Raw genomic sequence first — 57,671 nt, forward strand, 5'->3', positions numbered from 1 at the left:
TTCTGGATATTTAGCAGGGAAGTCTGCGAAAAGCTTGGGAATACCTACTGTTCTAACGATCCATGGAACATACTATCCAAAAGAGGAGATACGTAAGCTTCTTGAAATATCGGATTCAGTTATATGTGTAAGTCCGCCATTATGTAACTATATCAAGTCATTTGGAGTAGAGCATCCTTATATGGTAGCTAATGGTATTCATTTAGAGGAACATTCAAAAGAGACCTCAAATAAAGACTTACGAAAAACATTAAACATACCAAGTGATTCAATAGTCGTCCTTTATGCTAGCAGGATAACATGGGGAAAAGCGAATGTGTGTTCAATATTCTTAAGAGCCTGCAAGGATCTAAAGGTAAAGTCTATTCCAAATCTTCATGTCATAATCGTTGGGGACGGAAATAGGCTGGATGACATACGACATTTAGCACAATACATTGAAAAGATCTGCAAGGATTCTTTTATTCATATTGTTGGAGAGCAAAGAAAAATGCATGATTACTATTCTATGGCTGATTGTGTAGTTGGAACGGGTCGTGTTGCATTAGAGGCAATGGCCTCAGAAAAGCCGGTTGTGGCGGTTGGAAACCATGGCTATTTCGGAATTGTTACGCAAGAAAATATAGGAGAAGCCTGGAATTATTATTTTGGTGACCATGGTTCAATATCGCCTTGCAGTCGGTTTACTTTAAGTAGGGATATCGGGAAACTATTATCTGAAAAAGAACAACTTCCGTTAATTGGATTAGAATCAAGAGAAATCATAAACGAAAGGTTTAATATTCAGAAGACTACGATAGAGGTTCTAAAAGTTTATTCAAAATTATTAGGAGGAGAAAGGACAAATTGAAAAAACTATTATATATAGGCTGGATTGGATTTAATAATTTGGGTGACGAATTATTATGGAATATCTTTAGAGACACCTGCGGTAAATATTTAGATCCTCATCAGATTGAGATTACTCCTTCATTTCCGGGAATAGATCTTAATAAGCTTGAAAAATATGATACGGTTATTTTAGGGGGAGGATCACTTTTATTACCAGGATATCTACAAATCTTGCAAAATGCCATTAATAAGGGGAAGTCTGTAATAATATGGGGCTCTGGGTTAGATTGGATTGAAGAAAATCACTTAGAATTATTGTTAGAAGGCCAATTAACTTCATTAGAACAAAACTTCAAGCAAAAGGACATTGTTGTATTAGAAGAGGTTATTGAAAAAGCATTATTTGTAGGTGTAAGAGGACCATTAACGAAAAAGGTGATTGAAATCATGCTAGGAAATGATAAATTCCAAAAAGTACAAGTTATCGGTGATCCAGGCTTACTATTAGAAGGTTCTAGCAAGAATTTCATCAGTACAAACAATGAAAAAGTCATTGGGATTAATTGGGGTACTACACTCAATCGTTTATATGGGGGCAATGAAAGTCTAGTTGAAGAACAGCTTGTCGAAACTGCAAAGAGTTTAATTCAGTTAGGATATAAAATATTCATTTATATTGTTTGGACGAATGACAGGCCACATTGTCAAAGGTTATTTGAAAAAATAAATGATCCAGAAAATGTTACATTCGATCATAAGCTTTATACTGAAGATGAGTTGGTGGAAAAATTGTCTCAATGCAGTGCAACCATCAACTTTAAACTTCACGCAAACATGTTATCATTAACAGCCGGTGTTCCAGCAATTGCATTGGGATATCGATTTAAAGTATTTGATTATGCTGCTTTAATGGACTTCCAACATCTAGTGGTTTCAACCAGTTCACCGCAATTAAATCAGGAATTATTAGAACGTGTTGAATACATTGAAAAAAATAGAGAGCGGATTATGGAACGATATCAATCGACTCAAACAATATATAAACCATTGTTAGAATTATTATTTATAGGAAAAGTTTTATAATAATAATTTTTTAAAATACAATTAAAAAATTATAATTTTATATAAATAGACGCACGTTAAGTAAATATTAACTTAACTTATATCAGACTCACAATTAATCCTAGGAAATCTACACATTCAAGTTTCTTGGGAGAATTTATGAGGAAAACATAAAAGATAATTTTTATTTCACTTGTCTATATACTTACAAAAGGTACATGGTAATTTATATAAGTGAAATTGATTATTATTTATCATTTTCTGATCCATTTGGGGTTTTGGGTATCAAATATACAAGCGAATGTTTACGGTACTTTGTAGTGAATTACATTTAGAAGAAAATCTAGATACCTTTAGGAATAAATCATTTTTTGGGGGTATTTCGGTAGGAGCGAACCTATTACCCCTTTAGTATATTATTTAAGCATAATCCAGGATGTTATAATAGGCTTCAAAAAACACTCAAATGTTTATTGTTGCTAACATATTACTCCATGATACTGTGAAATGACCGATCAAGTTTTCAAGTCTGGGCTTTGTGGTGGAATTCTATCGTGATAAATTTATTGTTCATGGGAAAAATCACTGAGGTCTTACATACAAATTGCAGTTATTACATATTTTCAAAAATGATTAGCTTGAGGCTAAATCTTACCCTATTGGTCCGGAACTTAACGTCCATAAGTTCCTTTATAACCATCTATGTAAAGTCTGCTGCTTGACACGTGGTTCCTGTTGTAACACAAAAATAAGCGTACCTTCCGATACACATCACAAATAGCCGTAATTTGAATAATTAAATCAAATTTAGGGCTATTTATAATGCATAATGAAAGGTATGTCTGCTTTTTATAATTTATGCTTCTATACAAGACCCTCTTTTAAGATATTTATATAGTAGTTAACTTTTCATAATAAAAGCCAATTTGTAATAAGGATTTAAAATATTAATTGGCTCTCCGTCCCCTGCAGCGTCTGTAGTGAAGTTGTGGGTATGATCTTCTTCGGGGTCTGTTGTAAAGTTATGATTATGATCTCCATCTGGTTGGGTTTCTCGATTTGTTGTAGAAGGTATAGTAGTGGCCATGTTTCCAGGTTGTCTATTAGCTGAGGTTACACCACTATCAATATATACATGTGTATGGGTTCCCGCATTGTTAGTAGTACCAGTGTGTGTATGTCCACCTGCAGGGTCAGAAGTACCAGTGTGTGTATGGGGAGCAAGTTGAGATTCGGTTAATGCAATTGTGTTATTCCCTCCTGTTTGTCCAATTTCTGCATCATTGTTAGTTCCCATTACAAAGCGATCCCGTAAATCGGGAGTTCCATTTGTTCCATCGCATAACAACCACCCCTCTGGAATCTCGTTAATTGATCCACTCCACATGACAATTATGCCGCTAGGAAGCTCACAAAAACATGGTATTATTCCCATTCTTATACACCTCTTTAAGTTTTATCTATCCTTATATAATATTCAAAGTATTCCTACATGATTGGGTAATTTCCTTAAATATAAGGATTTTTAACTAGAAAGAGAGATGAAAGGAATGGATAATATTAGTCAATAATTAGATAAACGAGATGTCTCAAGTATAAACTTTTTAAGTAAGGTTTTTGTCAAACACATGTGACGAATGGAAGTGAGTTAATAAACAAATCTAATAAATAAGGCTTCATCCTATTTTACTAAAGATATCCTCAGGGGACCATTGGTCTTTAGGGTAAGCGAGGTTATCAGAAAAAATGTTCGGGGTACAAGAATTGCCTCTCTTGTCGATATAAAGGAAGATCTTCTACATATCTTTGAGATAAGATGTGAGCCATAATAGAAGGAGAAGCTAAGCTACCTAAAACATTACTGGTTTTAGCATTGTTGCTGTTTGAATTGGTGTTTCGATTTATTTCGCTTTCTATTATAGAAAACAAATAGATTAGAAGAAAAAGGATCGAGTTCGTGTCCTCTTGAACAAGAACAGCTAATCCATCATTTGACTTACTCAACCTTGAGCGAGGTAGACACGATCAACGGTGGTCAATTTACATTTCCATATCACTTCAGCAAGAGGTATTGGATTAAAATTGGGATTCACTACATTTGAAATAGAGCCTACCTCGATTCAGATACATCAGGCTTCACATATTCTATAATTAATGAAACCCTAGAAATGTTTGTTTTCTCTGCATTATTAGTATCCTTATCCTATTCATTCAATACCTTCGCACCGTTTAACCTGAGTTTGTCCATTTGCTTTATAATAAATAATCCTTTAATCTCGTTCTTTTCGTAATTCTAGATTGGGGCTCTTAGTCAAGAGTAAACCTCCTCAACTATTTAATTGAAGAGAATATCTCATGGTTATTCATTTGTTAGTTGGTGGGCTCTATTTTACGCTTAAGTAACATAAAAACATTTTAAAGAGGCCGTGAAATTACGGCCTCTTCTAGTTTAAAAGATGAGATGATATGTATAGAAAAGAATTTTAATAATAGTGTTTATTGAAATAGGCAATGAGATATTAGTTTAACATTTAAAGCACTATTTCATGAACAAGGCAATAACAATGAAAAATGTACTGTTCCTTATTTTAGAAGAGGGAAGTATATGATGTTAGATTCTATGTTGTGGATAGCTGATGTTACTGAAAAGACCTTGTAACTTAATTAATTATTTGACAATTTCAATAAAAAGTTCTATCGAAATTATAAGGGCTACTTTCTACTATTTTTTTCAGGAGCCGAAAACTACAGGGGGAGAAGAGAAAGTTTTAAATATAATTTCCGGCAAAGCAAGACAAATTTTACTGAATATCTATTATTAAGGTTTAAGATTGGTGGGATATAAAAAGGGACCCAATATGCTATAACATGGTTGATATAAATGCTAAGCCAACAAGTGAAAAGAAGTGTATTGAGGAAAAATAGAATTTAGATTCAGGGTATCTATGTTAATTATACATAATTATTGGCAATGGCTATAAAGTTGATTATAGATATACCGATATTGCTGATCTATAAAGTATCGCTTTGCCAATCTTCAATAACAAAACTCTATCTTCTATTAAATGCTCTAATTTTTTCGATTATAGTTTTATCTTCTAAAAAATTAAAAAGGAAAATGCTAGGTTCAAGATTGACTTCAATAATCCATAGTTTTCCATTTTTATCTATTGCAATATCAAGTCCAAGTGTACGTCTATGCGGATAGAATTTTTCTAATTGTTTTGCTGTTATAAGAGAGATTCTGTGGATTTTGTTTAATAAATTAGAAACATTAACACCTGCTATGTTAGAGCTCTGAATAGCCTGTTCAATAGGAAGAATCTTTTGAGCCATATTCGTAACGAAATAACCATCTAAGGCTACTTTAGCAGCTATTCCTGTCATACTCCATTTATAGGATTTTTTTTTACGTTGTACCATAACCCTCAAATCAAATGGACTATTGTTAATGGTAGCAAGTGGTATTCTTTGTTGTACGATATAGATTTTTTTGTTAGATAGATGGTTTTCTATAAGATAATGAACTGTTTGATTTTTACCTTGCAATATTATTTTTTTCTTTTCAACATGTATTTCATACCGACTTTCCCCTTTTGAAGTTACTTGGATTACTCCTTTCCCGTTAGAGCCATGAGAAGGCTTTATGATCACTTCGTTGTATTTCCTGATCATATTCCATAAGTTCTTTGCAGAAAATAGTTTAGTTTCTGGTAAGTATAATGAGAGTTCTTTTTCATCTTTCATTAACTTATACTTACTCCATTTCCCTTTTGAAAGCTTCATAAATAGGTCGCTCCTTTTCTTATAATTTTTTCTTGATACTATCTGCTATAAAGTGATGACAAATTCCTGTTGTTTCTTAAGAAGTCTTTTGAGTTCTATATGCTGGAGATCATAATAAAATAATCCCCAGCTAAATATACTTGTTTTCGTAGTATCATTTAATGCTCAAATACTTTTTAAAAGCCTCTAATTGTTTTTAAGAGCTTTTACCTATAAACCTAAACATGCCTCCACACGATCAACGGCGGCCGCAACTGCTGGTAATATATTACCAACACCTGGCAAAGCTAAAGCGTCTGTTAACTGGTCCAAGAAATTCCCTACACATTGATTACATGGACCAGCTTGCTCCACACAATCTTCTAAAAGTGATTGGAATCCCATGATTGCATTAACTAGGGGTCGTCCTTCTAGGTTCTCAAGAGCATTTGTGTAACTTGCCAAAAAGGTATTGACACACAACAAACAACCATTTGCTCCCATAGTTCTTTCCTCCTTTCGTTTTTCTAGTATCATATTATGTAAATTTATAACTATATGCTTGGGAATGTTAAAAAAATGTTTACTCGTCTAATTATCATTACTATTTATCTGATTCTAAAACCATTTATAACGATGTAACCGTAAAGTAAAATTAACGAGTTTTTAATTTTAAGGTAACAGGTTTCAAAATTAAAATTAAATAATTTGAGAATCAAATATTACCTTTGTTTTTGATGCTAATATTCATAGATAGATATCAACTAATAGAATAGTTCGCTTAGGCTTCATAGGCCTCATACGTCGTATACATAACGACATCAATGAATATTAAACGGCAAAATTAGTAAGTGTTAAGTAAACATCGATAAACGACGAATAAGGAGATTAACAAAATGAGTACAGTAAAAGAAGCAACTATATTCTTCCGCTCTCATGAGGTGAAATGCAATAAGAAAACTGGTAGGGGAGTGGATGGAAAATGGCCTGTAGGAGAGGATTTACGGGAATTTAAGGAGAATGACGAAAAGATATGTATAAATTTACTGATTTGACACAGAATATATTGTCCTGCAAACGAATGTAATTTGACAGCTGTTAAGTGTAGCTTGATTTACTAACACAGTCTGCATGAAAACAAATTAGAATATTAGATTTAAATTATTGACACATAAAAACATTCATGATCTCTCGCTCTCAACCCAGGAATGAAAATAGATATCGCCTTCAATAATGTAGATAACAGAAACAGTGAGTATATGACATGGTGGTTTAACACTGTAATAAAAACTGTTGGAGTGAATTTGATGCACAATCTATTGTTAGCTCTTGTAAACGCTATAATAAAGTTAACAGTTTTCGCTTGATAAGATTTTATACTTTTGCTCAATCAACCTATTACTTTAGTAAAATAGATATTGATGTTATTTTACTGGAGGTTAGGCTTTTGGAGGAGAAGTTAGTGTTATATGTAAAGATTCATGAACTACGTAAAAGAAAATCTAAAGGCACAAATCGCTAAGGAGCTTAAGATCTCAAGGCCAACTGTCCCATAAGTATTTAGAAATGACATTTGATGAGGCACGAGCTTACACTGAACAACCTTTGGTGAAGAAGAAATACTAGATCACTATAAAGACTGGAGAGACTTGCTTGGCTAGAAGAATATCCTCACCTGAGTAGTGCTCAGATTCATGATTGGCTTTTGGAGAGATATCCCGACTATCGGTCGGTGAAAGTACTGTGAGAGCTTATGTGAAAGATATTCGAGAAGTCTATCAGATTGAGAAAAAGGCCATTGTCCGTCAATACGAAGCAGTTCCTGAGCAACCAATGGGCAAATAACTTCAGGTAGACTGGGGTCAAACAAAACAGAAGACGACAGACAACAGAGAAATCAAACTGTACTTTATTGCCTTTGTACTCGCTCACTCCAGACATAAATATATGGAATGGCGAGCAATTCCATTTACTACAAGAGATGCGATTAACTGTCATGAAAATGCATTTTTGTTCTAAGGAGGACGAACGGAAGAAATCGTTTATGATCAGGACCATTTGATCACAGTGAGTGAAAATGCAGGTCAGCTGCTTTTGACAGCTGAATTTCAAAGCTATGTAAATGAGCGTAAATTCAAAGTTCACTTGTGTAGGAGAGCTGATCCAGAATTTAAAGGCATGATGGAAAATGTAGTGAAATACATAAAAGGCAATTTCGCTGACAGTCGGGTTTTTAGTGACATAGAAGATTGGAATAATCGAGCACTACAGTGGCTTGAGCGTACTGGGAACCATCAGGTTCACCAGACCACAAAAAAAAAGACCAGCAGAAGTGTTTCTCCTCGAAAAGCAACACTTACAGCCAGTCTCTTCGTTACTTTCATATGAAAGTACCAGTAATCAAAGTATAATAAGAAGTATAAGTAAGGACAACACGAGCCGTTATAAATCAAACCGTTATTCTGTCCCACTTGAAACTTATCAAACAATGAGCGAGAATCTTGTATGGATTGAAGCGACAGGCGAAGAGCCAAAGAAGCTTGTCATTCGCGGAAAAGCAAATGGTGAGGTAATTGCCGAGCATCTTATTAGCTCAGAAAAAGGAAAACTCATTCAAAACCGTCATCATAATCGTAATCGCTCCAGAGGGATTGAAGAGCTTAAGCAACGGTTAATATCTTATTTTTAAAATAAGACACAAGCAGCAGCTTACTTGGATGAAATTAGCCAAAAATACCCGAGGTATAGTCGAGACCAGTTTGCGATCATCTACAAGGTAATTCGACAGTATCCAGCATTAATTAATATTGTGATGACTAAGTGTATGACAGAGAAACTATACAGTGCGAATGATTTTCGGGATATCGCACATCACCTTGATACATTGCGTAATGAACCAGTTATAGAGGAACGATCCTTTTTATGCCAGTCCAATAAAACAGCCTCATATTAAGGTCTCTACCCGTTCTTTAAATGCGTATACTAGCATTTTAGGAGGTCGAGCATGATGAACAAGACAGCGCATGAATTACAAGACCAATTATGTCAGTTACGTTTTCAGAGACGGTGGAGGAGCTACCACAGCTTCTTCGCGAAGCTGAAAAGGCATCATGGACCTAATTGGAATTCTTAGAATCTATCACAAGATATGAATTAGCAAAACGTGAAGCAAAGAGCCTTGAAAGAAGAATGAAAGGGGCACGCTTCCCTTTCGTGAAGTCATTAGATGAGTTTGAACTTAAAGGTCAAAACGTTTTAACAGCCCGCCAGCTTTCTCAACTTCGGGAATTGAGTTGGTTAGAGCAACAATACAATTTAATTCTCCTAGGTCCCCCTGGAATCTGAAAAACGTTTTAAAGCAATTGGGCTGGGACTTGAAGCCGTTCATAGAGGATTCAATGCTTACTTCGCTACAATGGGAGAGCTTGTGCAGCTTCTAAAAACTGAAGAATACCTGAATAAATCTAAAGTTCAACTCAAACGGATTAGAAATGCCGATCTTGTGATTATTGATAATTTAATGTACATGGCAATGGACCGGAGAGAAGCAAACTTATTTTTTCATTTAATTAATCATTTATACGAACGAAGTTCGATCATGCTGACCTCAAATAAAAGTCCAGATGAATGGGGTAATTTAATTGGGGATCAAGTATTACGACAGCTATCTTAGACCGTTTACTTCATCATGTGGAAGTTATACATGGTGGAGAGGATGAGGAAAGCCATCGGATGAAAAACCGTAAAAGCATTTTTTCAGCAGAAGTGTAAAAAGGAAACGAGCAATTAGTGTAAAATTCTACTTGACGTCTACAGCTCTCTCAGTCGAAAGATGACTATGAATAGAAAAATGTTTAATTTCAAATTCATTCCACTGTTTGTGGAATCCAATTTAAAAGGTGGAGTTATATGGAAACATTGTACAAACGTTGTGCAGGCTTAGATGTCCATTCAGAAACTAGTGTAGCCTGTGAACTTCTTGGTGAATCAGAGCCAAACATGGTAAAAGAGATCGAAACATTTCCTACTATGACCAAAGATCTCTTTCGACTTCTTAAATGGCTTGAAGAAAAGAAGTAACACACATCGCAATGGAAAGCACGGGAATTTATTGGAAGCCCGTTTATAATATCCTGGATTGATATCACTTTGGCAAATGCCCAGCGAATTAAAAATGTACCGAGTAGAAAACAGATGTTTCGGATGCGGAGTGGATTACCAAGTTAGTAAAACATGGCTTGATAGAGAAAGTTTCTGTTCCTCCAGAGGTTATTCGTAACTTACGGGATTTAACCCGTCTGGGATAGAAATGGATAGGACATATTACTTCTGAAAAGAACCGAATCCAAAAGGTATTAGAGACTTCAAACATCAAATTAAGTACAGTAATTTCAGATGTATTTGGAGTTTCAGGAAGAAAACTATTAGAACAACTAATGGCTAATGCCTATATTGACCAAGAAGAGGTTGAACAAAATATTCACGGAAGAATGGCACACAAGAAACAATTAATTACGGATTCTTTGTTTGGCACATTGAATGATCATCAACTTTTTCTTATCAAACAATCTTGGATGCACATTGTTTATTTAGAATAATTAATTTAGATATTGAAAACAGAATCATTCAAATTTTAATAAACTATAAAGAAGAAGTTGAACTTCTCGTAACAATGCCTGGAATAAAGAAAGATACTGCGGCTGTCATCATAGCAGAAATTGGGGTAGATATGTACCGATTCTCAACATCCAAGCATCTTGCATCATGGGCAGGATTGTCTCCTGGAAATCATGAAAGTGCAGGAAAGTGAAAAAGTACACGAACCGTAAAAGGGAATCTCCGTATAATATCTTCGTTGTGTGAAGCTGCTTAGGCTGTATCAAAAAGTCAGAATAAAATGTTAGCAAATAAATTTTGGTCAATAGCTGCGAGAAGAGGAAAGAAGAAAGCACTCGTTGCAATCGGACATCGAATGCTTACCATTTTCTATCATATGCTTCAAAACAAAGAACCTACCACGAGCCTACTGCAAATTAGCATTATAGACAAAATATTGAATAGTTATACGAGAAACCGTAAATTACGGTAGCTCTGCTTTCCTATTGTTAAAATTCAATTGTTAGTTAGTTTCGACAAACAACATAGAACTAAAACAAGATTTTATTTTTACAGAAAAAGAAAGCTAATAGAAAAAAGGTCAAGAAATTAATCTCCAGACCGTATCTCTAAGGTTAAATATACACAAAGGCAAAGTTCTAATTTTGTAATCCAATGGTAAATCGAATATCTTTAGGAACGTTTGTTTGTGGGGAAGGGCTGAAATTGCATGTTAATTCTTTATATAAAGATCATAGAAATTTATTAATTCAGCCTATAAAATTAAATCCAATATTAGGCATTACAATCATTTTACAATGCCACCTTTTTAACACATTTGTACCTATTTATAAATACAGTAGGAAGACTTTTCCCGTTTTCTAGTAATGATTTTAAGGTAGAATGTCGTATTGTAGATAATAGGTAGACGGTCTTGGTCTGTTAAATTTGAACAATTTCCGAAAAGGTCACGATTGCGTTTGGTTACATTTCTACAAGAAACGTTAATTTTTAATTATCCTCAGCCTTTATTTACAAAACCTGCTAGATATTTTGCGTATAATAAGTTTGATAAATAAGCGTTATATACAATATCCATCCTCCCTGCATGTTTAGCAGCATAATGGTTAGGGTCCCTATTATTATATTCTAAAATCCAAATATATTTGTTTTTATCAACAGCAATATCTACTCCAAAATGTCCATAATGATGTTTCGAATCTAACATTTTTGCACCTGAAATAACAATATTGGCTATTTTTTTACGAATTTCCGTTACTTCACTGTCATTTATTTTAAATAAACGTTTTAATGTTTCTTCCCCATCTGTTAAAATACCACCGTTAGTTCGATTGCTAACAATACTATTTTTTGCTGTTCTTCCATATAGCCATATATCTTGCCAATCTCCATTCTTATCTTTTACTAAAATCATACGAAAATCTGTAATACAGTGTTTTTGAAAACTTGTATCAATTCCTTGTTGAATGATGTACTTTTTAAACCTTAATGTCTTTGATAAGTAATTTCTTACAAGATCCCAAGATTGAAAATTCAACTTTATATATTTCGTCCTTTTTTTATTTTTTTTAATGTATTCTTTTTTGTAACTTAAAGAGAATTGCTTCCCTATTTTTTTCAGCTTATAGATCCCTTTACCAAAACTTCCTGCTATCGGCTTTATATAGACTTTAGAATGAAGGTCTAATAAATTATAAAGATCTGAGGTGGAACTGTATAAAACTGTATTAGGTAAATGTTTTCTAATATCTTGAGACAGGGATAGTAGTTCAAACACTTTCATTTTGTTTAAATAAAAATCATTAAAGACTTTATTTCCGATTAAAGATTTAAAATAAACTCTCCACTCTGTCGGTAAAGTCATTCTGTTAAATATAGCTTGTGGAAATGGATATACCCCTTTTTTCCAAGTATTTGAAGTTGGGTCATATAGATATCCTTTTATTTTATTTTTGTCTTTATTAACTCCTGCTAGTGAGAAGGCAATAACCATCCCACCAATTTGCTCATAAAAATGGATATATCTATGCAAATTATTTTCCTTTACTTGTAATTCTAACTCTGATTCATCTCTAGAAACCAACATACCAATTATCGGTCCAAGTATAATTGTATTATCCTTTATAAGGAGGTCATATTTTACGTTTAATTGAAGACCAAGTTGATTTAATATATCTTCGGAAACACCAATAAATGTTTTTTTATAATCACTTTCAATATGGGTGGAAACTTCTGTAGATTCTAGCCCATGCTGTAACAATAATGTTTTATTCTCCTTTATCATTAGCTTTGAAGCCAAATCTCCACTGACAGTAATAGAGCATGGACTTTGATAAGTTTTTCGGATAACGTACATTGTATTCCTCCTCAATAAATAAAGGTACTTGTTAACATACATGTAATATTAGGGCATGATTTACAAATATAATGAACCATTAAAAAAGGGTTTAAATTATAGAGAGATAAATTGAATAGTTCATAATAGCTAAGGTAATGGAGGACAAAAATTACAGGGGTTAATATTTCATAATTACAATAAACATGAATAGTAGTCTTCAAGTTATATAAATGATGGTAAAAATAGGTTGTTATACTAGGTGTTTAATTGTAAGGAAAAGTGGTTCTAACGTCCTTTTGATCAAATTCTTTTTGGGAGCTAAGAAATAATCTACTAAAAATTAGAACACACTTAGTGCAAAATATAATATAGTTCGAGCTTAAATCATTAAAAACCTGCTAATTTCTTAGCGTATTGCATAATAGTGTTTAAATATCTGTAATATATGGTTTTATTACGTTGCAAACTACTATGACCAGGTGCACAGTATTGTATTTCAATAATCCATATCTTTTTATTATTATCAATTCCTATGTCTATTGCTGTGTTAGCAAAATGAACTCCTGACCGCTCAATGGCCTTAACTGCCTTTAATGCAACACTTTGTATTGACTCTTCAATTTCGCTTAATTCATGATCATCTAAATGCAGAGTGTCCTTTAATATCTGGAGGCCATCCCCAGCCATTCCCCCCTTAGAAACATTACTGACAATCTGTTTTTGTCTTCCTTTTCTAGAAAATACTGTAATGTATTTCCATGTTTTTGTGCTATCTTTTGTTAAGTAAATTCGAAAGTCAATAATACTTTTGTTTTGTGAAATAAGATTTATTGTTTGTTGAATTAGATACTTTTTTGACTTTACCCTTTGCCTAAAAAAGTAATTGATCTCATTTTGATTATTTAAGATTGTTTTAATCAGTTTTTTACCTTTAAGGTAATGTACTAAAAGACGATCCTTACTTAATTGTTCTATTTTCATAATTCCTTGACCTCTTGAGGAATTTAGAGGTTTAAGATATAAGGATTGGTATTTCTCTAAAAATAGTAAAATGTCAGAAGGCTTTGTATATAACTGGGTATCGGGGAGATGTTTTATTAATTCTGGTGAGCTTTTTAAACGTTTGTATATTCTCCATTTATCGTAGTAGAAATTGTTAAAAATTGTATCACCCATGAAGGATTCGAAATGACTTTGCCAGTTTGGACCAAACCAACCAATTCGTAAGAAGAGTGAAGAAGGATAATAATATGTATCCTTTTTCCATTGTTTATTAATCGGATTAAATACAAATCCTTGTATGGTTTGTTCTTTTTGAGAAACTTCATCTAAAGAGAAAACCATAATTGCTCCACCTATTTGTTCATAGTGGTGTAGATAATCAGAAAAAGTATTGACATCTAGAAAACCTTTAGTCCGTGCAGCTAATATACCAATAAAAGGTCCGATCATTAGATTTTGTTGATCATTAATAAAATCAAATAAACAGAATAAAGGAACTTTTAATTTATTTATAACATTAATAGAAATGGATAATTCATTTTCATTATAATTGGAAGAAATAATAATGTTTATAGTGTTAGTTTGTGTTCCAAATTTAATGGTTCCTGTTCCATTTTTAACATTCATCCTATCCGCCATGATTGGATGAATGTATACGCAATTTTCTGAAGTATAATCTCCTATTAAAGAAATTTTAGAATCCAACCTTCTCAACTCCATGTTTATTGATTTCACTTCATCTTATTCTTATTAATTGTCGTCTTGTAGATATTTCTTCTTATAACCTCTTTTATGGAACGCTTCTTATTACTATTAGTGTATGAAGCTTTATAAAAAACGTTTGTATAAACATCCATAAGATATAGGTAAGATATTGCTCCGCTTATACATTACTAATAGTGGGGACTGAATTTCTATAAATTAATGAAATAAAATCATCACTTTTATTTTCAATTACTTGTAATTTTAAAAAAGGAGTCCATTTATTAAAAAATAGACTAATACATAAACCAATCCATTTATTTTTAATATATTATATTAGATTCTTAAGAAAGGAGCGATTAATCTTAGGTTAATCACGCCATTCGAAGTTTCACAATTGAGAAAATTAATAAAAAATAGGAGATGATTTTTAATGAGACGTCCAACTTATGGTTATGGCCATCACGAACACGACGATAAATGTTTTAACAAAAAACCTTGCACTTGCCATAAATGTCGTGATGACAAAAAGTGTTGTGATGACAAGAAGTATTACGATGACAAAAAGTGTTGTGATGACAAGAAGCATTGCGATGACAAGAAGCATTGCGATGACAAGAAGTGTTGCGATGACAAAAAGAATGACAAGGAAAAAGGTTTGTTAACAGAATTTGATGTCTTTGACAAATGCGGTATTCAAAATGGATTAGGTAACTTCGATACTATAATTGGCAAAGTACGTGTTAATATCGATGATAACAATGACCGTGTTTGGTTGCATGCAACAGTAAACTGGCAGCCAAACGAAACAGATGCATTTGAAATCCCTGTGCCTTTAACCCCAGGTACAATTGATCCTGAAGATCTTGAAGTTCTTGAGGATTTGGTTACAGCAGTTCAAGCTAGATTTACGATCTGGAGAGGGAATCCAACAAGATTTCCAAACAATGCAGAACCACTTTGTTCCTTTATTGATTCGGCTCCGTTTAATATTACTGGAATTGATTTTGAAACACCACCTGAAGAACCAGGAGGTCCGGCTGCCCTTGACTTTGTGCTAGGTTTTGCCCCTGTGACAACTCATTTCCAAGTGGTAGATGAGGATCCAGAATGTGGAAATAACTCGTATTTCCTTACTATAGAAAGACTTACACCAGTTGTTAATGGCAATGGAAACGGAAATGGAAATGGCAATGGCAATGGAAACGGAAATGGCAATGGAAACGGAAATAGACCAAATATTGATGTAATTAATGTAGTGTTAACAGCATCTGAAATTGAAGAAAATAAAAATGATCGTAAAAAAAATAAATGTGACGACGATTCTAAGTAAATAAAGAACGCGATCAAAGCCCTTCTCGGAAGTCGAGTTGGGGCTTTGATCATTTTTTTTTTGTAAAGTTAGTACCAGTAGATTAAAAATTAAGACAACCTTATTATTAAGGATATTGAACTATAAATTTAGAATAGGTAAGTAGAATCACAATCCTTACCTGGCTCTTTGTAAAAATGTGTTCCCGTCCCGTGACACTTGTCCTAGCAAACCCCTTCCTCCTGACATATATAAATAGTAAGTCAAACAATTAGAGCCATATCTGTAAAAGGTATTGACTTTATTGTTTTAAGACTGAAAATTTTGTTTATAACAGGAGGAGTTTTAATGAATAATCGTTTTGAGTGCAGCTATGGACATCATGATCACCATCACTGTCCACCGGTAAATGCTTGTGAACAAGTAGAATCGAAGAGTGATTGTGAAGTAGGTCGTGTAGATAATCGCCTTGGTTTTGAAAGAGAAGTCATTATCGCTGAGGTTCCACTACATGTGAGTGTTGAAGCTGATATTGAGCTACCGCATGCAGCAAATGATATTAAAAACATTCGCAAAAACGTTCATTTAACCCAATGCAAGGCCATACCGATCCCAAGAGAAAAGGGAGAGGTATCAAATGAGCTCAATTTATTTATCGAAGGGTTTGTGCATAAAAATATTCAATTCACTGAAAGCTGCAATAGTATAGTTAGAGATTTTGCAGTCAATATTCCTTTTAAATGCTTTAAACGGATTAAAGGTGTAAATGATTTGATGATAAGTACTAGCCAAAAGAGTAGTCAAGTAGATGAAATCAGAGAAATCGATCATGATGGAATGGGATCCAACCGCTGCAGTTTTGGCTCATTTACATTTGAGGCATTTAATGAGCCGGTTAAATGTAGATTAATGAGAGCTGAAATTACTGAAATGGAATTTCCACACAATTTTGATTGCGATGGCCATTTTAATATGCTTACTGAAAAAATGTCGCTTGAATTATTGGTTCGTTTAACTCAAACACAACCTGTAGAAATGGGACATAAAAAACATCCACATAAATCTTGTTAATAATAAAAAGGGTGTCTCATATTCGGCACCCTTTCTTTAATAAAGTTCAATGACTTGTTTCTGTATTAGATTGATCGTTAATCCAACTGTCCCATGTAAATGAAAATGCTGTTTCTTTTCCTTCGATTCTAGATCTTGATGCCATATAAAATGAGTTTGAGTGAGTTGACTGGTAATCGGCTCGGCATATTTCTGATAAAACTCAAAATGATAGTCACTTGCTTGATGCTCCGACTGAAACACAAATTCATTATGTTGATTACAGCCTAATTCAGGCAAGTTTAGCCAATCAATACTCGTTGTTTTCGACCATTTAATAGGAACCTTTATTGAATGTAGGAGATTCGATCCACCTTTTGTTAATTCAATATCAGCAATCAGTAAACCTTTTAAAAAGACTGAATTTGCAGGTGCGATCACTTTACAATCTAAAGATTCAATCGACCAGTCTACCTTAGATATATCCTGGATAGGAATCATGAAATCGAACTTTTCAACAATATCCACATCCATTTTAACCTCGCCTAACAATACAGGCATTTTAACAAAGATCGGTTGTTTTTTCTCAACTTTCTCTTTCTTAGGATGATGAGTTTTTCGTTGTTTTTGTACGGGAATGTCTGACTGGCAATCCGTTTTCTTTGCCGGTTCCTTCTTAATATCGTCTTTTTTGTCTACATGTTTCTTCTTTTTAACGTTTTCATGGGTTGATTTTTTACTACTATCTTCTTTTAGAACAGTTGGCTCTATATTTGAGGCAATTTGGTTAGAATGACCAAGATCATGATTGCTATTGAGATCCATAATTGAATCTTGATTTGTGCTAGAAGATTCTTCAAGTTCAAAATCTATTTTAGTTTCTTTTTTTCTTTTATAACAATTTTTCTTGTGTAAAACTTTTTTCTTTTTCGCAGTTAGTGTACAATGATTCTTTTTGATCTTTTTCTTGTAGGAACATGAATAATCTTTCATATCATCATTAATCTCTTCTAAAGGTTTATCATGAGAGCTTTCTTCATCGATTATTGATAAGTCAATAGCTTCATCATCTATTTGAACATCTGATGAAGAAGATGAAGAAGACGAGGAAGACTCATCAGATTCTTCGCTTGAACTCTCATCAATTTTAGACAATTGCTCTTCTATTAATGCTTTATGGCTAGAAGAAATTTCTATTTTTTCTTCTTCTAAAATCGGATTAATTAACATTTCTTCCTGATCGGACATAGGGGATTCAGCAGTCTCATTATCTACTTCATCATCTGATGAAGAAGCGGACACTTCGGATTGTTCACTTGAACTTTCGTCAACTTGAGACAAAAGTTCTTCTATTAATGCTTTATGGCAAGAAGAAGTTTCTACTTTTTCATCTTCTAAAGTTAGATCAATTAACACTTCTTCCTGATCAGACATAGGGGGTTCAGCAGTTTCATTATCTATTTCATCGTTTGATGTAGAATATACCTCTTCACTTGAACTCTCGTCATCTGGAGACAAAAGCTCTTCTATTAATTCACGATAACAAGATGGATTTTCCATATTTTCTTCTTCTAAAATCGGACCATTTAACATTTCTTCCTGATCAGACAAAGGGGATTCAGCAGTCTCATGATCTATTTCATCATCTGATGAAGAAGCTGATACTTCGGATTGTTCACTTGAACTCTCATCAACTTGAGACAAAAGCTCTTCTATTAATTCATGATAACAAGAAGGAATTTCCGTATTTTCTCCTTCTAAAATCAGATTGTTTAACACTTCTTCCTGATCGAACAAGGATTCATCAGTTTTATTATCTTTTTCATCTTCTATTGAAGAAGCGGACACTTCGGATTGTTCACTTGAACTCTCGTCATCTTGGGATAAAAGCTCTTCTATTAATTCATGAGAACAAAAAGGATTTTCCATTTTTTCTTCTTCTAAAATAGGCTCAATTAACATTTCTTCTTGTGCGGAAAGGGATTCAGCCGTTTCATTATCTATTTCATCATCTGATAAAGCAGATGACACTTCGGATTGTTCACTTGAACTCTCGTCATCTGGCGACAAAAGCTCCTCTGTTAATTCAGGATAATAAGAAGGATTTTTCGTATTTTCTTCTAAAATCGGATCGTTTAACATTTCTTCCTGAATGGACGATGGTGATTCAGTATCATTAAGTTCTTCTAAGAACTCATTGACCAAGGAAGAAATTCTGTCAGTTTTATCCAGATCATTCTTTTTATCGGTTTGTTCGACATCTACAGGTTTTTCTTTATTCTCGTTGATACGATTACGTTCTATCGCACTAGGAACAGGTGGAGTAAAGATCACCGGCTTTGTTCCTGTAATCCCATCAATCTCTTCATTCTTATAGATCGAAGGTTTACTTTTTTTATTCTGTTGTTTGTCTTTGTTGGTTCGTTGTTTATCCTCTTTTTCCCTTCTTCCCCTTGTGAATGGGGAGGAAGGATATTGGTTTTGTGTTGCGGGATGGTTCCCGTAATATCCATAATGATGTTGTTGAACAGAGTAGGGATGGACATAGGGATTGAAATTAGTCATGGTTGTCTGGAAGGTTTGCCTTTAGCATCCTCTCCAATCCCTCCTTATAAAACATTAAATAAAATAGATTAAAAGCAACCATCAGTAAGAAAATCAATTCTTACCGATGGCAATGAACATAATAAATTAATAATCATCATCATGACAGTCGTCATTCGTTGTAGAACAAACTCGAACTTGTTGGTTTTGAAGCACCTTTAACCGTATATCAATAACCATTTTTTCCTCGACTTGATTAAAGCATCCTTCGCCAATTGGGGCATCATCTTCATGGAACATGACACGGTTAATCGCCTCATCCCATTCAATAATACTGCTGGAAATTAATTCACAGAATGGCAATTCATTGTAATGTTGAATACTCTCCTGATGGAATTGCGATAGATCGCTTGATTGGAAATGATCCTTTTCTGGAAAACCAGATGGCAACGGTTTTGAAATAAAGAAATCGAATTCTTGACGTTTGTTTACTTCTGGCATGACTGGCTCCGCTAAGAAGTGTTTGATTTCTGTCACACAATGGAACGGAACATCCACTGTTAGCGAATGTAAATTAGATGAGATCGCTGTATGATTGGATTCACAAATTTCCTTGCTCGGACTTGCATATTGAATGTTTTTACGAATAAATCCTTTTACAAATAATTTATTGGTTGGTAGAAGCAAGCGACATTGAACCAGCTTAACATGTTTTTTAACATCTTTGATTTCTAACACAGGTTCTGGAAATTTAATACAGGCATCTACATTTGCTTGTAGAGTCAGTTCAGCTAATACAACAGGTACTTTTGTCACTAATTTTCCTAAACTTACACTTGGTTTATTTGGCTTATTGTCACACTCATTAATAGTTGATGGGAAATTACATACATCATTCTTTATATGTTTTTCGGACATTTCTATGGCCCTCCTAATATTTTCAAGATAGTGCATCATATGCAAGATAGATGTCCATGTGTATGGGCAAATACCCATTAACAAGGAATGGACAACACAATCCGATTCAGAAACATTGAAGCCATAAGGATGGACCATTTTCCTAAATTTTCATCACAAAATTTCCTCACAAATTAAAAGGAATTGAATATGTACCTTTAACTTCATTCAGCAAATACCTTTTGTACTGAAAGCTTGCGACAGGCTAGAAAGTCCTTTACTTATATAAGGAACGATCAAACCCGGTTAAATGAAGGTAAGCCTCCAGCGGATGTCTCGAATTTTTTTAGAGTCATTTATCGAGCGAGCTCGACGACGGACAGGACGTCCTAGTCAGGCGTAAGCCAAAGGATGTGGCGTTTTGAAGCGTGATAAAAATCGGACGCAAATATGATGGGAATTTGATAGGAACAAGAAGCAATATCAACTTCTTGTTAGCAAAGAAGTGATATTGCCGAGAGCCAATTAAATTATAAAGCCTTAATCCGAACTTGTTGATTTTGCATGATATTTACAGTGACCTCAAGGAATATTTTTTCTTCCATATTGTAAAACAGTCCTTCAAATGAATTGTGGCCGCAAAGGGGTCTTCGATCAATCGCTTCATCCCACTCGACAATCCGACTCGAGAGTAACTCACAATATGGAAGCTGATTATAATATTGAGTGCTTACTTGATGGTACTGGGAAAGATCATTCGATTGCAGTTGATCTTTTTCAGGATACCCATGCCCTAAAGGCTGTGCGCGATAGAAATCAAATTCCGAACTTGTATTACTGAACGGCAGCTGTGGAGGAGAAATAAATTCAGACACTTTCGTAACGGTACTGAATGGAACATCCACCGTTAATGAACGAATGACAGAAGAGATTCCTTCATGATCGGATTCATTGCAAGGTGTCGCATATTGGATATTTTGACGAACAAATCCTTTAATAAATAATCGAAATGCTGGAAAGCCATCGATATTAAAAGGATCATGAGCTCCCTTGTGAATGGCTGGGAGTAATAAGCTGCATTGCACAATTTTTACGGTTTTCTTCATATCTTTGATTTCAAGAACAGGACTAGGAAATGTAATATTTGCCGCTAAATTTGTTTTTACAGTTAATTCTGACAGGGTAACTGGAAGCTTTAATACCTTTGCTCCAGTTTTCGCAGTTACAGGAGTCATAAATTCACTTTCACACTCTCCTAAAGCGGCTGAATCATTCACATGAACAGGATGAACATTATTTTTTTTATCTTTATCCAACCGAATATCCTCCTTAATATAGTAATTCTCTGTATCCTATGCAGACCTATAGATGAAAGTATTGGTACAATCGTGGAATTGTTCGAGATCAGGATCAACAAAATCAAGAAGTACTGGCACCTTTAGGCTCCTGTCCAGCATACGATTGGAGGAGAGGTGAGGATTAAGATGGAAAGACAAAATTTTATGGCTGTCGATATAGGTAACAGTTGGTACAAAGCCTTAACATCTGATGATGGATATTCTTGTGAGTATCAATTTCCGAATGCAATTTCTTTATTTGATGAAGAGTTCTATGAAAAACCATATGATGATGATGACATTGTTTTCGAGGAAAATTTAATTGTTGAGGTAAAAAGCAAGGCCATTGTTGATAAAAGGGAGATTTATTATATTGGAAAAGGGGCAGCCAGACAGCGGGATGTCATTTTAACCGGATTTAATAATCAGAAGGTCGATGAGGATCGTACCTATGTACTCTTATTTGGCTTAGCTGCTTTTCATGCCATTCGTTTAAATCCTGATGAAGAAGAGTTGGAATATACCATGGATCAATTAGCGGTTTCATTGCCAACAACTCAATATAAGGAAAAGAAAGACCTATTTAAACAACGATTACTGGGAACACATACGGTAATTTTTCATAAAGTACCAGGGATGTCGGAACCGAAAGAGTTAACGGTTAAATTACATGTAGAAGATGTGATTGTCGGGGCAGAGGGTGCTTGTGCCTATCTGGGGATTACTCGTGACCTAGAAACATTAGGGGTCAAGGACGAGGAACTTGTTAAAGATTCACAGAAGGGAATTATTATTGGCGATCTTGGCGGAGATTCGGTTGATTTTGTTGGGATTAAAAACAATAAACCGGTTGCTTCTGTAGAAGGAGAAACATTCGGCATCAATCAATTCCTCGATAATATTATTCAAAAGGTAAGCAAAAATGAATTATATAAATTTGATTCGCGTGCGGAGCTGGAAGAAAAACTAGCAGCAGGACAATCAGAATGGTATGTTGAGCCATTTGCAGGCGTTCGGAAAGATATTAGTAAATATATTATTCCGCAGCTAAAATCAATGGCGATTAAGTATTTAGAACATTTTGATCGGGTTCGCAGCGGTTCGAATGAGATTAAGGGAGCAACCCGTTATATTGCGGTTGGCGGCGCAGCGAAATTAGCACAAAAGCAAATTCAACAGGCCGCAGTACGATGGGCGGAACGAGGCCGTCCGATTCAGTTAATGTTCCCTGAGAATATGGAAAAACTAAATGTTCACGGGTTGATGATTCTTGCGAAAATGAAACAAATGAAAATCGACCTAGATCAAAAAAGCCTCGTTTCTGTAAGAGAATAAAAGGATGATGGGAAATGGCTAAATTATATACAGATTACATCAATCGGACGGCATTATCCGTCCCAGACCATTTTATTGATGTAAAGAGCGGCGAGAAGGTGAAGGTGTCAAGGGAAATCTACGAACAAATTGATTACCATGCTGAAAATCAGACACTTATTCATTTAGTATTATCAGCTCTTTATGAATATTTACATCCAAGAAAACTAAATGAAAGTGATGACATTTTGCTAGAATTAGCCCAAATTAAAGAAATGCTGATACAGGGCTACCAACCAAAAGTTCAAACTTCCTCACAAATGCGAACCCAAACAAAACAACCAGAAATTGAAGGCCTAGATATGAAGGAAGTAGAAGATATATTAGAGATTTTTGGAGGATGAGCACCCATTAATAAAGGTGAACTCTAAGCAGAGTTCACCTCACATTTATTAAAGTATTTTATTGGTCGTATTATAAACGAACGGCTGGTAAGCAAGTAATGCTACAGAAACAGGACAGGTCTACATTAATACAAACGCCGGTTTCTTGTAAATCCTCTACTTTTTCATGATCGATTTGATCACAAAGTGAAAAGTCATGTTGATGCAAACCTTTTTTACCGTCTTGATTGTTTTCATTTGTATCATTGCATTTGTTTTTCGAATTAAATGTTAAAAGTTCAAGCTCTGCGCATGCACCTTTTAAATCTTTAATTTTGAAGATATAACTAGAGACACATGCAAGTTTTTTGTCCTTTGGTCCCTTTCCATGTGTAGTTACTCCTGAAGCTTTAAAAGGCTCACATCCACAGTAGAGAATAAATGGAATTGTATTTTTCCTAGGTTTTTTTGGCTCTTCTAGAAGTTCTTCGATTGATTCTTTGCAAGAAGAACATTTCTTCTGATAATCTTTTTCGACTTTTCTTTGTGCTTTTAAAATGGCCTCTAGAACTTCCTCAACACAGACTTGTTCATCCTTTTCATGATTTTTTTCCTTTTCATGTTCTCTTTCTCTTTCCTTTTCCTTTTCCTTTTCCTTTTCTGTGCAATCATGTTGCTTATTATCTATAGGAAATTTCTTTGTTTCATAATACTGCCCTTTTTGATGATAATTCATCTCGATCACTCCTTATAATTGACTATTCCTTTTATCATACGACAAGGAAAAATTTTTGATTGAACATTATGCCTATTAAAGGAACAATGGGTGTTTATCAAGTTTTTTCACTCAGACATTTAATTGTTCATCATGAAAATGAGTGTGCTGGGAAAAGATAAGGATGTGCTTTATAGAAAGGTGGCACGAACATGAATTTGATGAGGAGGATTACAATGGGAATTTTAAGTGGAAATCCAATTGATGAACCCATGCATTATGGTGAAGTCTCTAGTACATGGGCATTTTTATTAACAGCTAAAGGACTTGTCGCGGGTTATCAAACACACCTAAATCATGCGGGTGATGAGGATCTAAGAAAATTGCTCGTTGAAGCGATTGAAGGCTGTCAGCAGGAAGTTAAGCAAATCGAAGCCCTTTTAAAAGCAAATGGAGTCGGCTTGCCTCCAACACCAGCAGAACGACCTGATGCATGTTTAGAGGATATTCCAGTAGGTGCTCGTTTTGCAGACCAAGAAATTGCTACGATGCTTGCGGCTAATATTGCGGCTGGACTTGTTGCGTGCAGTGGTGTCATGGGCCAATGTATTCGTGAAGATATTGCAATGATGTTTGGACAATTCCATATTCAAAAAGCTGCGCTAGGTGCTAAAGTGCTCAGAATGAATAAAGAAAAAGGCTGGTTAATCCCTCCACCTTTACACCATCATAAAGCGGAAGATTGCTAAAAAAAATGGCAGAGAACTAGGACATCCCTAGTTCTTTTTAATTGGATTCATTTACTACCATGAATCAAACATAATTTCCATGCTTCAAAGGCAAAATCATACTATCAAATCTATAACGAAGGTGATATTTGTGAATATAGAAAATTCTTCTTATCAACTAGGTGACATTGTTTATGTCTTTTATCGAAATCCACATACGCAAAATGTAACAAACATTCAGGAAGCTGCGGTTGTTCAAAACCCTGAAAGACCAGGCGAATTAGCGATCTTTTTATATGAAACGTATTATCCATTATCTGAAGAAATGGCTGTCTACGCGTCACAAGCAGAGGCGGAGTCAGCTTATGATTATTATTTTGGTGGTTATGGGATCGAGGAGTCTTATCAATGAAGCCATTTATGCCAAAACTCGTTTATTTTGAACCGAAGGCACTTGAATATCCATTAGGGGAAGAGCTTTTTAAAAAATTTAAAGACATGGATGTGGAAATTCGACATACAACCTCCCATAATCAAATACGAAACCTGCCTGGGGATAATGACTTTCAACGGTATCGTGTAGCAAAATCAACGTTAGTTGTCGGTTTAAGAAAAACACTTAAATTCGATACATCGAAGCCTTCTGCTGAGTATGCCATTCCGTTTGCGACTGGCTGTATGGGCCATTGTCATTACTGTTATTTACAAACAACAATGGGCAGTAAACCGTATATCCGTACGTATGTGAATGTAGAGGAAATCCTTGAACAAGCTGACAAATACATTGAGGAAAGGGCTCCTGAAATAACGAGGTTTGAAGCAGCTTGTACATCAGACATTGTTGGGATTGATCATTTAACTCATTCATTAAAAAGAGCCATTGAACATTTTGGTAAATCAGAATATGGGAAGCTTCGATTTGTAACAAAGTTTCATCATGTCGACCATCTTTTAGATGCAAATCATAATGGCAAAACACGGTTTCGATTTAGCATTAATGCGGATTATGTGATCAAAAATTTTGAACCTGGGACATCCCCATTAGCCAAAAGGTTGGAAGCAGCAGCTAAAATAGCTCGAGCGGGATATCCGCTTGGCTTTATCGTGGCACCAATCTATCTTCACGAAGGTTGGGAAGAAGGGTATTATCATATGTTTGAACGACTGGATGCCGAATTGCCACCCGAAGCTAAAAAAGACTTAACCTTTGAATTTATTCAACATCGTTTTACGAAACCAGCCAAACGAGTAATCGAAAAAAACTATCCAATGACAAAGCTGGAATTAGATGAGGAAAAAAGGCGATATAAGTGGGGAAAATATGGAATTGGTAAATACATTTATCAAAAAGAAGAAGAAGAGGATATAAAAACTCATTTGTATGATTATATGGAAAAGTTTTTTCCTGATGCAAAACTCGAATACTTTACGTAAATAAAAACATCCATCAAATCGGGTAGCCTTGGGCTCCGGCATGATGGATGTTTTTTCTTCTTACAAACCTTTACTGCATTTGTTGGTTAAGGTCTTCAATACACTCTTGGATGAGAGTCACAGCTTGACTCATTGAAGCACCGCCGCCAAATGCTGCGGTTACACCAATTGCTTCATAAATTTCTTGTTCTGTACAACCTTCATCAAGGCAGCCCTTTACATGATAAATAATACAATATTCATCTTGTGAAAACAGACTAATCCCAAGGGCGATCAATTGTTTTTCCTTTTTGGATAGAACGCCTTCTTTGAAACATTCTTCAGTAAACGCATTAAACTTTGATGCTAGGGAAGGCATTTTCTTAGTAAAGTCTCCAAGTCCCGCCTTGTATTCATATAAAGCGGCTTCTGTCGGATTTCTAAATTCAGTTTCCATGTCTATTCAACTCCAATATGTATTTTTGTTGGTACCGCAATGATAGTATGAGTAAAAAGATTAAAAAAATTCATCCATCATAAAATTAAATTCATGGTTCGCTCATTGTTTTTCTTATATTGATAGTGTAAATAAGGTAAACATTTTTCATGACAAACGTCACTACAATCGCGAAAAATATCATGCTAAGCTTCAAATAGTTATATTGAAATATTAATTGAAGTGGGGAATTACAATGAACTTTCCATTATTACAAATAGGCCACATGGCACCTAAAGTTCCAATCATTCAAGGAGGAATGGGTGTTGGGATTTCATTAAGTAAACTGGCATCAGCTGTTGCAAACGCTGGAGGGATCGGTATTATTTCAGGAACCGGTATTTCTGTTGAAGAAATGCGATTCCATATCCGGAAAGCCAAAAAAGCCGTAAAAGAATCCGGTGGTTATATCGGGGTAAATGTATTGTTTGCGATGAGTGATTTCGCTGAAAAAATGAAAGCAGCTCTTGAAGAAAAGGTAGACTTTATTATTTCAGGTGCAGGAATCTCCAGAGATATGTATGCATGGGGAAGACAGGCTGGGATCCCTGTTTTGTCAATCGTGTCTTCGGCAAAATTAGCGAGAATCTCCCAAAAGCTTGGTGCAGCAGCTGTTGTGGTTGAAGGTTTTGAAGCTGGCGGCCATTTAGGAACCGATCGCCCCATGTTTGATATCCTTCCAGAAGTAGTTGAGGCTGTTTCGATCCCTGTAATTGCTGCCGGAGGTATTTTAACGGGTGAAGATATTGCAAAAGCTCTTCTTATTGGGGCTTCTGGTGTACAAATAGGTACAAGATTTGTCGCGAGTGAGGAGTGTGATGCTCCATTAGCTTTTAAGGAAAGGTATGTGAAGGCTACTAAAGAAGATACATTATTAGTGAAAACAACAGTGGGTTTACAAGGTCGAATTATCAAAAATTCATTTTCTAATTTAATCACAACGGGAGAAAAAATAAAAATTACAAAATGTCATGACTGTTTGAAAAATTGTTCCTACCGCTTTTGCACATTGGATTCCCTATACAAAGTAATGGAAGGGGATATCGATAATGGTCTTGTTTTTGCAGGTGCTCGAGTACACGAAATAAATGAGATCCTGCCTGTTCAACAAATCATCGATCGATTAACGGAAGAGTTTTAATTGACATATGAAGATAGAAAGATGAGTGTTTAACTGTTGTAACTAAACACACGCACGAATCCTAGAATGGATGTGTGCGTGTGTTTTTTTCAAGATTATATCAATCAGTAATAACCTCTAATTTTGCCACAATAGCCAATAAAATTTGAAGCAATGCTTGAATATTAACTGCGGCTTGTGTGTCAGTTGTTTTCACTTTAATATTCTTTGAACCATGGATTACTGTTTTTTGAGTATTACGTTGTGTGGACTTAAATAATTGCTTCACGTCTTGAACGACTGCATTGCCCTTATCTGAGTCAAGAACAGTCACACTAATGACAACAGCAATCGCAGCTTGAATTGCAGCTTGTAGTGAAATAGCTACTTGCGTATCCGTCGTATATACATCAACACATTCAGAGTCCTTAATAATGATCCACTCGTAAGATTTTTGTTTATTTACGTTAACTTGATCAGCTTCTTGTGTAACTAAAGCCTGTTCTTCTTTATTATTACAAGGATCACAGTGATCTAATGCTCTCCATTTATTTTGTTCCATCTCTATTTCCCCCTTTATTTTTTTACAAAACATCCAAAGTAGCAACCAATGAAACTAGAACTTCTAGTAAAGCCTGGATATTAACGGATAAATCAGTATCAACCGTAGTCACTTTGACATCCTTACAGTTATCAATAATGATCTTTTGTTTATTGCTTTGAACGGAAGTGAAGCTTTGGAATAAGTCTTGTGCAACCGCTTCCCCTTCTTCAGAATCTAGAATCGTAATTCTTAGAACTAAGGCAATCGCCAATTGTAAGCCTACTTGTAGAGAAACGGCCGCTTGATTGTCCGTTGATTCAACACAACAATTATAAGAATTTTTAATGAAAATGAATTCATCAGATTCTTGGTCAATATGTGAGAATTGGTCAGCATCTTGAACAACTTCCGCTTTTGGCATTTGTTCTTTTTTGTTGTCATACCATTGGTACCTCATACCATCGTCTTGTAGTCTATAACTAGTTGATCTCATTGTTATTAAACACTCCTTTATTTTTTTTACTCCCTTTACTATATGGAGTTGTCTTACCCAATGATTGGACAAGTTCCCCAATTTTTTTGTAAAAAACAAACGCTTTATTTCCTTATTTTGATTAATTATTTAAAATCGGCGGTCAAATAAAAACGCCTACGCTCAGGCGTTTAAATCGACATATTAATTAATTATTTTTTAAATCGAATCTTTTTTTGTTTTTCAGTTGTCACATTTGAGGCATCTTCATTATCGTTGACAAACTGGTCAACTTGTTTTGATAAATCGAGAACAAGTTCACGCAGCATTTTCTTTTGTTCATCTGAAATGTTCTTTTTCGCTTCATTGATGTTAATATTATTTTTGCTGAAAATATCGCTTACTAGTAAATCAATGACTTTATTAGGTAATTGTGGATTTTTTGGATCTTGAGATGAATGACTCATAGGTATCACTCCATTTCTTTGCTTTTCATATTCTTGGACAGTATATGCGAGCCTGTCTATAGTTCTTATACGTTTACCTATGAGCCTTAAAATTGGGCAGATGGAAAACCATTCGTATCCTTTTCCTAGAAATAGTCCTTCGTATAATCGGACATAATAGGGGGAGTTAAGTAATGATAAAAACTAGGAAATAATGAGGTGTATCAATGACCATTGTCCGCCTTGGTTTTGTAGCAATGAGTACGGAATTAAAAAATGCATCTCCTTCTAAAACGATGACGTTTTCGCAATTTCAGAAAATAAGAGATCGGGAGGCGGCCATTCGTAAATTGGAAAGGATCGCTCTTTCAAATTTACATAATACGTTAAGACTTCTTCGACATTGCGCAGCCTATGATATTCATTTTTATCGGTTAACCTCACGACTCATTCCTTTGGCCAATCATGAGGAACTTCTTGACTGGAACTATATGAAACCTTTAAAAGAAGATCTTAAAGTGATCGGTGATTTTGCTTTAAAACATAAAATTAGAATTGATTTTCATCCGGATCATTTTGTTCTCCTCAATTCACAAAAAAAGGATGTTTTAAAGAATTCCCTCCACACACTCAAACTTCATTATTTATTATTGAAGGGGATGGGAATTGATGTCACTCATCGATGTGTGATGCATGTAGGTGGAAACTATAAAGAAACCGATCAATCGCTTGAACGATTCGTAGATAATTGGATGGTTGTACCCCGCTCCATTCAAAAAATGATCATGCTAGAAAATGATGATACTTCTTTCACTGTAGAAGATACGTTGTATTTATGTGAAAAGTTGGGAATTCCGCTCGTATTTGATTACCATCACCATCTCGCCCATCATCACGATATGAATTGGCAGGTTCATTGGGAGCGAATTTTAACAACTTGGAAAGATTCCCCTTTACCGATCAAAATGCATATTTCAAGCCCAAAAAGTGAGAAAGAATTTCGTCATCATTCAGATTTCATTGATTCTCATATGTTTTTTGATTTTCTTCAAGAAATAAAGGGAAGCGTAGCGGAAATTTATTGTATGATTGAGGCAAAAAGAAAAGATGAGGCACTTTTTCAATTGATGAAAGAGATTGAAAATAGAGAGGATATAGACATTATTGATGGGGCATCGTTTTATTTAAAATAATTTTACTGAAATAGTATGATAGATATAAGAAGAAATAAAAGGGATTTAAAGGTAGGGAGTTTTTTATGAATAGGATTACTGTAAAACAATTAGCTAAAAAATTAAAGTTAGAAGTGATTGCAGGTGAAGAAGGGCTGGATTACATCATAACGACGGATGAAATTCATCGTCCCGGATTGCCGTTAACCGGATATTTCGTTCATTTTCCAAATGAACGCATTCAATTATTGGGTAAATCAGAAATTACCTATTTACATTCGTTAACCGAGGAAGAACGGAATAAAAGAATTGGCAATGTCATTAAAAAACGACCGCCTTGTATTATTATTACGCACAATCAAGAAGGATTGACATATCTCATTAAGCATTGTAATAAGCATGGGGTTGCCTTACTTCGAGCAAAAGAGCATACAACACGAGTCATTAGTCGTTTGAGTAATTATTTAGAGAAGGAATTAGCGCAAAGTATTGGTATTCATGGAGTTTGTATGAACGTTTTTGGGGTTGGTATTTTAATTCGAGGAGAGAGCGCAATCGGGAAAAGTGAAACGGCCTTGTCTTTGATTGAAAAAGGTCATCGACTCATATCAGACGATTTAGTGATTTTGAAGAATATTGATAATGAGACGCTAATTGGAACACACAATGGAACCAATCGTGATTTCTTGTCCCTCCGTGGAATTGGGATGGTGAATGTTCCTAGGCTATACGGTTCAGGTGCCTTTCAAGAAGAAACAATTATAAATTTAGATATTGTTTTATCAGCATGGGATCAGAATAAATATTATGATGCAATCCATCATTCAAAGGAATACGTGGAGTATTTAGATGTTTCCGTCCCGCATATTGAAATTCCCGTGCGACCAGGAAGAGATATTGCCGCTTTAATTGAAGTAGCAGCGAAAAATTGGAGATTAGAACAACAAGGATATACGGCATTTAATGAATTCAATCAAAGAATCCAAGATACAATCCAGGAAAGTTCCTCGTAATGTATAGGGGGGCATCCGGATGAAGATTCGATTTGGTTATGTGGCTAACGCGCTCGGACTATGGGATGCAAGTCCTTCCAAAACGTTAACATTCACTCGATATTCGGCACTGCCTGAAGAAGAGCGCATGAATAAGCTTAAAGAAGTGACAGCGCTAAACTTATCCCATACGAAAAGAATTTTGCATTATAACATCGCACATGAAATAAAACTTTATCGATTGTCGAGCTCACTTGTCCCATTAGCTACACATCCAGAGGTGAGTTGGGACTTTATTACACCTTTTAAAGAAGAGTGGCAGGAGTTAGGAGAATTAGTAAAAAAGTTTCGTTTACGAACTAGTTTTCATCCCAATCAATTCACGCTTTTCACAAGTCCAAGGAAAGATGTGACCGCTAACGCTGTTAAGGATATGGAATATCATTATGCAATGCTTGAAGCGATGGGAATAGAAGATCAATCCATTATTAATATTCATATTGGTGGAGCCTATGGAGATAAAAAGGCGACACTGGAAAGATTTCATGAGAACTTTAAGAGTCTGCCAGCCCATATTAAAAAGAGGACGACTCTTGAAAACGATGATAAAACATATAATATAGAAGAAACACTCTTAACTTGTGAAAAGGAAAAGGTGCCGATGATGCTTGATTATCATCATCATTTAGCCAATGATGGCGGGCACGATTTAGCGTCTTTTCTCGAAAGGATTTTTGCTACTTGGAAGGTTACAAATCTAATCCCAAAAGTCCATCTTTCTTCTCCAAAATCAGAGAAGGCCTTTCGCTCCCATGCTGATTATGTTGCATTAGACTTTATTCAGCCTTTTTTAGCGATGACAAAGGAATTAAATCAAGATTTTGATATCATGATTGAAGCCAAACAAAAGGACCTAGCTATGCAAAAGCTAATTGAGGAAATCTCAGCCATTCGGGGTGTAAAACGTATTGCTAGTTCGACGATAGAATGGTGAAAAAGGAGTGCCAGACGCTTTCTGTTATGGAAAGAATCAGGCACTCCTATTTTTTGAATGTTTTTGATTGATTTTGAAAGAAAATGATTGATTTATGTAATCGTTTGCAGTAAACTCTAGTTAGACAAAGTGATTAAAAAGGAGAGAGAACCAAAACCATGTTGACTCCTGAGCGTCATGCACTCATCTTACACTTATTAAAAGAAAAAAATATTGTTAAATTACAAGAACTTGTTGATGCAACAAATACATCAGAATCAACCATACGCAGGGATTTAATTCAACTTGAAGAAGAAAAAAAGCTAAAACGAATTCATGGCGGGGCTTCAAGACTTCAAGGGAAACTACAAGAACCAAGCATGAAAGAGAAATCATCCAAAAACCTTCAAACAAAACAGAAAATCGCTCACTATGCAGCAAGTCTCATTGAAGAAGGGGATTCCATTTATATAGACGCCGGTTCAACAACGACTGAAATGATTAATTTCTTCCCTTCGAAAGAAATTGTTGTCGTTACAAATGGACTGATGCATCTTAATCAATTATTGGATAAGGGCATACCAACCTATGTGATTGGTGGGTTTGCTAAAGCAAAAACAAAAGCGGTGATTGGCAGAGGAGCCATTGAAAGTTTAGAGCAATATCGATTTGATAAATGCTTTATCGGTGTAAATGGAATTCATCCACAATATGGATACACGACACCGGATCAAGAGGAAGCAATCCTAAAAGAAAAGGCGATTTCACTATCAAGAGAAGCATATGTGGTAAGTGACAACAGCAAATTTTCGGAAGTATCTTTTGCTAAAATTGCCGATCTATCAAAAGCAGTCATTATTACAAATGAAATCGAACAGGAACTCGAACAGACATATTCAAGTCTAACAAACATAAAGGTTGTGACATTATGATCTATACCCTGACGTTAAATCCTTCAATTGACTATATCGTCCAACTAGATACCGAACTAAAGATCGGTGAATTGAATCGTTCCCAAAGAGAGATGAAATTCCCAGGTGGAAAAGGCATTAATGTGTCAAGAGTATTGCAGAGAATGGGCCTAGAAAGTAAAGCTTTAGGATTTATTGGGGGATTTACAGGCCAGTATATTGAAAACTATTTAGCTATTGAAAAAATTGGAATTGATTTTGTTCAAATTTCAGATGATACGAGAATCAATATTAAACTAAAAGATGGTCAAGAAACTGAAATCAATGGGAATGGACCTACGATTCATGAAGAAGCGATTAATGAGTTACTGAATAAAATTAAGAAATTAACTAAAGAAGATCTCATTATCCTTTCCGGCAGCATTCCCTCCTCACTACCAACCAATATTTATGAGGAGATTATCAACAATTGTATGGAAACAGGGACCGAATTTATTGTCGATGTTGGCGGAGAGTTGCTGAAAAATGTGATTTCATTTCGTCCATTTTTAGTAAAACCGAATCATCATGAGTTAGGTGACTTATTTCAGAAAAAGCTTCATACGGCAGAAGAAGTGCTTCCTTATGCGAAAGAGCTAGTAAAGATGGGCGCTCAAAACGTCATTGTTTCATTAGCTGGGGAAGGGGCTGTTTTTGTAAATAAAACTAGCGCGTACAAAGCAACCGTTCCGAAAGGGGAAGTAAAAAGCTCTGTTGGAGCAGGAGATTCTATGGTAGCCGGATTTCTTGCGAAGTATGTACAAACAAATGACGTAGAAAAATCCTTTAAATACAGTGTGGCAAGCGGAAGTGCGACCGCTTTTTCTCTTGACCTTTGTACAAAGGAGTCCGTTGAAAACTTATTAAACGAAGTTGTCATCACCACTTTTAAGTGATGGCTTTAAAGGAGGAGAACATCGTGAAAATTACCGAGTTACTGACAGAGGAAACCGTCTTATTAAATATAAATAATAGAGATAAAAACAATGTCATTGACGAACTAGTGAATGTTTTAGACCGGGCAGGCAGATTGTCAAATCGTGACCAATTTAAAACAGCAATTTTAAATCGAGAAGCACAAAGCACAACGGGGATTGGAGACGGAATTGCGATCCCCCATGCAAAAGACGCTTCAGTCGCTAAACCATCGATTGCTTTTGGAAGATCGCAGAATGGCGTCGATTATGAATCTTTAGATGGCCAACCCTCACACCTCTTTTTCATGATTGCTGCCCCCGAGGGCGCAAATAATACCCATTTAGAAGCCTTATCCCGGTTGGCAACCATTTTAATGCAGGAGGAAGTTAGACAAGAGTTAATGGGAGCAGCGACCGAAAAAGCGGTCATTAGCATTATCAATCGGTATGACCAAGAAGATAAAGAGGAAGAAGTTTCGATTGCTGATAAGCAGAACTTTATTGTCGCTGTAACGGCGTGTCCAACAGGGATTGCTCATACGTATATGGCAGCTGATGCATTAAAAGCGAAAGCGGAAGAGTTGGGCGTAGCTATTAAAGTCGAAACAAATGGTTCAAGCGGTGCTAAAAATGTAATTACCAATGAGGAAATTGAGAATGCAGTGGCTGTCATCGTAGCGGCTGATACGAAGGTCAACATGGCACGTTTTAAAGGGAAGCATGTTCTTCAAACCGCAGTTGCCGATGGGATTCGCAAGCCAGAAGAACTCATTCATAAAGCAGTCAATCAGGATGCACCAATTTATCAAGGAGGAGAGAGAGACGCTTCTCCAACCCCATCCGAAAAAGAGAAAAAAGGGGTAATTAGTACAGTCTATAAGCACTTGATGAATGGGGTTTCCAATATGCTGCCATTTGTCGTAGGTGGTGGAATCTTAATCGCGATTTCCTTCATGTTCGGATACAATTCAGCGGATCCAAATGATCCTTCCTACAATGCGTTTGCTGCAGTATTAAATGAAATTGGCGGAGGGAATGCCTTTACCCTCATGGTACCTGTGTTGGCTGGTTTTATCGCAATGAGTATTGCTGACCGTCCGGGATTTGCCCCAGGTATGGTTGCAGGCTTAATGGCCGCTACAGGTGGTGCAGGGTTTCTAGGCGGATTAGTTGGCGGTTTTCTTGCTGGTTATTTAGTGCAAGGTCTAAAGAAAGCGTTTAAAAATCTACCACCTTCATTAGAGGGCATTAAAACCATTATGCTCTATCCGTTATTAGGAATAGCTTTAACAGGTTTTGCTATGAAATATATTATTAACGTTCCGGTGGGAGCTCTTAACAATGCCATCACAGAATGGCTAACCGGATTAGGTACGGGAAATGCGATATTCCTAGGCATTATTTTAGGATTAATGATGGCCTTTGATATGGGTGGTCCGGTTAATAAGTCAGCTTATGTTTTTGGAACAGGACTATTAGCAAGTGGTGTTTATGAACCAATGGCAGCGATTATGGCAGCGGGAATGGTGCCTCCATTAGCCATTGCGCTTGCAACAACATTTTTTAAAAATCGTTTTACAAAACAACAACGAGATGCTGGAAAAGCGAATTATGTGATGGGGTTATCTTTTATTACGGAAGGCGCGATTCCTTTTGCGGCGGCTGATCCATTAAGAGTGATTCCTTCGCTAATGGTTGGAGCGGCGATTGCGGGTGGGATTTCAATGGTCGCAAATATTGGGTTACAAGCGCCACACGGTGGAATTTTTGTCATCTTCCTAGTTTCAGGAAATCCACTTGTGTATCTTGTTGGAATTATTATGGGCTCCATTGTTTCAGCAGTCCTTTTAGGATTATTGAAAAAACCGGTCTAATGGTAAAGTGAACGTTTTGTTACTTGTACTTTTAATTTTAATATAATTACAACAAACATCGCATTGAATGTCCAATGCGATGTTTGTTTATTTCGCGGTATCTTTTTCATCTGGTTTAATCGCCATAAACGTGAGCAAGGCGGATAATACACTAAAACCACATAAAATATAAAACAATAATTTTCCTGTATGCCCCATCAAAATGGCGAGAACTGGAGGCCCAGCCGCTACCCCAATAAACCGCATCGAATTATAGATGGATGTAATGGTCCCCCTATGTTCCTTTTCGATCCCTGAGGTTATTAAGGCATCTAAACAAGGTAAAACAGCCCCAATTCCAATGCCACAGAATAAAAATAGGGCAATTAAAAACCATTGACGGTTAGAGAAGCTTAGTACAGCGACAGAAAGGGATAAAAGGACACTTCCAGAAAAAATAATCCATTTCATTAGAACCTTATTTTCTTTAATAAGTCTCCCGGTAAAATAGGACGTCAAACATAAGGCACCCAATGGAATGGCTAAATAAAGTCCTTTTTTCACACCGTCAATGTGGTACTGGGTTTCAAGGGTTTCGGTTAAATAAAAAAGAACACCGAACAAGACAAACATCATAATGGCACCAATAAGAAAGATGGCATTCAGCCATTTTCCATTATGGGCAAACGTCTTTTTTATATTTTTAAAAAATTGTTTAAATGGAATCGGCTTTTCTCTTTTATTTGGTGTCTTAACGAGAAACCACACTAAAACAGTTGAAATCAGACAAAAAACCGGGATGGCAAAAAAGGGAAGAAACCAAACAATACCTGCTATAATGGAACCGAGTATCGGGCTAAGCACTTTTCCAAATGTATTCGATGTTTCAATGATTCCTAAGGTACTACTCACTTCTTCTTCGCTTTTAAACATATCACCAACTAACGGCATCACAATAGGGGAGGCCCCTGCTGCACCAACTCCCTGTAAAGCTCGCCCCATTAAAATAACCCAATATGCATCGGCCAATTTCCAGGCTGCCCATCCAGAAACGAGACCACCTAGCCCAGTTATAATTAAACTAGGGATAATCACCTTTTTCCGACCGATATGATCAGATAAATATCCCGCTAAAGGGATGAGGATGATGGCGACAATGGAATAAACGGTAATAATCATACTCGATTGAAAAGAAGAGATATTCAACCGCTCCTGCATTTGGGTTAGAACGGGTATGAACATGGAATTGCCCAAAGTCATGATCAGTGGGATAGATGCCATGGATAAAATGGCCCATTTCTTATTATGGGTATCATGCCTTTTCTTTTTAACGGCTTTGCTTATTTTAAACGATTTCAGTTCTTCAACATGATCCAATTGACTAACCGCCTTTGCATGAAGTAACATTTTTATCATTACCAAAAACAACGAAACTAACATGGAAAAAAACGTCTATCTTTTATAGAGCTTTAGCCCTTTTTTTAAAAAAGTTTAACTTTAGTGTTGACGAATTGAAAATTAGATATTATGATAATAATCAAATAAATGAACGGCAGTGATGAAGAGTAGTACCTTTTCGTGAACACTTTAGAGAGCTGATGGTTGGTGAGAATCAGTGTGGGATGAAAAGCGAATGGACTTCTGAGCCCCAAACCGAACCGTATGAATGAGTAGGCTTTGGCGAATGTCTCATCGTTAAAAGAGACTCGTATTCGAACAATTTGTTCCAATACGATAAAGTGAGCTTTTATTAGCTAATCAAGGTGGCACCACGGGTTTCTCGTCCTTATTTCGACGGGAAACCCTTTTTGTGTTTTTTTAAAAAGTCTAGTTTATCCATTTTATTACTACTATATTGGTTGGTTTTTGTTTTTCCTAACCAACTAACTGCTAACCAACTAAATCAATGAACACAGGCTAAATACGCTACAATCTGTAGTAACGCCTGCGTGACCCACATCCTGTGGGTCCAAATCATGTAAATCGCTTGAGTAAGAGGAGTACACGAAGAATCTTCGTTACAGAGAGCCGGAATTGGTGTGAACCGGTACAAAGACTTCGCTGGAATGGACTTACGAGAGATAGCCTGAAAATTGCAGTACGGCTATACGGAATTCCACCGTTAAAAGGATAGGGTATACATAAAAGCGGAAAGTTAACTAGGAACAAAAATTCCATTTAACTTTGAAAAGCTTAATTTGTACCCGAAAGAGAGAGTTCATTTCCGAACTCTAAAAGAGGTGGCACCGCGGTACATAATCGTCCTCTATTCACAAGGTTTCTCTTGTGAATAGGGGACTTTTTTATTTTCAAAGGAGGTCAGGGGATGGAACCAATAAGTACTGAGACCAACCTAATCATTGTTGAAATACAGGGAGATACGTTAACACCCATTACGGTTTATCAAAGATTACAGGGGAAAAAGAAATTTCTTCTTGAAAGTTCTCATAAGCATGAAAACTCCGGACGATTTTCATTCATCGGTGCTGAGCCGTTTAAGGAATTAATTGGATATGGCGACCAAAGTCAAATCGTTACTAAAGATAGGGTAGAGGCAATAACCGAAAAACCATTAGAAGTCCTGAAGGGAATGATGGCTTCAAGGAATATAACAGCAGAACCTTTATTTCCATTTGTAGGGGGTGCAGTTGGATATGCTGGTTATGATGCGATTAGACAATATGAAAACATTGGGAATGTCCCAAAAGATGAGATGAACGTACCGGATGTGCATTTTCTCTTTTTTGAAGTCATTGTTGTTTTTGATCATCTGGAACAAAAAATTTACCTAGTCGGGGCACCTCATGTTAATGGGTCAACAAAAGACGAACTGATGGAAAAAATTCAAACCATCCAAAATGAAATTCAAAGAAATAGTGAAACGGTAGAAAAGGAAGCAAAACTGACTGCTTTTCAAGCTTCAATAGCAAAACATGAATTTATCAATCATGTTGCAAAAGCAAAAAAATATATTGAAGAGGGAGATATTTTTCAAGTCGTTCTATCGCAGAGATTAAAGGCAAAGATTGAAGGGGATCCATTTTCACTGTATCGAAAGCTGAGAATTAAAAATCCATCTCCTTACATGTATTATTTCGACTTCTCTGATTACTATATCGCTGGAGTTTCACCCGAAAGTTTAATCAAAGTGAAAGGGAAAACGGTGATTACCAATCCGATTGCAGGAACAAGACCAAGGGGAAAAGATGTAGAAGAAGATCAGTACCTTGCTGAAGATTTACTTTCTGATGAAAAGGAATTAGCTGAACATAAAATGCTCGTAGACTTGGGACGAAACGATCTTGGGCGTGTGTGTGAGTTCGGAAGTGTTCAATTGAAAAAGTATTTGGAGATTGAAAAATTTAAACATGTTATTCATCTCGTGTCAGAAGTGGAAGGACAGTTGAAAGACGAAACCAGCCCAATTGATGCATTAATTTCAACCCTACCGGCTGGAACTGTATCAGGGGCACCAAAAATTCGTGCAATGGAAATCATCAATGAAATGGAAAATTGTAAGAGGGGCATCTATTCAGGAGCAATTGGATATGTTTCCGTCAATGGCAATTTAGATTTCGCTCTTGCAATAAGAACCATGGTGATTAAAGGAAATGAGGCATTTATCCAGGCAGGTGCAGGGATCGTCTATGATTCAATTCCGGAGAAGGAATACGAAGAAACGCTTCATAAATTAAAAATGTTTTTGGAGGAGAATGTCGATGATTTTATTAATTGATAATTATGACTCCTTTACTTATAACCTATATCAATATCTAGGTGAACTCGGAGAAGAAGTGATTGTTAAGAGAAACGATGAACTAACGATTGCAGATGTACAGCAACTAAATCCTGAAGTCATTGTGATTTCTCCGGGTCCTGGACGACCGGAACAAGCGGGGATTTGTACAGATGTCATTAAAACACTGCATAAGGAGTATCCAATTTTAGGAATCTGTTTAGGCCATCAAGCGGTCGGATATAGCTTTGGAGCAACCATTACGAAGGCAGACAAGATTATGCATGGAAAAGTTTCAAAAATACAACACGATGAAAACAGTATCTTTTCCCAATTTCCGCAAGGACTCGAGGTAATGAGATATCATTCGCTCGTAATCAATAAGGACACACTCCCAGACGAATTGGAAGTATTGGCGACATCGATGGATGATGAAGAGATTATGGCGATTAAACATCGAGATTATCCGCTTTATGGGATGCAATTTCATCCCGAATCGATTGGCACAAAGTTAGGAATGCAGTTAGTAGAGAAATGTTTAGACGAGATGAGAGAGGAAGTGGCAATATGAAGGAAATATTAGCACGCTTAACAACAAGGGAAGAATTATCAAAGGAAGAAATCGGGTCAGCTGTACAATATCTATTTTCAGAAGATATTACGGATAGTGAAATTTCAGCTTTTTTAATTGGCTTAAAGGCGAAAGGAGAAACGGTTGCAGAAATTGCCGCTTTAGTGAATGGAATTCGTTCACATGCCTTATCTTTTAAGAAGACCATTCCAAATGTAATGGATAATTGTGGAACAGGTGGCGATGGGCTCAAAACGTTCAATATTAGTTCTACTTCCGCCTTTGTGATTGCTGCGGCTGGGATCCCTGTTGCGAAACACGGCAACCGCAGTGTTTCGAGTAAAACGGGCAGTGCCGATGTTCTAGAGGAGTTAGGGATTGAATTTAACTTACCTGCAGAAAAAATTGAAGAGATTATTGAAGAGGTTGGGATCGCATTTTTGTATGCGCCGAATGTTCATCCAAATATTAAACGAATCCAAAAAGTTCGCCGCGATCTAGGCATTCCAACTGTCTTTAATTTATTAGGGCCGTTAATGAATCCTGTTAATTTAGATACTCAATTTTTAGGGGTTTACCGCCGTGATTTAGCGCCGATGTTTGCCCAAGTTCTTCATGAGTTGGGAAGAAAGCGGGCGGTTGTCTTAAATGGAGCAGGTTCAATGGATGAAGCTTCCCTTCAAGGTGAAAACTTTCTGGTTGTTTTAGAAAATGGAAAAATCACAGAAAAAACATTACATCCGGAAGAAGTTGGGCTGCCTGTCTATCCGAATGAAGCGATTGTCGGTGGTTTTGCCAATAAAAATGCCGAAATACTACGAAATGTACTTAAAGGGAAAAAAGGTGCCCATCGTGATACCGTATTATTGAATGCTGGCATTGGAATTTATGTCGGTGGGAAAGCAGACAGCATTGAAGACGGAGTGAAGGTAGCAACAGAAATGATTGATAGCGGTGCAGCCTATGAGAAACTACAACATTTAATCGAAGCAAGTAATATAAAAAGTGAGGTGGTCTAAAATGGCAACCATTTTAGATGCAATTATTGCAGAGAAAAAAGTAGAAGTTGAATTATTAAAGAAGAACCCCGTTTTATTAAATAAGGAAAATCCACATCCGCATTATTCATTACGATCTATTCTTGAAAAGGCTGAAAACTTAACGATTATTGCCGAATTTAAACGGGCAAGTCCCTCAAAAGGCGAAATAAATCCAAATGTAAGTCCAGCCGAACAAACAAGCTCTTACATTCGATACGGAGCGGATGCTTGTTCCGTATTAACGGACAAAAAATTCTTTAAAGGAGAATTCTCTGATTTAGAAGAAGTGCGACAAACGATCCAAGCGCCGATTCTATGCAAAGATTTTGTTATTGATCCTGTTCAAATCGACATTGCTAAAAATGTCGGTGCCAATGTAATCTTACTCATTGTTGCTGCATTAAGTGAAGAAAAGTTAAACGCCCTCTATCGTTATGCAACTGAACAAAAGCTTGATGTATTAATGGAAGTTCATAACGAAGAAGAATTAGAAATGGCTTTAAAAACAGGGGCAAAAATCATTGGCGTTAATAATCGGAATTTAAAAGACTTCCATGTCGATTTAGCGGTTACAGAAAGACTTGCACCAATCGTAAAGCAAAGTGGGGCCTATTTAATCAGTGAAAGCGGCATTAAAGACCTTGAAGATGTTAAAAGGGTAGTAAAAGCCGGTGCTAATGGGATTTTAGTGGGGGAAACATTAATGTTAGCGGAAAATATCGAGCAAACATTAAAAAGCATGAAACTGCCTATCCAAAAGGTGACCCAATGATGAAGGTAAAAATATGTGGAATAACGAATGAAGAAACTGCCCAGTTTGCTGTAAAAACGGGTGCAGATGCCATCGGATTTGTCTTTGCTGAAAGCAAGCGAAAAGTCTCCCTTCCGAACGCAAAGAGGATTATTTCTACATTGCCAGAAGAAATAAAAAAGGTTGGGGTTTTTGTTAATCCAAGTAGAGAGACCATTGAAGAAACGGTTTTGACAACAGGAATTGACACGGTACAGCTCCATGGAAATGAAACGCCTGAATTTTGTGATTCCCTACCATATTCCATAATCAAGGCATTTAGTATCGAATCTAAGGAAGACTTAGAAAAAATCCATGATTATACATGTGAATATGTCCTTTTAGACGGTCCAAAAGGAAAATACTATGGCGGGAATGGAATTGCTTTTGATTGGGAGCTGTTATCCTCCTTTGATTTTAAAGACAAAAAGGTCATCCTTGCTGGAGGGTTAACGATCGATAATGTACACGAAGCAATGATTCAGAAGAATGTGCATATGTTAGATGTGAGCAGTGGGGTTGAGACAAACGGTGAGAAAGATTTGTCCAAAATAACGAAATTTATATCGGCTGTTAAAGGGGTTAAATCCATTTCATAATCTTACAGTAGATAAAAGAATATTTCCTCTTTACTTGTTAATAATGATAATAATTATTTATACGAAATAGGAGGAAAATGGATCGTCAACAATTTGAACAGCTCGGTGAAGAATTGAGAAAAATCGGTCATAGAAGAAGACAGCTTGCAGAGCAAATCTTCGAAGAGGTAAAAGAGGGGGATGACATCACATCAAAACAGCTTTACCAAGAATTAAGTGATGTATCTGACCAGGCAATGAACATTATGATGCGTCAAAAAGAAATGTTCGATCAAGAAGTACAAAGGCTATAGAAAAAAGGACCTGTCTAGGTCCTTTTTTTATGAATCATTATGAATCGTTAAATTCCGTAATTGGAGAAAGCGGACAAAATTCAATATGATCGTTTTCGTTACCGCATAAAAAGGTACAGCTAAAATCATGCCGAGTAGGCCGGCTAAATTTCCAGCAACAAGGAGAATGACGATGATTGTGACTGGATGGGTATCTAATTTCTTTCCTAAAATAAGCGGAGATAAGACATTTCCCTCCAACTGTTGTGCGATTGTAATCACAACAATGACTAAAATGGCTTTCGTTGGTGAATCAAATAAAGCAATTAGCACAGCTGGAGCTCCACCTAATATCGGACCGACATATGGAATGATATTCGTGACAGCGACAATAAGAGCCATTACTAAAGCATAAGGTAAATCAATGATTAAATAACCAATAAAAGCGAGCGTACCCACAAATAAAGCGACGGTTACTTGACCATTAATATAGGCAGCAAGGGTTTCACCGGTATCTTTTAATGTTTTTAACCCTTCGTTTCGATAGGATGCGGGAAAAAATTTACCAACCATTCCTGGAAACTTATCTCCATCCTTAAACATGTAAAAAAGTAAGAAAGGCACCGTAATTATCGTAACAGCGATATTAGCTACCATACTAAATATCCCAGAAATGCTATCTGTAATCCGATTTGGAAGCGTTGCTGCATAGTCATTTAATTCTTTAACAATATTACTAATGGATACATAATCTTGTGTCATCACCCATTTAAACTGTTCGGTTTCAGACAATTGATTAATAAATTTCATAGTCTGGTTGTAATAGAACGGGACGTCATTTGCAAAAGCCATGATCTGCTTTGAAATCATCGGGATTAGATTACCAACAAGAAGGGAAATAATCCCAATAATTACGACATATACAACAAGAATCGCTAAAATTCTTGGAAGTTTCATTTTTTGCAAAAGACCAATTAAGGGATTAAGTAAAAAATATAAGAAACCAGATATAATGATTGGAAAGAAAAGTGTTGAGAAGAAAATACCAATCGGTTCAAATAAGAATGTTATTTTTGTTGATAGGTAAATGATGCTTACAATAATTAGAATTTGTAATGCCCAATATTGAAAATTTTTCTTTTTTGTCAAACGTTTCACCTTTTTCATTCTAGATATCAACATTATAACAAAATTACCAGATTATAGCTCAACTTAACCTTAAAAATTAATTTATAAATTTGGTAAGCCTCATGGCTCCCTTGACATAAATTATTTTCATAGGCATAATAATCATAATAATAGAAATTGAACGTTTGAAGATGGACTAGTATGAGAACCTTGATGTGCCAGAGAGTGGGGTTTATAAGCTGAAAGACTTCATCACAAGAAAGCCTCAGAACCTACCATCTTAGTCCTATGTGAAAAACATAGGCGCTTTCACAGCGTTATCATGCCTAAGTGGGATACAATTGAATTGTGTCCAATAAAGGTGGTACCACGGAAAACATGAGCCCTTTTCGTCCTTTTTATTACAGGATGAAAGGGCTCTTTATTTATATTAAATTTGTATGATAAATTGTGAAATTAGTTATACAAACTGAAAATTAAAAATAGATTTGATAAAATAAAAAATGAGGTTGTAAAATGGAGAAAAAGCGTATTGTTGTAAAAATTGGTAGTAGTTCATTGACAAATTCAAAAGGAGAGATTGATCAAGAAAAGTTTATCGATCATGTTGAAGCCCTAGCTTTGCTAAGACAAGAAGGACATGAGGTTCTCTTAGTTTCTTCTGGAGCTGTCGCTGCTGGTTTTTCGCGCTTAGGTTATCCATCAAGACCTGTTACATTAAAGGGGAATCAAGCAGCAGCAGCTGTCGGTCAAAGCATTCTCATTCAATCCTACTTTGAACAATTTAATCAATTTCAAATCACTCCTGCTCAAATTTTGTTAACAAGAAACGATTTCTCTAAAAAGGATCGTTACCGAAATGCCTTTGCAACGATATCCGAATTATTGGAAAGAGGAATTCTTCCGATTATTAATGAGAATGATACCGTCTCTGTAAAAGAGTTAACCTTTGGTGACAATGATATGCTTTCAGCACTGGTAAGCGGACTCGTCCATGCTGACAAACTGATTATTTTGACAGATATTAATGGTCTCTATGATTCAAATCCATTTGAAAATCCAGCGGCTAAAAGATGGACTCATCTCCAAGAGGTTACAGATGACACGTTAAAAATGGCTGGCGGATCAGGGTCAAAAGTAGGAACAGGAGGCATGAGATCTAAATTATTAGCAGCCAAAACTGCACTTGCATTAGGGGTAAAGGTGTTTATTGGCAAAGGAGCTGGCAAAGAAAAGCTTCTTCATATTCTTCAGGGAAAAGGAGATGGGACCTATATTGGAAGTGATTACCTCGAATCTGTAAACAATCCAAAGCAATGGATTGCCTTACACTCTGAATCCTCTGGAAAAATTTATATCGATGAAGGGGCTGAGTTAGCAATGACCTATAATGGCAGTAGTTTATTGCCAGCTGGGGTTTATGGGGTTGAGGGAATTTTTAATAAAGGTGATGTCGTAGAAGTCTATGGTAAAAAAGGAATGCTTGGAAAAGGCGAGGTCCATTTTTCATCAGAGGAATTGGAACAGATCATGGGTAAAAACACTCAAGATGTTTCACGAGAGTTAGAAAAGGATACATCCGTCGTGATTCATCGTAATCAATGGGTTCAATTAAATAATCATTAGGGGGATTAGCACATGAGCGAAATTAAACAAAAAGCAAAAGCAGCAAAAAAGGTAAGTTTTGAGTTAGTTAATAAAACAACAGAGGAGAAAAATGAGGCTTTAGCACAAATAGCGAAGCAATTAATCATTGATAAAGATGAAATATTAAAAGAAAATGAGAAAGACCTGCAAAAGGGAAAAGAGAAGGGACTTTCTGAAGCGGTTTTAGATCGGATTATGTTAAATGAAAAAAGAATTATTGATATGTCAGAAGCGATTCAACAACTAATTGGTTTAGAGGATCCAGTTGGCGAAGTTTTGGAATCCATCAAAAAGGAAAATGGGTTAAATATTGTGAGTAAAAGGGTTCCAATTGGAGTAATTGGGATGATTTATGAAGCTAGACCCAATGTTACAGTTGATGCAGCAACCTTATCTTTAAAAACGGGGAATGCCATGATCTTAAGAGGAAGCTCATCGGCAGCTCACTCCAATCAGGTTTTAACAAAAACGATTCATCGGGCGCTTGAAAAAACATCCATTCCGGTAGACGCTGTTCAGTCAATTGAAGATACGAGTCGTGAAGCTGCTAAAGAATTATTCCATCTAAAAGAGTATCTAGATGTGTTAATTCCACGTGGAGGGAAAAAGCTAATTGATACGGTTATAAATGAAGCATCTGTTCCAGTATTGGAAACAGGAGCAGGGAATTGCCATATTTTTATCGATGAAAGTGCAAAAGCGGACATGGCAATTCAAATTGCGATCAATGGAAAAACGCAACGTCCATCTGTTTGTAATGCAATTGAAACGATCCTTGTTCATGAGAATTGGTTTGATCAACATGGAGTCGAATTGTTGAAAGCCTTACAGGAAAAAGATGTGAAAATTAGCGGAGATGGAAAAATTTGCCAAGTTTATCCAGATGCAACATTAGCAACAGAAGAAGACTGGAATACAGAGTATCTAGGCTTAGCTGTTGGTGTGAAGGTAGTATCAAATGTGACAGAAGCGATTCAACATATTAATCAATATGGAACGAAGCATTCTGAAGCAATTATTACTGAAAACGAAGGAAATGCTTCTTCCTTCTTAACTTTAGTTGATGCGGCTGCTGTTTACCATAACGCGTCAACAAGATTTACAGACGGATTCGAATTCGGATTTGGCGCAGAAATTGGCATTAGCACCCAAAAACTTCATGCTAGAGGTCCTATGGGGTTAAAAGCACTTACCTCCAGCAAGTACTTTATTTATGGAGAGGGCCAAACAAGAAATTAAAAAATGAAAAGCAGGATCGCTTGAAGCGGTCCTGCTTTTATGGTTAGATGTCCTTTGCAAAATTGTCGTTAGGAATATTGCATAAGGTAACATACAGGCTAACCGGTTCATTGCTTGTGTTTTTAAAAGCAAATTCTTCGTCACCCTCTGCATAAATAGCATCATTCATCGTGATTTCGGTTTCTTGTCCATTAATGACCAAGGTTCCTTTTCCTTTAATAACGGTTAAAAATAAATCGGAGCCAGGGTGTGTATGAGTCGGTAACTCTTGTCCCGGTTGAAAATTAAGAACAAATGCTGTATTCTTCCCCTTTTTAAAAAGGATTCGTTTTGTGAATCTTTCATCACTATACTCGATACTATCAAGGATTGACCTTTTTTCCATCTCTTCCACCTCATTTAATAATAATCATTTAAATGTCCCTTAAATAAGAAATACATAAAAAACTCGTCACCATTGATTTTCCCTACCTATTAAAAAAATAACAGTATTTTGTTATTATTTCTCGGGAAAGCGCAAAAATAGACATTTCCCAAAAGTTCTATGTCATATTTTGGATAAATAGATAACAATCAGAGTAACTTTGTCTAATTAAGTTGTAACTTATGTCACTCTGTTTACAATAGACGAAGTTTTTCAGGGAAATAGATAGAATGATAAGTACTATTAATTGTACGTATAAAGTGGTAAGCTAAAATAAATATCAATTTTTCTCCTAAAAAAAGGAATAATGGGGGAGTTTTATCATGTTAAAAACCACAAAAAAATTAGTAAATGAAGAGAAGGTTGTAAGAATCCTAACCGACATTGTCAAAAAATCGTATGAGGAAATAATAGATGACCCTGTTTTACTTTGTTTAGAATGCACAGATGTTGATTTAGATGTTGCAACGGCCAATCACTTTGAATTTCAAGAGGCCATAAAGGAGAATTTTGAATTGGACGAGTACGGAGATGTGATTCACTATGAAGAATACCAGCTATTAATGAAGGAATTATTTGACTTCTTCATAGAATTGCATATTCATAGCGAATGGTTTGACTATTTCCCAGAGGGAGAGTACATCGTAAATGGGGAAGGGCTTTTGTCAGATTCTGAAGTCATTGCTCCGAAAGGAACCTTTTATGCCCCCTTTGAAGAAGCAACGATCGAATCTTAAAGCAATGGGAGTGTAAAATATGGAAGCTCAAGAGAACATACAAAAGCCGAATTTAATGAAAATATTATGGAAACCAACGAAGGAAATGCAAAACATAAGACAAAATCCAATCATTGCCTTTCCGCTTATCATGATTACTATTCTTGTTGTACTCGCTCATACGTTAAAGGCTTTGTCAATTAGTATAGAAGATATCCGTTTGCCTGGTATGTCGATACAAGAAGCAGAAATGGTAGCCGCCAATACAAAGGCATTTACGGCGATGACAGGGTTTATTTCTCCTGTGATAACAATAACCGCTGCGACCATTCTTTATTACATCATGATGAAAATTGCTAGAAAAGAAGTTACATTCAAGCAGCTATTTTCAATGAATACATTTATTTCTTTTATAGGAGCAATTGGATTACTCGCTAATTCTTTGTTATGGAATGTGATAGATGGTAGTCAAACAGGAGTCATGTTAACGAGCCTCGGAGAACTATTCAATCAAGAAGATATTTTGTTGAATTCCATTGAATTATTTACTATCTGGCAGTTGATTGTTACGGCTATTGGTTTTCAAATCGTTGGTCGACTATCTAGACTAACTTCAATTATTTTAGTCTTCTTCTTCTTTCTTATTAGAATAAGTTTATCCGTTTTAGGGGAAGGGCTCTTTAATATATTTATTTCATAATGACAACAAAAACAGGTTCACAATCGGTGAGTCTGTTTTTTTGTTTAATAATTAGTGACTATTCTCTTATTAAAATGATGAAACTCAGGGATATGTAACGCATATGATTAAAAGGATACAGTCATTTCTGCCAATTTTTGCATATAAAAGAAGTGGAGGTGATTTTATGGTGAAAATTTTTATTGATCCAGGTCACGGAGGCACAGATCCAGGTGCCGTAGGAAACGGTTTGCGGGAAAAGGATCTAAACTTAAGCATTGCAAACCGTGTGCGAGAAATCCTGAGTTCCGAATATGAAAATGTATCTATTCGTATGAGTAGGACAGAAGATCAAAGCATAAGTTTAATATCCCGGACAAATGCAGCTAACCGATGGGGTGCTGATTTTTATTTATCTGTCCATATTAACTCTGGTGGTGGAACGGGTTTTGAGAGTTTTCGTTATCCAAGTGCTGGAAGACCGACTTCTACTTATCAACAAGTCATTCACGAAAACATTATGACACAGATTAACCTTAAGGACAGGGGAATGAAGCAAGCCAATTTTCATGTTCTTCGCGAAACAAATATGCCTGCTCTTCTTACCGAAAATGGATTTATTGACAATGCAAACGATGCAGCCCAATTAGAAAACGGCAGCTTTATTGAACATTTAGCACGGGGGCATGCAACTGGGGTTGCAGCAGCTTTAAATCTACAAAAAAAACAAGCAAATATGCCACCACCATCAAATCCATTGAAACCTTCAACAAATGAATTATTTAGAGTTCAAATTGGTGCATTTAGGAATAGAGGAAATGCTGATGGATTAGCTAATGATGCAAAAGCAAAAGGTTTTCAAACCTTTGTTAAACAAGATGGGGTTCTATATAAGGTTCAATTAGGTGCATTCTCCAATAGAGAAAATGCAGAAGACTTAGTGAGGAGAGCACAAAATGCTGGGTTCGATGCTACAATCATTATTGATTGAAGGAATAAGAAAGAGGCAACGTCTCGTTGTCTTTTTTCTTATTCCTAAATATATTTATGATTGCTTTTCATAGGATTGATATAAATATATAAACTCATCTAATTGTTGACTTAGTTGGAGGGTTTTTTCATGATTTATTCCTTCATTCATTCCAGTATTTATTAATTGTTCTCTAAGGGATTGGATATGATGCATTAAAATGATTTTTAATGGACGGTCAGTGAGGGGGAATTTCATTTGATTTACCTCCATCATTCAATAATAATTTGAATATTAGTATTAATTATAACAATTTTTGATTTTTTAAAGTGTGACCATTGACACACAAATAATAGTTTACCCAAATTTCAACTTACTTATTTGTGTTTGACCATATCATTCAATAAAAAAGGAGCAGGACTTCGAAAAAGTCTGCTCCTTTTTTATGTTTCAGCAACCTTACCAACGGTGGGCTTTCGCATTACTCCTCAAAATTGCTACGGATAGAGAAGGTTGTGTTTCACCGTTAATTTGAGACTTAGTGTGCTTTCGCCTAGTGTTTGGGTGGTGAAAAAGCTCCGATCTGCGATCTAAATGATCTCTGTAACTCATCGAATCACCTCTTCATTAGGATTGCTGAAGCTTGATATCCACTAATGGTATATCACTTATAGCATGTGTTTCTTTCCTATTTTTATACGTGGATAATAAACTCATTTGTCTATCGTAAGAAAAGATAATCAAACATCGGCTAAGAGTGTTAATTGTTACAGATTTAAAATGTAATTTTTTATATACTTAGTTCATAATCAACACGCTGAAAAAAGCCTCCAAGTAAAAAAGGGGGAATAATGATGGGAAAAACATCGGAGGAACGGAAAGGTATGAACTTGGATGTATTGATTTATTCAATTATTGATGAACTTGGACCAATTAGTATTCCTTCGATTTATAGACAAATTAACCAGCAACCCCTTATAAATCGAGGAATGAAACCAGTACAATTAGAACAAATTCAGTCTGTTATTAAACACTATCATGATATATATAAAGTTCAAGACGGGATTGTTTTTTTGCAGCCAAATCGAATTTTTCATACATTAACTGCTGAAATGGGTACATGCCGTGGTCCATGGTTCAAAGTAAAGGTCGATTTTGTTAAAAAGACGTTTATTGTCTTTGAGATGAACTTAGAACCTGAGATGAACTTAGAACCAGAGCCAATATTACCTGAACATGATTATCCATTACTTGCGGGAAGTACAGATGCATTTAAACAGGAAATGTATAGATTAAGACTTTGGAATTGGCAGCCTTGTTATGAGCGTCAAGAAGTCGTATTAGATGGCATCTGTTGGTCAGTAACGTTGAACTCAATTGCGAAAAGTTATAAAAGTAAGGGGTTAGATTTATTTCCTAAAGAGTGGGCTACATTTTATGAGGCATTAACAAAGTTAACAGGAAAAAAACTGTGCTAAATCATTTGATATAACTTGAATGAGTATGGTCATACGTGTTAAATATATTAAGTAAGACTAATACTTTTTATACAGTTTTCAGGGGTAACGGCTGTAATCCTTTCACCTTAATTTTTTAAAGTACTATTAGAAGAGGGGGGAGGGATCGACTCCTGTATAGCTCCAAAAGTTGAAATACAGGCTAAATACGTTGACGGCAACATTTACGTGACATGCAGGGGCTTAAGATTTTTTATCCAATGGGATGAAAGAGAGCTCCCATTGTTGAAGTATCACTTTATTTTTATTTTTTCGTAACATTACTGGAGGAAACAGATTTTGAAAGAGATTACCGTTCAAGAATTAATAAATATGAAAGACGCTGCTGTATTGGTGGATGTTCGTTCACCTTTTGAATTCTCAGAAGCTCATATACCTGGTGCAATCAACATCCCCATTTTTACAAATAAAGAAAGAAAAGAAGTGGGTACCATTTATAAAAAAGAAGGTGGCAATCAAGCTAAATGGCGTGCAATGGAAATTGTCTCTCCCAAATTGCCACATATCTTAAAAGAAATCAAGACAATAACGGATAATCATCAATATCCCATCTTATATTGTGCAAGAGGGGGAATGAGAAGTGGTTCAATCGCTACATTTGTAGAGTTTTCGGGATTGCCTTCGGTTCGCTTGGCTGGTGGCTACCGGGCATATCGTCAATATATTTTAGAAATGATTGCTAAATTAATCCCAAATCAAGCGATTGTCCTTCATGGAATGACAGGTACGGGAAAAACAGAAATATTATTAAAGTTAAAGGAAATGGGTTATCCGGTAGTAGACTTAGAAGGAATGGCAGGACATCGGGGATCGCTCTTTGGTACGGTCGGTTATCATCATGAAGGTTATAATCAAAAGATGTTTGATAGTTTATTATATAAAGGGCTAAAAGAGTTACAAGGCTCACCTTATTTTATTGTTGAGGCAGAGAGTAAAAGAATTGGGAAAGCGGTACAACCAGATGAATTATATAAAAGTAAATTAAACGGAATGAATATTTATTTAACCGCATCGATCGAGACAAGAGTAATGAGAATCATGAAGGAATATGTTGAGCCAAACAGGAGTTCCGAATGGTTTCATGATGCCATTATCGAAAAAGTGAGGTTGTTAGAGAAACGTTTTAAAGATAAAGAGATCTTTGAGACTTTGTTAGAACATGTCAATCATAAGTGCTATCAAGAAGTCATACGAATCTTACTAAGTGATTACTACGATCCTCGTTACGGCTTCAAAATAAAAGAATATAAAAATGAGTTTTTAACGATTGATGCAAATAGTTTGGAAAGTGCCATTAAAGAGATACAAGCATATATAGGCAAGCAATCTTTAACGAAAAAGGAATCCATGTCAAACTAACAAACAACCTATCACTCGTCTCGTGAATAGGTTGTTTGTTTAGAGTCTTCTTACTCCATATCAGCCTTGACTTTGAATGGAGTGGATTTGGTCAGCCTTTTCTAGTGCATCACTGAAGTCCTTTATTAAATCATCGACATTTTCAAGGCCAACAGATAAACGGAGTAAGCTATTTGTAATTCCTCTTTGCGTTCTCTCTTCCTCAGGCATTGCCGCATGGGACATTTTGGCAGGGTAGGAAAGAATGGATTCAACCGCTCCGAGACTTACTGCAAATACAGGAATTTTAACATGATTGACGAACGTTCTCATGATCTCCTCATTATGTAAGTCAAAGGAGAGAACCGCACCAGCAGAAGTTGCTTGCTTTTGTTGGATATCATATTGCGGATGACTTTCAAGTCCTGGGTAATATACCTTTCTAACTAACGGTTGCTGTTCGAAAAACTTCGCTAGTTTTATAGCTGATTCGACTGATTGCTTCATACGAACATGCAACGTTTTGAGTCCGCGAAGAACGAGCCATGAATCTTGAGGACCTAGCACAGAGCCGAATGAATTTTGTAGAAAGTAAAATTTTTCCGCAAGTTCAGGATCTTTAACAACAGCTAGACCCGCGACCACATCACTATGTCCACCTAAAAATTTAGTTGCACTGTGTAGGACAATGTCTGCGCCAAGAGCTAAAGGCTTTTGAAACTCGGGCGTTAAAAAAGTATTGTCTACAAATGTTAAAGCATCATGCTCTTTAGCTATGTCACAAATGGCTTTAATGTCAGTAACTTTTAAAGTAGGGTTAGAAGGTGTCTCGACATAAAATAACTTTGTATTCGGTTGAATCGCATTTTTAACAGCCTCAAGGTCTGTCATATCGACGAAGGTGTGACTAATTCCAAACCGGATAAGAACTTGGGAAACCATGCGAAATGTTCCGCCATATACATCCTCAGTAATTACCACATGGTCACCTTTTGATAACAGCATAAAGGCGGTTGAGATCGCCGCCATTCCTGTAGCAAAAGCAAATCCTCTTGAACCTTCCTCTAACTCGGCAATAACATCTTCTAAAGCTTCTCTTGTTGGATTGCCACTTCTTGCATAATCATATTTGCCAAATGTATCAATATCATATTGATGAAAAGTGGAAGCGTGTTGAATCGGAACGCTAACCGCACCTGTTTCCGGATCGATTTTGTGTTTGTTATGTAGCAAATTGGTTTGAAATGTAAATGAATCACTCATTTATTGATGCCTCCTCTTTTACTTTTGCTAACGCTTGTGTCAAGTCACTAATTAAATCTTCGGGATCCTCAATTCCGACTGAAAAACGCAGCAATGTATCATCCACGCCTGTTTCAATACGAACTTCATAAGGAATATCCATATGTGTTTGTGTGGCAGGGTAGGTGATAAAGCTCTCCACTCCGCCAAGACTTTCAGCAAAACTGATTAAATTCAATTTCTGTAAGAAAGGATTGACCCAAGATTTGTCGATAATCCGGAATGATAGCATTCCACCGTGACCTGGATAAAGAACCTCTGTGATTGATTCATGGCCTTGTAAAAAATGAACCATTTCCTTCGCGTTTTTTTCATGGCGTTCCATTCTTAGCGACAGGGTTTTCATGCCACGCATTAATAACCATGAATCAAAGGCACCTAAAACTGCACCAGCTGCATTATGGAATTTTGCTAGTTTTTCACATAGCTCATCGCCTTTTGCAACAATTAATCCAGCCAAAACATCATTGTGACCACCTAAGTATTTGGTCGCACTATGAACAACGATATCAGCTCCTGACTTAATGGGCTGCTGTAGGATGGGTGTATAAAATGTGTTATCTACAATCAGAAGGATATTGTGTTTTTTGGCTAGTTTTGCAACTTCAGCAATATCTGTAATCTCCATTAATGGATTGGTTGGAGTTTCAAGAAATATTGCTTTTGTATTTTCGTTAATTTCTTTTTCAATGTTTTGAACGTCTGATGTATTAACATAAGTGCTCTTTAAGCCCCATTGCTTAAACCCTTCTTCAAGGAGTCGGTATGTTCCACCGTATAAATCTTTTGATACAATCCACTCATCACCTGATTGGAATAGAGTTAGAATCGTTAGAATTGCTGCCATGCCAGAGCTACAGGCAAAACCTTGATCACCAAACTCCAAATCTGCGATTGTTTGTTCAAGTACTTGTCTTGTCGGATTCCCTGTACGGGTATAATCAAATCCTGTAGATTGTCCAATTCCTTCATGCCGATAGGCCGTTGATAAATAGATTGGGACATTCACCGTTCCAGTTATATTTTCACTACGATTTCCAATTTGTGCTAGCTTTGTATCAATTTTATGCATTTTATCTATACACACTCCTTAAAGTAATTCACTTAGATGAATAGAAAAGAAAAAGGGATGGCTTATAATGTTTATTTTTCATAGCTGTGTACTGGGTATAAAATGTATTTAAAAAAGTCTTCTAAAAGAAGAAGACTTTTGTTTGTACACATCCCGCTTCTTCTTATCTCTCAAGTTAATAAACTTGCTGGAATTAGCACCTTTTCAATCATTGAATCGTTGATGGTTGCTGAGGTGTCATCGGGCCATCCCCTCTGCCTCTCTTGATAAGAAATAAATGAATTATTTCCTAAACCTTACTACAATATTAGACAAGATTCAATTCTTTTTTATTGTTTTCCATAATTAAAAATTTTGCTAAAAAAAGATACTGTCGTCAAGATTCATAAAATTGTAATAAAGGATTCATATTGGTTGAAAAGTTATTTAATTATTACCTTTATAATAGAGTTAGGGAGGGATATAGTCAATGATAGAAAAAAGCAGCTATTGTCATCAGCGTTATTCGAATAAAGTAGAAAACGTAGCTTTTACAAAACAAATAGAAATGGAAGTCCTTGTTTCAAAGGGAATAATCCTGAGATGGTCTTTGTACGGGCACTTTGATTATCCACTCGAACCAATCGAATCTCATGAGAAAAAATAACATCGATTGTAAATGTATTATCTATTTAAATATGAGAAAACAAACTAGGGAAAGCCTGGTTTTTTAGTGCTGGAAACCATCGATTTTTTTGGGTGGATACCTGGCATATAAAAGGGGGCAAAGAAATGTTCTTTGCCCCTTTTGATTAGCATTTGTTTGGGTTTAATCCACGACGCTTTATTTCACCTTGTAAAAAATGAATCCAATCCTTATCAATACCTGTTTTTAATGCATCACGATACGAGACGATCAATTGTTCATTACTCATAATCTTCATTTGTGCATACCTCCAAGTATAGAATAATTAATATTATTCTATTTTACTTGTTTTATGAGTAATTGAATACCATTTATTTAAATATTTATTAAATTGTCATATCTTTTTTCTAAATTCATATATTCACTATTTATCAAAGAAGTTGCCCTTGAAAGAAGTTCCTTATATACTAATGGAAGGAAGAAAAAGGAGTGAAAATGGAATGATTCATTTAGAATGGAATAATCGAAAAACAATAAAAAAGGTTAAATGTATACATACAAATGCAAATAAATATATTGTTAATCATGTCCTGTCAGTTGACAAAGTATATGATGTAAAGAATGAAACAGAAGAGTTTTATTTTATTGTAGACAATACGGGAAGAGTCGGCGGTTTTTATAAGGATTATTTTGAGGTTCAATAACAATATAAAGAGTGTCTAAATACCAACATTGGTTTTTAGGCACTCTTTTTTAATGGTTACCTTTGGTTTGGAAACACTCGCCTGACTGTTTCGCCAAATTCGTCCATAAAACCTTCGACTGGACGTCCATTTCGAATGTCATTTGAATAAGTTGTCATTCTATTTACAAAGTTGGGATCCTGTGACACATAAACATTTTCGATATTTTGAACGGTTGAGTTTACGATTCGTGAAATCTTTTCCTCCATATTTCTTGCTACTTTGTTACTTGTCGGATTTTCCAAATTGACAGCAACGTATGCATTATGGTCTGTTATAATGACGTTGGCGCTGTCAACTTCTTTTAAGTCGGCAATTTTCCTGGCTGCGTGATCTGCAACTTTAAAGCGACTTTGATTTTGATTTCCATTATTTGTAGTTTGTGTCGTGTTTAATCGTGACATTGCATAGTTTCGGCGGAAATTTTGATCGTCGACATTTATTTGCTCTTGATAACGATGATCTCCTACGAAGTCATTTTTATTTTGTTGTTCATTTGTCGTCTGTGGTGTATGGAAGGCGACATCTCTGGTAGGCTGATTGATATTATTTGTATCGTCCATTGCATTATTGTTGATCCCACAAGCAGCAAGCAAGAGAGCTGATAACGAGAGTGTGGATAAAAATGGTTTCCATTTCATCTTTATAAACTCCTTTAAAGTTTTTATTCCCACTTATTTTGACTTGAACGGTAGATTATTATTAAAAGATAACTTCCCAAATTCTAACAGTATTTTCAGTTCAATAAAAAAACCTGTCAATTCTATTTGAGAGGTATAAATCATTAGTTACTTGACAGTGTATTTGATTGAGGTATTCCATAGATTTTTCGTCCGATATAGCTTTGAAGGATGATAAAAATCCCTCCTACCACCCAGTATAGTGGAAGAGCTGCGGGTGCACTAAAGGATATAAACATGATCATTAGTGGGGATATAAGACCCATGAATTTCATTTGTTGTTGAGAAGCCTCTGGCAGGCTAGATTGTGATAGTTTAAATTGAGCATAATAAACAATACCTGCAAGTCCAGTTAACCAAATATCAGGTTGACCAAGGTCAAACCATAAAAAAGAATGGGTTGCAATCTCGTGTGAGTCACGAATTGCATAATAAAAGGCCATTAATATCGGCATTTGTATGAGTAATGGTAAACACCCCGTGTTCAATGGATTAACCCCGTGTTTTTGGTACAGTCCCATTAATTCTTTTTGAAGTTTCTGTTGTTCTAAAGGTTCTTTCGTTTGTTTAAGCTTGTTTTGAATGTTTTCCATCTCTGGTTTTAACAGATCCATTTTTACTTTCATATCGACTTGTGT

The 57,671-nt window shown here is 35.8% G+C and carries 56 protein-coding genes, 3 pseudogenes, 1 riboswitch and 2 other annotated features (2 of these 62 only partly in view); of the genes and pseudogenes, 36 read left to right on the forward strand and 23 right to left on the reverse strand.

All coding sequences use genetic code 11. The annotated features are described in order from the left end of the window. Positions 1-850, forward strand: partial view of a glycosyltransferase gene (locus tag R4Z10_RS10395; protein ID WP_338473088.1) — the 3' portion only. 293 nt of this gene lie to the left of the window's left edge; 850 of the gene's 1,143 nt are visible here — the last part of the coding sequence; its start codon lies beyond the left edge, outside the window; its stop codon occupies positions 848-850. Continuing rightward, a complete protein-coding gene (locus R4Z10_RS10400) occupies positions 847-1,914 on the forward strand; it encodes a polysaccharide pyruvyl transferase family protein (RefSeq protein WP_338473089.1) in 1,068 nt (355 codons plus the stop codon). Before R4Z10_RS10395 ends, R4Z10_RS10400 begins: the two co-directional genes overlap by 4 nt. Positions 1,915-2,794: 880 nt before the next feature. Here the strand turns inward: R4Z10_RS10400 and R4Z10_RS10405 are convergent. The 3 genes from R4Z10_RS10405 to R4Z10_RS10415 form a co-directional block, all read right to left on the reverse strand. Beyond that, on the reverse strand, positions 2,795-3,328 hold the full coding sequence (locus R4Z10_RS10405) for a hypothetical protein (protein WP_338473090.1): 534 nt from the start codon (positions 3,326-3,328) through the stop codon (positions 2,795-2,797). Between the two features lie 1,616 nt (positions 3,329-4,944). Beyond that, a complete protein-coding gene (locus R4Z10_RS10410) occupies positions 4,945-5,679 on the reverse strand; it encodes a YheC/YheD family protein (protein ID WP_338473091.1) in 735 nt (244 codons plus the stop codon). Between the two features lie 210 nt (positions 5,680-5,889). Next, on the reverse strand, positions 5,890-6,162 hold the full coding sequence (locus R4Z10_RS10415; RefSeq protein ID WP_338473092.1) for a hypothetical protein: 273 nt from the start codon (positions 6,160-6,162) through the stop codon (positions 5,890-5,892). Positions 6,163-6,554: 392 nt separating this feature from the next. Here R4Z10_RS10415 and R4Z10_RS10420 point away from each other — a divergent pair, with 392 nt between their 5' ends. The 4 genes and pseudogenes from R4Z10_RS10420 (at position 6,555) to R4Z10_RS10435 (ending at position 10,747) form a co-directional block, all read left to right on the forward strand. Then, entirely contained in the window at positions 6,555-6,713 is a 159-nt protein-coding gene (locus tag R4Z10_RS10420; RefSeq protein ID WP_338473093.1) for a hypothetical protein, read from the forward strand. A 407-nt stretch (positions 6,714-7,120) separates the two neighbouring features. Next, a pseudogene (istA, locus tag R4Z10_RS10425) lies at positions 7,121-8,666 on the forward strand (IS21 family transposase). After that, positions 8,666-9,429, forward strand: a pseudogene (gene istB / locus R4Z10_RS10430) (IS21-like element helper ATPase IstB). Before istA ends, istB begins: the two co-directional pseudogenes overlap by 1 nt. 138 nt (positions 9,430-9,567) lie before the next feature. After that, positions 9,568-10,747: pseudogene (locus R4Z10_RS10435) on the forward strand (IS110 family transposase). 528 nt (positions 10,748-11,275) lie between these two features. Here R4Z10_RS10435 and R4Z10_RS10440 read toward each other — a convergent pair. Both R4Z10_RS10440 and R4Z10_RS10445 read right to left on the reverse strand, forming a co-directional pair. Next, on the reverse strand, positions 11,276-12,631 hold the full coding sequence (locus tag R4Z10_RS10440) for a YheC/YheD family protein (RefSeq protein ID WP_338473094.1): 1,356 nt from the start codon (positions 12,629-12,631) through the stop codon (positions 11,276-11,278). Positions 12,632-13,000: 369 nt separating this feature from the next. Beyond that, positions 13,001-14,320 carry a YheC/YheD family protein gene (locus tag R4Z10_RS10445; RefSeq protein ID WP_338473095.1) on the reverse strand — a complete coding sequence of 440 codons (1,320 nt, stop codon included), beginning with the start codon at positions 14,318-14,320 and terminating at the stop codon, positions 13,001-13,003. A 446-nt stretch (positions 14,321-14,766) separates the two neighbouring features. Here R4Z10_RS10445 and R4Z10_RS10450 point away from each other — a divergent pair, with 446 nt between their 5' ends. From R4Z10_RS10450 to R4Z10_RS10460, 3 genes are all read left to right on the forward strand, one after another. After that, positions 14,767-14,982: a hypothetical protein gene (locus R4Z10_RS10450; protein WP_338473096.1), complete on the forward strand. Its 216-nt coding sequence runs from the start codon at positions 14,767-14,769 to the stop codon at positions 14,980-14,982. Then, on the forward strand, positions 14,976-15,650 hold the full coding sequence (locus R4Z10_RS10455) for a hypothetical protein (RefSeq protein ID WP_338473097.1): 675 nt from the start codon (positions 14,976-14,978) through the stop codon (positions 15,648-15,650). The genes R4Z10_RS10450 and R4Z10_RS10455 overlap by 7 nt, the downstream gene beginning before the upstream one ends. Before the next feature lie 327 nt (positions 15,651-15,977). Further along, complete coding sequence (locus R4Z10_RS10460) at positions 15,978-16,700, forward strand: CsxC family protein (RefSeq protein ID WP_338473098.1); 723 nt, start codon at positions 15,978-15,980, stop codon at positions 16,698-16,700. Between the two features lie 36 nt (positions 16,701-16,736). Here R4Z10_RS10460 and R4Z10_RS10465 read toward each other — a convergent pair whose 3' ends face one another. The 3 genes from R4Z10_RS10465 to R4Z10_RS10475 all read right to left on the reverse strand — a co-directional run bounded on the left by R4Z10_RS10465 (position 16,737) and on the right by R4Z10_RS10475 (position 21,436). After that, the gene (locus R4Z10_RS10465) at positions 16,737-19,244 is read right to left on the reverse strand and encodes a hypothetical protein (protein WP_338473099.1); all 2,508 of its coding nucleotides are present in this window, start codon (positions 19,242-19,244) and stop codon (positions 16,737-16,739) included. Positions 19,245-19,370: 126 nt separating this feature from the next. Continuing rightward, positions 19,371-20,141, reverse strand: a complete 771-nt coding sequence (locus tag R4Z10_RS10470; RefSeq protein ID WP_338473100.1) for a CsxC family protein — start codon at positions 20,139-20,141, stop codon at positions 19,371-19,373. A 509-nt stretch (positions 20,142-20,650) separates the two neighbouring features. Next, positions 20,651-21,436, reverse strand: a complete 786-nt coding sequence (locus tag R4Z10_RS10475) for a CsxC family protein (RefSeq protein WP_338473101.1) — start codon at positions 21,434-21,436, stop codon at positions 20,651-20,653. A gap of 168 nt (positions 21,437-21,604) precedes the next feature. Between R4Z10_RS10475 and R4Z10_RS10480 the strand changes: the two genes are divergently transcribed. Together R4Z10_RS10480 and R4Z10_RS10485 are read left to right on the forward strand one after the other, a co-directional pair. Continuing rightward, the gene (locus R4Z10_RS10480) at positions 21,605-22,792 is read left to right on the forward strand and encodes a ParM/StbA family protein (RefSeq protein WP_338473102.1); all 1,188 of its coding nucleotides are present in this window, start codon (positions 21,605-21,607) and stop codon (positions 22,790-22,792) included. Between the two features lie 14 nt (positions 22,793-22,806). Next, on the forward strand, positions 22,807-23,175 hold the full coding sequence (locus R4Z10_RS10485) for a hypothetical protein (protein ID WP_338473103.1): 369 nt from the start codon (positions 22,807-22,809) through the stop codon (positions 23,173-23,175). A 70-nt stretch (positions 23,176-23,245) separates the two neighbouring features. Here the strand turns inward: R4Z10_RS10485 and R4Z10_RS10490 are convergent, their stop codons facing one another. Then, positions 23,246-23,890 (reverse strand): CotY/CotZ family spore coat protein, encoded by a 645-nt coding sequence (locus tag R4Z10_RS10490; RefSeq protein ID WP_338473104.1) that lies wholly within the window; start codon positions 23,888-23,890, stop codon positions 23,246-23,248. 215 nt (positions 23,891-24,105) lie between these two features. Between R4Z10_RS10490 and R4Z10_RS10495 the strand changes: the two genes are divergently transcribed. The 3 genes from R4Z10_RS10495 to splB all read left to right on the forward strand — a co-directional run bounded on the left by R4Z10_RS10495 (position 24,106) and on the right by splB (position 26,031). After that, positions 24,106-24,618, forward strand: coding sequence for a DUF3231 family protein (locus R4Z10_RS10495; RefSeq protein ID WP_338473105.1), 513 nt, complete (start codon positions 24,106-24,108; stop codon positions 24,616-24,618). A 124-nt stretch (positions 24,619-24,742) separates the two neighbouring features. Further along, entirely contained in the window at positions 24,743-25,009 is a 267-nt protein-coding gene (locus R4Z10_RS10500) for a transcriptional regulator SplA domain-containing protein (RefSeq protein ID WP_338473217.1), read from the forward strand. Then, complete coding sequence (gene splB / locus R4Z10_RS10505) at positions 25,006-26,031, forward strand: spore photoproduct lyase (RefSeq protein ID WP_338473106.1); 1,026 nt, start codon at positions 25,006-25,008, stop codon at positions 26,029-26,031. Before R4Z10_RS10500 ends, splB begins: the two co-directional genes overlap by 4 nt. A 70-nt stretch (positions 26,032-26,101) precedes the next feature. Here the strand turns inward: splB and R4Z10_RS10510 are convergent, their stop codons facing one another. After that, positions 26,102-26,467 carry a carboxymuconolactone decarboxylase family protein gene (locus tag R4Z10_RS10510; protein ID WP_338473107.1) on the reverse strand — a complete coding sequence of 122 codons (366 nt, stop codon included), beginning with the start codon at positions 26,465-26,467 and terminating at the stop codon, positions 26,102-26,104. 217 nt (positions 26,468-26,684) lie between these two features. Between R4Z10_RS10510 and R4Z10_RS10515 the strand changes: the two genes are divergently transcribed. Further along, positions 26,685-27,647, forward strand: coding sequence for a nitronate monooxygenase (locus tag R4Z10_RS10515; protein WP_338473108.1), 963 nt, complete (start codon positions 26,685-26,687; stop codon positions 27,645-27,647). 100 nt (positions 27,648-27,747) lie between these two features. On the opposite strand, the gene R4Z10_RS10520 is transcribed toward R4Z10_RS10515, so the two are convergent. From R4Z10_RS10520 to R4Z10_RS10530, 3 genes are all read right to left on the reverse strand, one after another. After that, complete coding sequence (locus R4Z10_RS10520) at positions 27,748-28,188, reverse strand: spore coat protein (protein WP_338473109.1); 441 nt, start codon at positions 28,186-28,188, stop codon at positions 27,748-27,750. Between the two features lie 22 nt (positions 28,189-28,210). Then, complete coding sequence (locus R4Z10_RS10525) at positions 28,211-28,663, reverse strand: spore coat protein (RefSeq protein WP_338473110.1); 453 nt, start codon at positions 28,661-28,663, stop codon at positions 28,211-28,213. 191 nt (positions 28,664-28,854) lie between these two features. Beyond that, positions 28,855-29,109 (reverse strand): spore coat protein, encoded by a 255-nt coding sequence (locus tag R4Z10_RS10530; protein WP_338473111.1) that lies wholly within the window; start codon positions 29,107-29,109, stop codon positions 28,855-28,857. A 206-nt stretch (positions 29,110-29,315) separates the two neighbouring features. Between R4Z10_RS10530 and uvsE (R4Z10_RS10535) the strand changes: the two genes are divergently transcribed. From uvsE (R4Z10_RS10535) to R4Z10_RS10560, 6 genes are all read left to right on the forward strand, one after another. Next, a complete protein-coding gene (gene uvsE / locus R4Z10_RS10535) occupies positions 29,316-30,281 on the forward strand; it encodes a UV DNA damage repair endonuclease UvsE (RefSeq protein WP_338473112.1) in 966 nt (321 codons plus the stop codon). Between the two features lie 65 nt (positions 30,282-30,346). Further along, positions 30,347-31,273, forward strand: a complete 927-nt coding sequence (hprK, locus tag R4Z10_RS10540; protein WP_338473113.1) for an HPr(Ser) kinase/phosphatase — start codon at positions 30,347-30,349, stop codon at positions 31,271-31,273. A gap of 19 nt (positions 31,274-31,292) precedes the next feature. Next, complete coding sequence (uvsE, locus tag R4Z10_RS10545) at positions 31,293-32,246, forward strand: UV DNA damage repair endonuclease UvsE (RefSeq protein WP_338473114.1); 954 nt, start codon at positions 31,293-31,295, stop codon at positions 32,244-32,246. Between the two features lie 158 nt (positions 32,247-32,404). After that, on the forward strand, positions 32,405-33,157 hold the full coding sequence (locus R4Z10_RS10550) for a DeoR/GlpR family DNA-binding transcription regulator (protein ID WP_338473115.1): 753 nt from the start codon (positions 32,405-32,407) through the stop codon (positions 33,155-33,157). Beyond that, entirely contained in the window at positions 33,154-34,071 is a 918-nt protein-coding gene (gene pfkB, locus R4Z10_RS10555; protein WP_338473116.1) for a 1-phosphofructokinase, read from the forward strand. The genes R4Z10_RS10550 and pfkB overlap by 4 nt, the downstream gene beginning before the upstream one ends. A gap of 23 nt (positions 34,072-34,094) precedes the next feature. Beyond that, on the forward strand, positions 34,095-35,966 hold the full coding sequence (locus tag R4Z10_RS10560) for a fructose-specific PTS transporter subunit EIIC (protein WP_338473117.1): 1,872 nt from the start codon (positions 34,095-34,097) through the stop codon (positions 35,964-35,966). 87 nt (positions 35,967-36,053) lie between these two features. On the opposite strand, the gene R4Z10_RS10565 is transcribed toward R4Z10_RS10560, so the two are convergent. Next, positions 36,054-37,322, reverse strand: coding sequence for an MFS transporter (locus tag R4Z10_RS10565; protein ID WP_338473218.1), 1,269 nt, complete (start codon positions 37,320-37,322; stop codon positions 36,054-36,056). Between the two features lie 169 nt (positions 37,323-37,491). Further along, positions 37,492-37,736: a binding site (T-box leader), on the forward strand. A 187-nt stretch (positions 37,737-37,923) separates the two neighbouring features. Beyond that, positions 37,924-38,215: a binding site (T-box leader), on the forward strand. 56 nt (positions 38,216-38,271) lie between these two features. Here R4Z10_RS10565 and trpE point away from each other — a divergent pair. The 6 genes from trpE (at position 38,272) to R4Z10_RS10595 (ending at position 42,974) form a co-directional block, all read left to right on the forward strand. Then, the gene (trpE, locus tag R4Z10_RS10570; RefSeq protein WP_338473118.1) at positions 38,272-39,681 is read left to right on the forward strand and encodes an anthranilate synthase component I; all 1,410 of its coding nucleotides are present in this window, start codon (positions 38,272-38,274) and stop codon (positions 39,679-39,681) included. Continuing rightward, positions 39,665-40,252, forward strand: a complete 588-nt coding sequence (locus tag R4Z10_RS10575; RefSeq protein WP_338473119.1) for an aminodeoxychorismate/anthranilate synthase component II — start codon at positions 39,665-39,667, stop codon at positions 40,250-40,252. The genes trpE and R4Z10_RS10575 overlap by 17 nt, the downstream gene beginning before the upstream one ends. Continuing rightward, a complete protein-coding gene (gene trpD / locus R4Z10_RS10580; RefSeq protein WP_338473120.1) occupies positions 40,249-41,271 on the forward strand; it encodes an anthranilate phosphoribosyltransferase in 1,023 nt (340 codons plus the stop codon). The genes R4Z10_RS10575 and trpD overlap by 4 nt, the downstream gene beginning before the upstream one ends. Position 41,272: 1 nt before the next feature. After that, positions 41,273-42,064 (forward strand): indole-3-glycerol phosphate synthase TrpC, encoded by a 792-nt coding sequence (gene trpC, locus R4Z10_RS10585; RefSeq protein ID WP_338473121.1) that lies wholly within the window; start codon positions 41,273-41,275, stop codon positions 42,062-42,064. Continuing rightward, a complete protein-coding gene (locus R4Z10_RS10590) occupies positions 42,064-42,681 on the forward strand; it encodes a phosphoribosylanthranilate isomerase (RefSeq protein WP_338473122.1) in 618 nt (205 codons plus the stop codon). The genes trpC and R4Z10_RS10590 overlap by 1 nt, the downstream gene beginning before the upstream one ends. A 77-nt stretch (positions 42,682-42,758) precedes the next feature. Next, positions 42,759-42,974 carry a hypothetical protein gene (locus R4Z10_RS10595; protein WP_338473123.1) on the forward strand — a complete coding sequence of 72 codons (216 nt, stop codon included), beginning with the start codon at positions 42,759-42,761 and terminating at the stop codon, positions 42,972-42,974. Positions 42,975-43,001: 27 nt separating this feature from the next. Here the strand turns inward: R4Z10_RS10595 and R4Z10_RS10600 are convergent, their stop codons facing one another. Next, complete coding sequence (locus R4Z10_RS10600; RefSeq protein WP_338473124.1) at positions 43,002-44,135, reverse strand: AI-2E family transporter; 1,134 nt, start codon at positions 44,133-44,135, stop codon at positions 43,002-43,004. A 462-nt stretch (positions 44,136-44,597) separates the two neighbouring features. On the opposite strand from R4Z10_RS10600, the gene proB reads away from it, so the two are divergent. Both proB and R4Z10_RS10610 read left to right on the forward strand, forming a co-directional pair. Then, positions 44,598-45,707, forward strand: a complete 1,110-nt coding sequence (gene proB, locus R4Z10_RS10605) for a glutamate 5-kinase (RefSeq protein WP_338473125.1) — start codon at positions 44,598-44,600, stop codon at positions 45,705-45,707. 12 nt (positions 45,708-45,719) lie between these two features. Continuing rightward, the gene (locus R4Z10_RS10610) at positions 45,720-46,967 is read left to right on the forward strand and encodes a glutamate-5-semialdehyde dehydrogenase (protein WP_338473126.1); all 1,248 of its coding nucleotides are present in this window, start codon (positions 45,720-45,722) and stop codon (positions 46,965-46,967) included. Between the two features lie 43 nt (positions 46,968-47,010). Here R4Z10_RS10610 and R4Z10_RS10615 read toward each other — a convergent pair whose 3' ends face one another. Continuing rightward, the gene (locus tag R4Z10_RS10615; RefSeq protein WP_338469282.1) at positions 47,011-47,352 is read right to left on the reverse strand and encodes a cupin domain-containing protein; all 342 of its coding nucleotides are present in this window, start codon (positions 47,350-47,352) and stop codon (positions 47,011-47,013) included. A gap of 362 nt (positions 47,353-47,714) precedes the next feature. Here R4Z10_RS10615 and R4Z10_RS10620 point away from each other — a divergent pair, with 362 nt between their 5' ends. The 3 genes from R4Z10_RS10620 to R4Z10_RS10630 all read left to right on the forward strand — a co-directional run bounded on the left by R4Z10_RS10620 (position 47,715) and on the right by R4Z10_RS10630 (position 49,777). Continuing rightward, entirely contained in the window at positions 47,715-48,128 is a 414-nt protein-coding gene (locus tag R4Z10_RS10620) for a hypothetical protein (protein ID WP_338469283.1), read from the forward strand. 19 nt (positions 48,129-48,147) lie between these two features. Next, positions 48,148-48,807, forward strand: coding sequence for a YIP1 family protein (locus tag R4Z10_RS10625; protein WP_338469284.1), 660 nt, complete (start codon positions 48,148-48,150; stop codon positions 48,805-48,807). Positions 48,808-48,973: 166 nt separating this feature from the next. Further along, positions 48,974-49,777, forward strand: a complete 804-nt coding sequence (locus tag R4Z10_RS10630) for an N-acetylmuramoyl-L-alanine amidase (protein WP_338469285.1) — start codon at positions 48,974-48,976, stop codon at positions 49,775-49,777. 54 nt (positions 49,778-49,831) lie between these two features. Here the strand turns inward: R4Z10_RS10630 and R4Z10_RS10635 are convergent, their stop codons facing one another. Next, positions 49,832-50,014 (reverse strand): aspartyl-phosphate phosphatase Spo0E family protein, encoded by a 183-nt coding sequence (locus tag R4Z10_RS10635; RefSeq protein WP_338469286.1) that lies wholly within the window; start codon positions 50,012-50,014, stop codon positions 49,832-49,834. Between the two features lie 201 nt (positions 50,015-50,215). Beyond that, positions 50,216-50,368 carry a YpzG family protein gene (locus R4Z10_RS10640; RefSeq protein ID WP_338469287.1) on the reverse strand — a complete coding sequence of 51 codons (153 nt, stop codon included), beginning with the start codon at positions 50,366-50,368 and terminating at the stop codon, positions 50,216-50,218. 242 nt (positions 50,369-50,610) lie between these two features. Here R4Z10_RS10640 and R4Z10_RS10645 point away from each other — a divergent pair, with 242 nt between their 5' ends. Together R4Z10_RS10645 and mnmH are read left to right on the forward strand one after the other, a co-directional pair. Next, a complete protein-coding gene (locus R4Z10_RS10645; RefSeq protein ID WP_338469288.1) occupies positions 50,611-51,234 on the forward strand; it encodes a hypothetical protein in 624 nt (207 codons plus the stop codon). 318 nt (positions 51,235-51,552) lie between these two features. Beyond that, positions 51,553-52,632: a tRNA 2-selenouridine(34) synthase MnmH gene (gene mnmH / locus R4Z10_RS10650; RefSeq protein ID WP_338469289.1), complete on the forward strand. Its 1,080-nt coding sequence runs from the start codon at positions 51,553-51,555 to the stop codon at positions 52,630-52,632. A gap of 60 nt (positions 52,633-52,692) precedes the next feature. On the opposite strand, the gene metC is transcribed toward mnmH, so the two are convergent. Both metC and R4Z10_RS10660 read right to left on the reverse strand, forming a co-directional pair. Further along, positions 52,693-53,874 (reverse strand): cystathionine beta-lyase, encoded by a 1,182-nt coding sequence (gene metC / locus R4Z10_RS10655; protein ID WP_338469290.1) that lies wholly within the window; start codon positions 53,872-53,874, stop codon positions 52,693-52,695. Next, complete coding sequence (locus tag R4Z10_RS10660) at positions 53,867-54,985, reverse strand: methionine biosynthesis PLP-dependent protein (RefSeq protein ID WP_338469291.1); 1,119 nt, start codon at positions 54,983-54,985, stop codon at positions 53,867-53,869. The genes metC and R4Z10_RS10660 overlap by 8 nt, the downstream gene beginning before the upstream one ends. A 160-nt stretch (positions 54,986-55,145) precedes the next feature. Beyond that, a riboswitch (SAM riboswitch) is annotated at positions 55,146-55,258 on the reverse strand. Between the two features lie 196 nt (positions 55,259-55,454). Here R4Z10_RS10660 and R4Z10_RS10665 point away from each other — a divergent pair. Next, complete coding sequence (locus R4Z10_RS10665) at positions 55,455-55,631, forward strand: hypothetical protein (RefSeq protein WP_338469292.1); 177 nt, start codon at positions 55,455-55,457, stop codon at positions 55,629-55,631. A gap of 145 nt (positions 55,632-55,776) precedes the next feature. Here the strand turns inward: R4Z10_RS10665 and sda are convergent, their stop codons facing one another. Then, entirely contained in the window at positions 55,777-55,908 is a 132-nt protein-coding gene (sda, locus tag R4Z10_RS10670) for a sporulation histidine kinase inhibitor Sda (protein WP_338469293.1), read from the reverse strand. 202 nt (positions 55,909-56,110) lie between these two features. On the opposite strand from sda, the gene R4Z10_RS10675 reads away from it, so the two are divergent. After that, positions 56,111-56,314 carry a DUF6501 family protein gene (locus R4Z10_RS10675; RefSeq protein ID WP_338469294.1) on the forward strand — a complete coding sequence of 68 codons (204 nt, stop codon included), beginning with the start codon at positions 56,111-56,113 and terminating at the stop codon, positions 56,312-56,314. Positions 56,315-56,370: 56 nt separating this feature from the next. On the opposite strand, the gene R4Z10_RS10680 is transcribed toward R4Z10_RS10675, so the two are convergent. Continuing rightward, positions 56,371-56,994 (reverse strand): YhcN/YlaJ family sporulation lipoprotein, encoded by a 624-nt coding sequence (locus R4Z10_RS10680; RefSeq protein WP_338469295.1) that lies wholly within the window; start codon positions 56,992-56,994, stop codon positions 56,371-56,373. A gap of 143 nt (positions 56,995-57,137) precedes the next feature. Next, a protein-coding gene (gene yidC, locus R4Z10_RS10685) for a membrane protein insertase YidC (protein ID WP_338469296.1) crosses the window boundary here: on the reverse strand, positions 57,138-57,671 show its 3' portion. The gene runs 243 nt beyond the window's last position; only the last 534 of its 777 coding nucleotides appear in the window; its start codon lies off the right edge, out of view — the gene reads right to left on this strand; it ends in the stop codon at positions 57,138-57,140.

Source organism: Niallia sp. XMNu-256, from assembly GCF_036670015.1.
In the GTDB taxonomy this organism is placed as follows: Bacteria; Bacillota; Bacilli; order Bacillales; family Cytobacillaceae; genus Bacillus_BD.

What these genes read in the sequence shown, in the direction of transcription:
- R4Z10_RS10405 (WP_338473090.1), bottom strand. Translation starts at nt 3,328, where the DNA reads ATGGGAATAATACCATGTTTTTGTGAGCTTCCTAGCGGCATAATTGTC.
- R4Z10_RS10410 (WP_338473091.1), bottom strand. Translation starts at nt 5,679, where the DNA reads ATGAAGCTTTCAAAAGGGAAATGGAGTAAGTATAAGTTAATGAAAGAT.
- R4Z10_RS10415 (WP_338473092.1), bottom strand. Translation starts at nt 6,162, where the DNA reads ATGGGAGCAAATGGTTGTTTGTTGTGTGTCAATACCTTTTTGGCAAGT.
- R4Z10_RS10420 (WP_338473093.1), top strand. Translation starts at nt 6,555, where the DNA reads ATGAGTACAGTAAAAGAAGCAACTATATTCTTCCGCTCTCATGAGGTG.
- R4Z10_RS10440 (WP_338473094.1), bottom strand. Translation starts at nt 12,631, where the DNA reads ATGTACGTTATCCGAAAAACTTATCAAAGTCCATGCTCTATTACTGTC.
- R4Z10_RS10450 (WP_338473096.1), top strand. Translation starts at nt 14,767, where the DNA reads ATGGTTATGGCCATCACGAACACGACGATAAATGTTTTAACAAAAAAC.
- R4Z10_RS10460 (WP_338473098.1), top strand. Translation starts at nt 15,978, where the DNA reads ATGAATAATCGTTTTGAGTGCAGCTATGGACATCATGATCACCATCAC.
- R4Z10_RS10465 (WP_338473099.1), bottom strand. Translation starts at nt 19,244, where the DNA reads ATGACTAATTTCAATCCCTATGTCCATCCCTACTCTGTTCAACAACAT.
- R4Z10_RS10470 (WP_338473100.1), bottom strand. Translation starts at nt 20,141, where the DNA reads ATGTCCGAAAAACATATAAAGAATGATGTATGTAATTTCCCATCAACT.
- R4Z10_RS10480 (WP_338473102.1), top strand. Translation starts at nt 21,605, where the DNA reads ATGGAAAGACAAAATTTTATGGCTGTCGATATAGGTAACAGTTGGTAC.
- R4Z10_RS10485 (WP_338473103.1), top strand. Translation starts at nt 22,807, where the DNA reads ATGGCTAAATTATATACAGATTACATCAATCGGACGGCATTATCCGTC.
- R4Z10_RS10490 (WP_338473104.1), bottom strand. Translation starts at nt 23,890, where the DNA reads ATGAATTATCATCAAAAAGGGCAGTATTATGAAACAAAGAAATTTCCT.
- R4Z10_RS10495 (WP_338473105.1), top strand. Translation starts at nt 24,106, where the DNA reads ATGGGAATTTTAAGTGGAAATCCAATTGATGAACCCATGCATTATGGT.
- splB (WP_338473106.1), top strand. Translation starts at nt 25,006, where the DNA reads ATGAAGCCATTTATGCCAAAACTCGTTTATTTTGAACCGAAGGCACTT.
- R4Z10_RS10510 (WP_338473107.1), bottom strand. Translation starts at nt 26,467, where the DNA reads ATGGAAACTGAATTTAGAAATCCGACAGAAGCCGCTTTATATGAATAC.
- R4Z10_RS10520 (WP_338473109.1), bottom strand. Translation starts at nt 28,188, where the DNA reads ATGGAACAAAATAAATGGAGAGCATTAGATCACTGTGATCCTTGTAAT.
- R4Z10_RS10525 (WP_338473110.1), bottom strand. Translation starts at nt 28,663, where the DNA reads ATGAGATCAACTAGTTATAGACTACAAGACGATGGTATGAGGTACCAA.
- R4Z10_RS10530 (WP_338473111.1), bottom strand. Translation starts at nt 29,109, where the DNA reads ATGAGTCATTCATCTCAAGATCCAAAAAATCCACAATTACCTAATAAA.
- uvsE (WP_338473112.1), top strand. Translation starts at nt 29,316, where the DNA reads ATGACCATTGTCCGCCTTGGTTTTGTAGCAATGAGTACGGAATTAAAA.
- hprK (WP_338473113.1), top strand. Translation starts at nt 30,347, where the DNA reads ATGAATAGGATTACTGTAAAACAATTAGCTAAAAAATTAAAGTTAGAA.
- uvsE (WP_338473114.1), top strand. Translation starts at nt 31,293, where the DNA reads ATGAAGATTCGATTTGGTTATGTGGCTAACGCGCTCGGACTATGGGAT.
- R4Z10_RS10550 (WP_338473115.1), top strand. Translation starts at nt 32,405, where the DNA reads ATGTTGACTCCTGAGCGTCATGCACTCATCTTACACTTATTAAAAGAA.
- pfkB (WP_338473116.1), top strand. Translation starts at nt 33,154, where the DNA reads ATGATCTATACCCTGACGTTAAATCCTTCAATTGACTATATCGTCCAA.
- trpE (WP_338473118.1), top strand. Translation starts at nt 38,272, where the DNA reads ATGGAACCAATAAGTACTGAGACCAACCTAATCATTGTTGAAATACAG.
- R4Z10_RS10575 (WP_338473119.1), top strand. Translation starts at nt 39,665, where the DNA reads ATGATTTTATTAATTGATAATTATGACTCCTTTACTTATAACCTATAT.
- trpD (WP_338473120.1), top strand. Translation starts at nt 40,249, where the DNA reads ATGAAGGAAATATTAGCACGCTTAACAACAAGGGAAGAATTATCAAAG.
- trpC (WP_338473121.1), top strand. Translation starts at nt 41,273, where the DNA reads ATGGCAACCATTTTAGATGCAATTATTGCAGAGAAAAAAGTAGAAGTT.
- R4Z10_RS10590 (WP_338473122.1), top strand. Translation starts at nt 42,064, where the DNA reads ATGAAGGTAAAAATATGTGGAATAACGAATGAAGAAACTGCCCAGTTT.
- R4Z10_RS10595 (WP_338473123.1), top strand. Translation starts at nt 42,759, where the DNA reads ATGGATCGTCAACAATTTGAACAGCTCGGTGAAGAATTGAGAAAAATC.
- R4Z10_RS10600 (WP_338473124.1), bottom strand. Translation starts at nt 44,135, where the DNA reads ATGTTGATATCTAGAATGAAAAAGGTGAAACGTTTGACAAAAAAGAAA.
- proB (WP_338473125.1), top strand. Translation starts at nt 44,598, where the DNA reads ATGGAGAAAAAGCGTATTGTTGTAAAAATTGGTAGTAGTTCATTGACA.
- R4Z10_RS10610 (WP_338473126.1), top strand. Translation starts at nt 45,720, where the DNA reads ATGAGCGAAATTAAACAAAAAGCAAAAGCAGCAAAAAAGGTAAGTTTT.
- R4Z10_RS10615 (WP_338469282.1), bottom strand. Translation starts at nt 47,352, where the DNA reads ATGGAAAAAAGGTCAATCCTTGATAGTATCGAGTATAGTGATGAAAGA.
- R4Z10_RS10620 (WP_338469283.1), top strand. Translation starts at nt 47,715, where the DNA reads ATGTTAAAAACCACAAAAAAATTAGTAAATGAAGAGAAGGTTGTAAGA.
- R4Z10_RS10625 (WP_338469284.1), top strand. Translation starts at nt 48,148, where the DNA reads ATGGAAGCTCAAGAGAACATACAAAAGCCGAATTTAATGAAAATATTA.
- R4Z10_RS10630 (WP_338469285.1), top strand. Translation starts at nt 48,974, where the DNA reads ATGGTGAAAATTTTTATTGATCCAGGTCACGGAGGCACAGATCCAGGT.
- R4Z10_RS10635 (WP_338469286.1), bottom strand. Translation starts at nt 50,014, where the DNA reads ATGAAATTCCCCCTCACTGACCGTCCATTAAAAATCATTTTAATGCAT.
- R4Z10_RS10640 (WP_338469287.1), bottom strand. Translation starts at nt 50,368, where the DNA reads ATGAGTTACAGAGATCATTTAGATCGCAGATCGGAGCTTTTTCACCAC.
- R4Z10_RS10645 (WP_338469288.1), top strand. Translation starts at nt 50,611, where the DNA reads ATGGGAAAAACATCGGAGGAACGGAAAGGTATGAACTTGGATGTATTG.
- metC (WP_338469290.1), bottom strand. Translation starts at nt 53,874, where the DNA reads ATGAGTGATTCATTTACATTTCAAACCAATTTGCTACATAACAAACAC.
- R4Z10_RS10660 (WP_338469291.1), bottom strand. Translation starts at nt 54,985, where the DNA reads ATGCATAAAATTGATACAAAGCTAGCACAAATTGGAAATCGTAGTGAA.
- R4Z10_RS10665 (WP_338469292.1), top strand. Translation starts at nt 55,455, where the DNA reads ATGATAGAAAAAAGCAGCTATTGTCATCAGCGTTATTCGAATAAAGTA.
- sda (WP_338469293.1), bottom strand. Translation starts at nt 55,908, where the DNA reads ATGAAGATTATGAGTAATGAACAATTGATCGTCTCGTATCGTGATGCA.
- R4Z10_RS10675 (WP_338469294.1), top strand. Translation starts at nt 56,111, where the DNA reads ATGATTCATTTAGAATGGAATAATCGAAAAACAATAAAAAAGGTTAAA.
- R4Z10_RS10680 (WP_338469295.1), bottom strand. Translation starts at nt 56,994, where the DNA reads ATGAAATGGAAACCATTTTTATCCACACTCTCGTTATCAGCTCTCTTG.